36 protein-coding genes and 6 pseudogenes (1 of these 42 running past the window's edge) are annotated in these 57,671 nt (G+C 58.7%); 18 read left to right on the top strand and 24 right to left on the bottom strand.

Annotation, left to right across the window (positions count from 1 at the left end; translation table 11 throughout):
• From BM190_RS35190 to BM190_RS35165, 6 genes are all read right to left on the bottom strand, one after another.
• Window positions 1-522, bottom strand: the 5' portion of a protein-coding gene (locus BM190_RS35190; RefSeq protein WP_092262104.1) for a glycoside hydrolase family 28 protein. It extends 771 nt beyond the left edge of the window; only the first 522 of its 1,293 coding nucleotides appear in the window; its start codon is at window positions 520-522; the stop codon falls past the left edge of the window.
• 1,364 nt (window positions 523-1,886) lie between these two features.
• The gene (locus BM190_RS35185; RefSeq protein WP_244550835.1) at window positions 1,887-2,105 is read right to left on the bottom strand and encodes a hypothetical protein; all 219 of its coding nucleotides are present in this window, start codon (window positions 2,103-2,105) and stop codon (window positions 1,887-1,889) included.
• Between the two features lie 1,101 nt (window positions 2,106-3,206).
• Window positions 3,207-4,376, bottom strand: coding sequence for a Wadjet anti-phage system protein JetD domain-containing protein (locus tag BM190_RS35180; RefSeq protein WP_092262103.1), 1,170 nt, complete (start codon window positions 4,374-4,376; stop codon window positions 3,207-3,209).
• A 2-nt stretch (window positions 4,377-4,378) separates the two neighbouring features.
• Window positions 4,379-7,813 carry an SbcC/MukB-like Walker B domain-containing protein gene (locus BM190_RS35175; RefSeq protein ID WP_092262102.1) on the bottom strand — a complete coding sequence of 1,145 codons (3,435 nt, stop codon included), beginning with the start codon at window positions 7,811-7,813 and terminating at the stop codon, window positions 4,379-4,381.
• Window positions 7,810-8,448 (bottom strand): DUF4194 domain-containing protein, encoded by a 639-nt coding sequence (locus BM190_RS35170; protein WP_092262101.1) that lies wholly within the window; start codon window positions 8,446-8,448, stop codon window positions 7,810-7,812. Before BM190_RS35170 ends, BM190_RS35175 begins: the two co-directional genes overlap by 4 nt.
• Window positions 8,438-9,967, bottom strand: coding sequence for a Wadjet anti-phage system protein JetA family protein (locus BM190_RS35165; protein ID WP_092262100.1), 1,530 nt, complete (start codon window positions 9,965-9,967; stop codon window positions 8,438-8,440). Before BM190_RS35165 ends, BM190_RS35170 begins: the two co-directional genes overlap by 11 nt.
• A 349-nt stretch (window positions 9,968-10,316) precedes the next feature.
• Between BM190_RS35165 and BM190_RS35160 the strand changes: the two genes are divergently transcribed.
• Both BM190_RS35160 and BM190_RS35155 read left to right on the top strand, forming a co-directional pair.
• Window positions 10,317-11,117, top strand: a complete 801-nt coding sequence (locus BM190_RS35160; RefSeq protein ID WP_092262099.1) for a type IV toxin-antitoxin system AbiEi family antitoxin domain-containing protein — start codon at window positions 10,317-10,319, stop codon at window positions 11,115-11,117.
• Window positions 11,114-12,532 carry a nucleotidyl transferase AbiEii/AbiGii toxin family protein gene (locus BM190_RS35155; protein WP_092262098.1) on the top strand — a complete coding sequence of 473 codons (1,419 nt, stop codon included), beginning with the start codon at window positions 11,114-11,116 and terminating at the stop codon, window positions 12,530-12,532. The genes BM190_RS35160 and BM190_RS35155 overlap by 4 nt, the downstream gene beginning before the upstream one ends.
• Window positions 12,533-13,468: 936 nt before the next feature.
• On the opposite strand, the gene BM190_RS35150 is transcribed toward BM190_RS35155, so the two are convergent.
• The 3 genes from BM190_RS35150 to BM190_RS35140 all read right to left on the bottom strand — a co-directional run bounded on the left by BM190_RS35150 (window position 13,469) and on the right by BM190_RS35140 (window position 15,670).
• Entirely contained in the window at window positions 13,469-14,758 is a 1,290-nt protein-coding gene (locus tag BM190_RS35150) for a type II toxin-antitoxin system HipA family toxin (RefSeq protein ID WP_092262097.1), read from the bottom strand.
• Window positions 14,733-15,107, bottom strand: coding sequence for a helix-turn-helix domain-containing protein (locus BM190_RS35145; RefSeq protein WP_092262096.1), 375 nt, complete (start codon window positions 15,105-15,107; stop codon window positions 14,733-14,735). Before BM190_RS35145 ends, BM190_RS35150 begins: the two co-directional genes overlap by 26 nt.
• 140 nt (window positions 15,108-15,247) lie before the next feature.
• The gene (locus tag BM190_RS35140) at window positions 15,248-15,670 is read right to left on the bottom strand and encodes a hypothetical protein (RefSeq protein WP_092262095.1); all 423 of its coding nucleotides are present in this window, start codon (window positions 15,668-15,670) and stop codon (window positions 15,248-15,250) included.
• Window positions 15,671-15,802: 132 nt separating this feature from the next.
• On the opposite strand from BM190_RS35140, the gene BM190_RS35135 reads away from it, so the two are divergent.
• Both BM190_RS35135 and BM190_RS35130 read left to right on the top strand, forming a co-directional pair.
• Window positions 15,803-16,075, top strand: coding sequence for a hypothetical protein (locus BM190_RS35135; protein ID WP_092262094.1), 273 nt, complete (start codon window positions 15,803-15,805; stop codon window positions 16,073-16,075).
• Window positions 16,076-17,206: 1,131 nt separating this feature from the next.
• Window positions 17,207-17,944, top strand: a pseudogene (locus BM190_RS35130) (outer membrane protein).
• A 1,392-nt stretch (window positions 17,945-19,336) separates the two neighbouring features.
• On the opposite strand, the gene BM190_RS35125 reads toward BM190_RS35130, so the two are convergent.
• Window positions 19,337-19,534, bottom strand: coding sequence for a helix-turn-helix domain-containing protein (locus BM190_RS35125; RefSeq protein ID WP_092262093.1), 198 nt, complete (start codon window positions 19,532-19,534; stop codon window positions 19,337-19,339).
• Between the two features lie 601 nt (window positions 19,535-20,135).
• Between BM190_RS35125 and aepX the strand changes: the two genes are divergently transcribed.
• Together aepX and BM190_RS35115 are read left to right on the top strand one after the other, a co-directional pair.
• Window positions 20,136-21,002 (top strand): phosphoenolpyruvate mutase, encoded by an 867-nt coding sequence (aepX, locus tag BM190_RS35120; protein WP_092262092.1) that lies wholly within the window; start codon window positions 20,136-20,138, stop codon window positions 21,000-21,002.
• 324 nt (window positions 21,003-21,326) lie between these two features.
• Window positions 21,327-22,097, top strand: coding sequence for a phosphocholine cytidylyltransferase family protein (locus tag BM190_RS35115; protein ID WP_092262091.1), 771 nt, complete (start codon window positions 21,327-21,329; stop codon window positions 22,095-22,097).
• A gap of 272 nt (window positions 22,098-22,369) precedes the next feature.
• On the opposite strand, the gene phnF is transcribed toward BM190_RS35115, so the two are convergent.
• Together phnF and BM190_RS35105 are read right to left on the bottom strand one after the other, a co-directional pair.
• Window positions 22,370-23,170, bottom strand: a complete 801-nt coding sequence (gene phnF, locus BM190_RS35110) for a phosphonate metabolism transcriptional regulator PhnF (protein ID WP_092262090.1) — start codon at window positions 23,168-23,170, stop codon at window positions 22,370-22,372.
• Between the two features lie 19 nt (window positions 23,171-23,189).
• A complete protein-coding gene (locus BM190_RS35105) occupies window positions 23,190-24,698 on the bottom strand; it encodes an alkaline phosphatase family protein (RefSeq protein WP_092262089.1) in 1,509 nt (502 codons plus the stop codon).
• A gap of 353 nt (window positions 24,699-25,051) precedes the next feature.
• Between BM190_RS35105 and BM190_RS35100 the strand changes: the two genes are divergently transcribed.
• Genes BM190_RS35100 through BM190_RS35075 form a run of 6 tightly spaced genes read left to right on the top strand, consistent with a single transcriptional unit; the run spans window position 25,052 to window position 31,061 of the window.
• Window positions 25,052-26,497: an ABC transporter substrate-binding protein gene (locus tag BM190_RS35100; protein ID WP_244550834.1), complete on the top strand. Its 1,446-nt coding sequence runs from the start codon at window positions 25,052-25,054 to the stop codon at window positions 26,495-26,497.
• 57 nt (window positions 26,498-26,554) lie between these two features.
• Window positions 26,555-27,571, top strand: coding sequence for an ABC transporter ATP-binding protein (locus BM190_RS35095; protein WP_244550833.1), 1,017 nt, complete (start codon window positions 26,555-26,557; stop codon window positions 27,569-27,571).
• Window positions 27,572-28,471 (top strand): ABC transporter ATP-binding protein, encoded by a 900-nt coding sequence (locus BM190_RS35090; protein ID WP_092262086.1) that lies wholly within the window; start codon window positions 27,572-27,574, stop codon window positions 28,469-28,471.
• A 7-nt stretch (window positions 28,472-28,478) separates the two neighbouring features.
• Window positions 28,479-29,414, top strand: coding sequence for an ABC transporter permease (locus BM190_RS35085; RefSeq protein ID WP_092262085.1), 936 nt, complete (start codon window positions 28,479-28,481; stop codon window positions 29,412-29,414).
• A complete protein-coding gene (locus BM190_RS35080; RefSeq protein ID WP_092262084.1) occupies window positions 29,415-30,320 on the top strand; it encodes an ABC transporter permease in 906 nt (301 codons plus the stop codon).
• A gap of 9 nt (window positions 30,321-30,329) precedes the next feature.
• A complete protein-coding gene (locus tag BM190_RS35075; RefSeq protein ID WP_092262083.1) occupies window positions 30,330-31,061 on the top strand; it encodes a peptidase C39 family protein in 732 nt (243 codons plus the stop codon).
• Window positions 31,062-31,497: 436 nt separating this feature from the next.
• Here BM190_RS35075 and asnB read toward each other — a convergent pair whose 3' ends face one another.
• The 6 genes from asnB to BM190_RS40835 all read right to left on the bottom strand — a co-directional run bounded on the left by asnB (window position 31,498) and on the right by BM190_RS40835 (window position 39,472).
• Window positions 31,498-33,390, bottom strand: coding sequence for an asparagine synthase (glutamine-hydrolyzing) (gene asnB / locus BM190_RS35070; RefSeq protein ID WP_092262082.1), 1,893 nt, complete (start codon window positions 33,388-33,390; stop codon window positions 31,498-31,500).
• Window positions 33,391-33,630: 240 nt separating this feature from the next.
• A complete protein-coding gene (locus BM190_RS35065) occupies window positions 33,631-34,416 on the bottom strand; it encodes a formyl transferase (protein WP_092262081.1) in 786 nt (261 codons plus the stop codon).
• Between the two features lie 28 nt (window positions 34,417-34,444).
• Window positions 34,445-35,056, bottom strand: a complete 612-nt coding sequence (locus BM190_RS35060) for a CDP-alcohol phosphatidyltransferase family protein (protein WP_092262080.1) — start codon at window positions 35,054-35,056, stop codon at window positions 34,445-34,447.
• Window positions 35,057-35,677: 621 nt separating this feature from the next.
• A complete protein-coding gene (locus tag BM190_RS35055; RefSeq protein ID WP_092262079.1) occupies window positions 35,678-36,892 on the bottom strand; it encodes an MFS transporter in 1,215 nt (404 codons plus the stop codon).
• A 411-nt stretch (window positions 36,893-37,303) separates the two neighbouring features.
• Window positions 37,304-38,809, bottom strand: a complete 1,506-nt coding sequence (locus BM190_RS39970; RefSeq protein WP_143109145.1) for a PLP-dependent transferase — start codon at window positions 38,807-38,809, stop codon at window positions 37,304-37,306.
• Window positions 38,810-39,319: 510 nt separating this feature from the next.
• Window positions 39,320-39,472: a hypothetical protein gene (locus BM190_RS40835; protein ID WP_177237482.1), complete on the bottom strand. Its 153-nt coding sequence runs from the start codon at window positions 39,470-39,472 to the stop codon at window positions 39,320-39,322.
• A 714-nt stretch (window positions 39,473-40,186) separates the two neighbouring features.
• On the opposite strand from BM190_RS40835, the gene BM190_RS35045 reads away from it, so the two are divergent.
• The 3 genes and pseudogenes from BM190_RS35045 to BM190_RS41375 form a co-directional block, all read left to right on the top strand.
• Complete coding sequence (locus BM190_RS35045) at window positions 40,187-42,778, top strand: DUF5695 domain-containing protein (RefSeq protein WP_244550831.1); 2,592 nt, start codon at window positions 40,187-40,189, stop codon at window positions 42,776-42,778.
• Between the two features lie 28 nt (window positions 42,779-42,806).
• Window positions 42,807-42,952 (top strand): annotated as a pseudogene (locus BM190_RS41380) (IS91 family transposase); the annotation flags it as partial.
• Window positions 42,953-43,332: 380 nt separating this feature from the next.
• Window positions 43,333-44,070 (top strand): annotated as a pseudogene (locus tag BM190_RS41375) (Wadjet anti-phage system protein JetA family protein); the annotation flags it as partial.
• Window positions 44,071-44,512: 442 nt separating this feature from the next.
• On the opposite strand, the pseudogene BM190_RS41980 reads toward BM190_RS41375, so the two are convergent.
• Window positions 44,513-44,800, bottom strand: a pseudogene (locus BM190_RS41980) (IS30 family transposase); the annotation flags it as partial.
• Window positions 44,801-45,554: 754 nt separating this feature from the next.
• Between BM190_RS41980 and BM190_RS35025 the strand changes: the two are divergent.
• Window positions 45,555-47,258, top strand: a complete 1,704-nt coding sequence (locus BM190_RS35025; protein ID WP_244550830.1) for an outer membrane beta-barrel protein — start codon at window positions 45,555-45,557, stop codon at window positions 47,256-47,258.
• Window positions 47,259-48,475: 1,217 nt separating this feature from the next.
• On the opposite strand, the gene BM190_RS35020 is transcribed toward BM190_RS35025, so the two are convergent.
• The 5 genes from BM190_RS35020 to BM190_RS35005 all read right to left on the bottom strand — a co-directional run bounded on the left by BM190_RS35020 (window position 48,476) and on the right by BM190_RS35005 (window position 56,323).
• The gene (locus tag BM190_RS35020; protein WP_092262077.1) at window positions 48,476-48,682 is read right to left on the bottom strand and encodes a cold-shock protein; all 207 of its coding nucleotides are present in this window, start codon (window positions 48,680-48,682) and stop codon (window positions 48,476-48,478) included.
• 733 nt (window positions 48,683-49,415) lie between these two features.
• Entirely contained in the window at window positions 49,416-51,035 is a 1,620-nt protein-coding gene (locus tag BM190_RS35015; protein WP_244550838.1) for a prolyl oligopeptidase family serine peptidase, read from the bottom strand.
• Window positions 51,036-51,279: 244 nt separating this feature from the next.
• A complete protein-coding gene (locus tag BM190_RS41370; RefSeq protein WP_244550829.1) occupies window positions 51,280-51,537 on the bottom strand; it encodes a hypothetical protein in 258 nt (85 codons plus the stop codon).
• 1,171 nt (window positions 51,538-52,708) lie between these two features.
• Window positions 52,709-54,571 (bottom strand): alpha,alpha-trehalose-phosphate synthase (UDP-forming), encoded by a 1,863-nt coding sequence (locus BM190_RS35010; RefSeq protein ID WP_177237480.1) that lies wholly within the window; start codon window positions 54,569-54,571, stop codon window positions 52,709-52,711.
• 1,539 nt (window positions 54,572-56,110) lie between these two features.
• On the bottom strand, window positions 56,111-56,323 hold the full coding sequence (locus BM190_RS35005) for a response regulator transcription factor (RefSeq protein WP_092262163.1): 213 nt from the start codon (window positions 56,321-56,323) through the stop codon (window positions 56,111-56,113).
• 604 nt (window positions 56,324-56,927) lie between these two features.
• Between BM190_RS35005 and BM190_RS35000 the strand changes: the two are divergent.
• Both BM190_RS35000 and BM190_RS34995 read left to right on the top strand, forming a co-directional pair.
• Window positions 56,928-57,330 (top strand): annotated as a pseudogene (locus tag BM190_RS35000) (isocitrate lyase/phosphoenolpyruvate mutase family protein); the annotation flags it as partial.
• 116 nt (window positions 57,331-57,446) lie between these two features.
• A pseudogene (locus BM190_RS34995) lies at window positions 57,447-57,671 on the top strand (helix-turn-helix domain-containing protein); the annotation flags it as partial.

Genomic DNA, 57,671 nt, shown 5'->3' with positions numbered 1-57,671 from the left:
CGGGGCGTTCTGATGGCCGCCCTCGGCTTGCGCCCGGAGGGCCAGCTGCCACCAGGTTTCGGCACCGCCGACCATCATTGCGCCGCCCTGACCATCGATGACACCCTCCCCGTATATGCCGCCGCCACGCGTTTTGGAAAAGCTGATGAATGGGCGGCAACCGTCGCCCTTACCCGTGATGTGACCACACTGTCCGCGGCCCTTGTCGTAAGCAGCTGGTTCGGGGATGGCGATCAGCGCCGCACCGCGTCCGATCCATAAGGTCACGCCCGATTTCATCTCGAGTGGACCTGAGTGAAACTCGCCGCGCGCAAGATAAACTGCAGCGCCAGCGGGGCAATGTTGAATCGCGTCTTGTAGGTTAACTGTGTCGTTCTTGCCGGAAGGCACAGGGCGATCGCAGACTTTATGAGGTGCAGCAGGTTCGGTGATAGTCCGGCGGTCTTGCGCTTTTGCGGCGGAGCAGACAACTATGGAGGTGAGTATGGACAATAGGGCCCAGTTGCGAAAACGCTTTGTCATTGACCTGCTCGTGTTTGACACGCGCATCGTTGCCGCGTGCTTTGTCTGATATGAGCGCTGGCTGGATCGAGCCGCCGCGCGCGTCAATGGCCCGGGCAAGATGACATTTATAAGACGCAGCAGAAGCCCGGACCTTGCGATCGCGCGATAGCACCTTGGCTGTGCGCAAGAACGACGAAGCGTTGTGCGATAGTCCAAAAACCAAACAGCTTCTCAGCGTTCTCACACTGATTAAGCGTCCAACAGGTCCCGGTTTTCGGCATCTACAACGCGTGAATTGGCACTCCGTCGCATCGACGTTCGATCCAAGACCCGCACTGCAACAACTGACAGGAGCGCCTACGGTCACCTGACACCGAAGCTGCCGTTCACCAAGAAGGCTCAGCGAAAAGATTTGTAACGACACGTGGTTGGACGAACGTGGGGGATCGGCTTTCACGGCTGCACGGTCGAAGTCGAGCCCGCGGGGGTTAGTGACATAGACTATTGATCGCCGCTGGCGCCAAGCGTTGTCGAAGGCAAGAGGTGGTCGGGCGATAACAGAAGCTTCTGCATCTACCAAGCCTGCGAGGTCCTATGCAGGTCGATCCGGTTCCGCCGGCTTGGGTTCATTGTCCAGCAATGATGACGCTGCCCCCGAGACATCTGCTCGACATCATACGCGACGTGATCTTCGACAAAGCCATGCGAGCTGTTGATCGTCCCCCACTCGGTTAAGTTCGTAATCGGGCAAGCTTTCCAGAACCTGACGAGGCTACGGCCGGCACCGGATCGCAGTCGCCCGGGAACGCTCTTCCTGGCGTCGCAGGAATTTAGGAGACTGGCTTTACCCGCGCTCTTCCGGATCGTATTGTGACCGCCGGCGGGGCACAGTCAGCCAGATCTCATCATCATCCATGCAATGCGGGATGAGGGCATGATCGGCTTGCGCGGTCAGCTCACCCGGGCCTCGCATTCAATGCCCCCAGGGCCATAGCGGACCATCGCGATCATCGAGCGCGCTTCGCGCCCGGTCTTCAGACAGGTCGACCGGTAATTTGAACGACTGCAAGACGGACAAACGGCCGAACTGGTCAAGGTGGAGAGCTCTTTGAACATGCGATCCAGGACATCTGCGTGAGCAGCCCCAAACAGGGCCCTAGCAAGACGCGGCATGCGGCCCTTTGTGGTGCTACTGGAACGCCGCCCGCCAACGTACCGAAACGCCGAGCCTGTCGCCAGGGCGCCCCCACTCAGTTCGTCCGTCGGGTCGCACCATCATGCGGTGGGTGCGGCGGCAGCTTTCAGCGGTCCCATGGTCGAGGCGAAAACGCCGCATCAGCATCCTGATCAACAGGATCATCGAGGCTTCGGTATTTGCGCGATCATTCGTTACGGATTGAATTGTTTGCCGCAGAGTTGCTCTGGCGTTCACCGATCGACGATGATACGGCCCGGCGCTCAAGCTTCCGTTCCAGATCCGCCAATCCTGCCTTACATTCGGCGACAACTGATTGGGCGCGAAGCAGCTTGACCTTGAGCTCGTCCTGTTGCCTGATTATTTTCTCAGGATCCCAATCATCCTGCATCAGCTCATTGACCATCTGCAAAGTACGAGTTGAAGGCCGCCGCTTAGCTTCACGAATTCAGGCCCGGCACCTCGCAGATACCCGCGCTTGGGACAACGACCAAAGTGACGCAGACAATTGTCCTGACGTATAACGCCTTAACCCTGGTTTGCACCGTCTTGTTGAGCACCGCCATTCGTCGCGAGCCCTTTACAAGACAATCGGATTCTGCCCCGCAAACCGACGTGCCGCCCGAAGATGGCGGAGTTCGCGACGCAGCTGCGCGGTTTGGAAAGGGCATCAGGAGACCTCTGCAATCGATCAAGCGGGCAAGTTTGATCTGAACACTGGATCGGGTGCCGAACGAGCATCATGGTGACAGGTGGTTTCGTCACAAGCAACCGGCATGCCAACGCCGCTTGAGCGTTTTTCTATCAAGAAACGGTGTCGGTTCTCGCGCAGCACGTAGTTGGAGACGGTGCCGTTGTCGCGCTTGAAACAAACGACGGCTTGAACGAGACAGCCCGAGCCGCAATCACGACGGCCATAGCAGCGCTCACTATGGCAGCGGTCAATATAGAGAGAGGATTTTGCGGACCTCGCCCAAAATGCTCTCACCATTCTTGAGCGGTGCGTTATCGCGTGAGAGGATGTCATCGCTGGCCTGGCGCCGATGATGCGAACGGACCGCAGCGACAAGATCGTATCAGCGAGGGCAAAGGATAGCTGAAGCGCGCAATCCCGGGTAACGTGTCCATGAGGAAGACAGCAAAAAAGCGCCCGCATCGCGGCCTCGTCGGCTGGCGAAATGGGCAGCGGCCGTCAACTGACCGACGAACTCGCCGCACTGCAACACTTGCCACCCCGATCGCGCTCACGCAGCTAGGACAAATCGCGATGATGTCGACGGGTCTGGCCCGGACGGCCATATCGGCACTGAGGGAGTGGCGGCAGCCACGCTTGCCGGCCTATCTTGTCGGTTGGCGTGACCTTCGCAGCCGGTGTGATCTTGGCGGTGGGTGCGCTCGCGCCCAAGCACGTGGTGCGGCGGACGGGTGTTGTTCAACAAACGCTGAGGGAGATCGTCAGGCGAGGAAGCTCATCGGGATCGAAACCGCGTTGATGCGCGTGCATTTTCTAACGAAGCTCTGGCAGGACTGGATCGAGTTCTTCCTGCTCGAGCGTCTTGGCTCCATCTTCCGCGAGGTACGCTGCGAGAGCCGCAATACCGGACTCCGGTGGACATCGAGCGGGTGCTGATTTTTTGAACGGCACTTGTCCCAAGCGCTCGGCAATTTCGACGCTCATGAGGTGTGGACGGATCGGTCGATCGACGGCGCGCTCGATGGTGAGGAAGATCCAGGTGCCGTCTGGATCGATGTCCGACCAATGAAGGATCGGCGTCTGTTGGGATACCAATCCTGCGATCGTCCGCAGCGCCTGCTGGGCGGCAAGCGAGGGGTACCCCCCGACATAAATGGTCGTTCCTAATCGGCCGGGGTCCGCCTCGGCGATGTGCCGGTTGAAACTTGCGAAGTTTTCGATGGTGAGAATGTAGGCCGGCGCCTCCCGGAAGCGGACGCGATCTGCTTCTTTCGGAGCGATTCCGAGATACAGCGGAGAGATATCGGACAGGTCGGCTTTATCGAGGTCGATCCTGCCCGCGATCAGCAGCGGCGGTGCGAAGCGCTCAAGGCCGATTGCTCGCAGCGCCTCGCGGGGCCGCGCCCCTGGTGGGAACTCCAGAATGCCGCTCAACAGCCGGACGACCGCCCCCTCGATGCGTTCGAGCGTCTTGCTGTGACCCACCGCCCGTCGCGAGAAGGTCTTATAGTCCACGTCAAGATGCCTGTTGTCCAGAATGGCCTGCGCGAGAACGAACGCATCGCGCAGAGTCTCGACCTCGGACGAAGCGAACCCGTGCCACGTTTTGCCTCGCCCCCATACCTCGGCGATTTGGGCAGCGCTGTTCTTCAGAGATTCGTGCAGCGTCCACCCGGCGACAAGCCGCACAAAGGCACCCTCCGCGATCCGTGGCGCCGGGGTGCGGTCGAGATATTGGTAGAGGATCTCCGCCGAGGCCAGCCGCACATGTGCGACTTGGTCCCGCTTGACGCCTCGACCCCAGCCAAGCGAGACTGCGCCGCTCTGTTCGGCTTCCGTGATCTTTTTCAGGAAGGCGTCCGCCGCGACCACAGACGGGAAGGCGGCGTAGCCAGGGTGGGCGATTGGGTTTGCGGCCCCGGCCTCGAAGCGATCGAGTAGGTCGTTCAGCAAACCGATCGGGTCCGTGAAACGCCGCGCCATGACTACTCGGCGGCCAGACGGGCGGCGAGCTCATCTTCTGACATCAGGTCCGGATCGATGGCCATCAGCTCGCGCTTAGCCTTCTCTTTCAGTTCCACCACTGTGGCCCTGGACTGTTCGCCGATCCGGTCCACCTCCACGATGGTATCCATGTGCTCGAGGACGGCGACCCGCTTCTCGAACGGCGCCGCGATCACGAACTGCAGGCCGAGGTTTTTGTAAAAGCTCATCATCTGCCGCTGGTTCTTGCCGTCCATCTTGGAGAAGGCCTCGTCGAACATGGCCAGGGCGAAGCCGGAGGGCTTGCCGGCACGACGCTCCGCGCTGCCGTAGACGGCGGCCAGCGAAGCGCCGATGGCGACGTAGATGGGCACCTGCTGTTCGGCGCCGGATCCGGTGCCGCGCCGCTGCTCCCAGCGGGTTGAACGGCCCGTAGCTACATCCTCCATGTGAATCTCGAAAGTGTAGAAGTTGCGGTAGTCCTCGAACTGAGTGAAGTCCTTGCCTGGGTCCTCGAGCAGCGCCTCCAGTGCAAGGATCGTATCCTTGTGCGGAAAGTCCTCAGGCACGTCGCCCCGGAATAGCATATCGAGCGCCTCGGGAGAGGTTTTGGCGATCTCGATGATCTTCAGGATCGGCTGGAATTCCACGACTTGGGTGCGATGGAACGAATAGCGCTCGTTGTGGAAGGGATGTGCGTAGAGGCTGCGGTTCAACGACTGCAGCTCCCGCTCCATCTTGCCGATCCGGGCCGTGAGCGCGTTGATGAACTCGCCGCGCAGCAGGGTTGAGGCTTTTTCCGCCGCTTCCCGGGCCTGCCGTTCGTATTGGCGAAGTTCATTGGATTCGATATCCGAGATGAGCTGTTCCATCCAGGGCTTCACCTCCCTTAGCGGCTCGCTTTCCGCGCCGACTTGCGAGCTCATCCCGAACTGGTCGAAGTAATCGTAGAGGAGCTCGCGGACCCGTCGCTCGATCCGGGCGCGCTCGGCGTCCGAGGCGTCCGCGTCCTTCAGCGCCCTGTCCGCGATGGCGCGGTGCTTCTCCGCAAAGCCCTTCTGGGCTGCGGCATCGAGGCGCTGGCGGTAGACGAGCCTGCCCTTCGCGGCGGAGTAGAGCGGGAAGGTCTTGCGATAGATCGACCGCGCGACCCGCAGATTGAGCTCGGAGCCCGGCACGTTCTCGCCCTCTCCGAGCCTCCTCTCCACCGATCTGACCTCGCCGTCATGCTCGCCGAACGCCTTCTGCTGGGTCTTTCTCTCGTCGAGCCTCTCCTCCTTCAGCTTCTGCTGCGCTCTCTTTTTGTCGCGAAGCCCGCCGTCGCCCGCGCCGTCGAGCGCATCGAGCCTGGCCTGCATTTCGGCGATTTCGGTCTGCGCGGCCGCGAAGGCCGCGGCGCAAACCTTCAGATCGTCACGTCCCTCGCAGATGGTTTTCAAAGCGGCAAAGGCCTGCTCCGCGGCTTGGGCTTCCTTGCTCTTGTCGGCCAGGGTCCGATCCAGCTCCTCGGCCTGATCCTGCAGGGAGCGCAACGCGTTCGCCTGCGCCGCCTTTCCGATTTTGTGCTGCGCGGCGTCGATCCAGCGATGCGTCCTGACGAGTCCGTCGTCGTAGAGGCCGTCCTTCATGATAGCCCGGCCAGGTCTGTTGAACTGGTCGAGCGTGTCCGCGAGGCGGACCGTTCCGTAGCGGCGCATGATGAAGGCCATCGCGTCCGGATCCTGGCTCCGGAAGATCGAGGGGAAAGTACCGCGCTCCGGCTTGGCCCTGAACTGCTCGAGTTTGTTTAGGCTCACCAGCGATGCATGGCGAAACTCGCGGCGACCTTCCTTAAAGATTGACGTGGCGGCGCTGATATCCGCTCTGTCCACGAACACGGCCTCCCGGTCGCGGCCGAGGAGCGCCTCGGCGGCTCCTACCCACTCGGGTTCGGCGACTTCGATGATGTCGCAGAGCACGCGCGGGACCATTCCGCTCTGCCGCAGCCTGCGGCAGAGGAGTTCAGTGTCATCGCCGAGATAGGCCCGCGCCCCTCCGGCGGCGTGCTGTCGGATCCGTTCGAGCACCTCGTCGCGGCGGCCTCGGATCCCGGAAAGCTCCGCGATGATCGCCTGACGCGCTTCGTCGATCTTCGGCAGCCATTTCGCGCCGCTTGCCGCGAAGGACTTCTCCGCCGCGGAGAGCTCGTCGGAGACGCGCCCGATGTCGGCGCCGGCGGCGGCGGTCAGAAGACGCTCAAGCGCAGGAACGAAGTCCTCGAAAGCGTCCGCGCACATTGCGCGGAGCGGCTCCAGGCGACGGATGTTCTCCATACGAGCCTTGAAGTCCGCCGAGGCGCGGTGCGCCGCCTGCCCGGCCACGTCGGCGGTCTGCTGCAGGGACTTTCTGCCGGTCTTGGCATCGTGCTCGGCGATCGCGGCCGTGAGGCGTTCGATCTCGTTATCGATGGCCTTGACGTCGTCGTCGATGAATTCGAGTTCTTTAACCGCGGCGTCCCGGCGCGCCACCTCGGTACGCCGCTTGGTCTTGAAGTCCAGGTTTGTCGCGCGCGCCGCGAGCCAAGTCGCGCGTTTTGCGATCCACTCCTCCCTGAACTTGGTCTCGAGCGCTTCTTCAAGAGTGCCGAGGACGACCCGAAGCGCCCTCAGGGCTTCGAGCCTGAGGCGCATCTTTCGGATGGTTTCGCTGATGTTGCGGTATGTCTGGATCGACTCGCGCAGCTCCTTGATGCCGATCGGACTGTCCTCGAGGATGTAGTTCCGCACGAACTGGGTGGCCGTCTGGTTGTGGTCGAGCGTCATTGCGTTGACGATTGATTTCTGCAAGGCGCTAGCGTTCTGCTCGCCATAGGGCGAATGCGGCAGAAGATGGCGCATGTACTCGCGGACGTAGTCGCTCGCCCGGTCGCGATGATTGACGAAGTTGCCCTCGCCGACCGCCGCGACGATCCGGGCGCGCACGTCCTCCCACGGCGCTGGGAATTGCGACTTTCCTCGCTGCTCGATGAAGTCCTTGGAGCTCAGAACCGTTCCGACGGCGACGAACAGTGCCAGCACGGTCTCCCTGCTGTCGGACTTGCGCGCCTCAAGCGCCATGCCGATCGTGACCGGCGGTCGATCGCCTTCCTTGTCTTCGAAGCCTAGCGCCACGTAGGTGCGCGCCTCGTCGCGCCGGCGCTGGTCTTCGCCGAGCGTCCCAAGGCAGTAATCCACGACGCTGCGCTTCGAGCCGCTGCGCGATTTTCCGCTGTCGCCGGCGACCGCGTTCAGGCGCAAGAACCGCCGGCTCCCGCCGGTGAGAACGACCTGTGCCATGTCGAGGATTGTCGATTTGCCGGACCGGTTCTCGCCCAGGACCCCGACGTGTCCTGTCACGTCGATGTCGGCGACGTCGAACAGGTGCCAGTTCACCATCGTCAGGTGGCGTAGCTCCATCATGCCTCGTCTCCTGCGGGCTGCGGAAACCGCGCCTCCTCGCTACGGACGTAGCGCTCGAGTCGTTGGAGGGCATCGCCGCCACTGATCAGCTTGATCATCGGGCGGATCCTGACCTCGCAGTCCTGCTGCTCGTCGTCAAAATCACCGATCTCGACCAAACTGCGTTGGGCGGCCTCGCGCAGGATGTCGCGGAAGCGGGCGGCCGAGATCGCGCCTCCGCCGCCGTGTTGCGCCATCTCGCGATAGCGATCGAACAGGTCGTTCAAAGTGGCCACTACGACGGCCCGGTCCTCGACCGCTCCGACGTTCACCTCCTGCTGCCAGTATGCCGCCAGCACCAGCGCAACAATGGTTTCGTCGAGCTTCATTCGAGGCAGCGGCACGTCCTCGTCCATGGCGACGATGCCGGCCCACTGCGCCTCCGGATCGCGATGGACGCGGTATCCGCAACTATCGAAGAAGCCGTCGACCACGTCGCGGAAGCGGCCATCCATGATCGTGTTGTAGACTGTCCCAGTCCGGGGATCTCCCGCGAACACGAACTGCCGCCGTAGCAGGAAGTGCAGCGCTTTGCGGAGGTCGGCTGCCTTTTCCGCGCCGAAGGAGCGCTCGACGTTTTCGAACTCACTGAGCACGGGCCGCCTCTGCTTTCCCGAAGTAACCGGATCGCCTGACCACGAAGTTCGCACACCGAAGCCATTCGCTGTCGTGGGGCGGGGTGTCTGGGCGCGGCTCCAGATCGAACCCGGCCGCGACCTGCGCCGGAACCTCGCCCGTCAACGCATATCGGCGGGCGCAATCGAAGGCGAGAAAGTCATCCACGGTATCGATTTCCATGAAGCGGGCTTCCCTGGTCGCGAATGGCGGCACCTGGCCCTCGAGGAATCGTCTGACATCCTCGGGACGGGGCGCGATGCGAGCGATGTACTCGAGGCGGAGCTTCTTCCGCAGTTCGTAGAGCGGGTCCGATGGCGGCTGGGCGAGCTCCCTTGCTTCGACCGGGCGACGCGGCTGCCTGGCCGGGGCCGGATGATATTCCGACCAGGGCGAGCGCAGCTGCTCGATGCTCCATTGGACCGTCGCCTTGTCGTGCCTGCCGTCGCGCAGCAGAGCATCCAGGCGCAGCACCAAGTCGCCGGCCCGACCGACGAGGCCCTGCCCGCCACGCTCGGCGTACTTGATCGTGTTGCGCACGCGCGCTTCGAGCTGCCTGCGGAAGGCTTCGATCCGTTCGAACATCTCGCCGATCTGTTCGAAGATGCTTTCGATGGCCAGCAGGTCGCCGGCAGCGGCCATGCGGCCGTCCTCGACATCGGCTGCCATGCTGGCCGCCGTATATTCCTCGGCAAGAACCTGCATGGTCTCGGGCGTGTAGGAAATCCTGCGCGCGAGATCGACGATGGCGTCGCGGAAACGGTACGGATGGTTGACGGTGAGGATGGACTCGAAATCCTTCAGCAGGAGCTGATCGACGAACTCCTCGAAGAAGGCCTCCAGCCGGGTAGCCACCGTCTTCGATTCCATGACGGTCCGCCGGATCCGCTTCAGGTCGGCCAGAATGGCCCGCAGGCTCTTGGTGAACTGGTCGGCCTGATTGCGCGCTTCGCGGACGGCGAGCGCGGCTTCGCGCTGCTTGCGGTCAGTGATCTCGGGCGTCAGCTTTTCGACGGCCTCGAGATTGAGGCGGATCTGCACGATCAGCCCGCCGAACCGTTGCGAGAGATCCTTGTTCAGGCTCGCCAGCCGCTGGATCACGAGCAGTGGGCCCATGGCCATGTCGACCGTGACGCGGAGCCCGTATTCCTCCTCTTCAAGCCATCCCCAGGCGAGCAGCCGGGCGTACAATTGTCGGGCAAGACCGAGCGCTTTGTCGCCCTTCTCGGAAGCGAGCGCGACGTCGGCCTTCCGGATCCGGCGGCGTCCCGCGGAGATCATTTCGGGCAGGCTGCCGAAATCATCGCCTTCCTTCCAGAGGGCGGGGTTGGCGCGCATGACGTCGTAGATGGCATGGACGACCTGCTGCGGGGTCGGGAACGACGGTGCGCCTGAAAAGAAGCGCTCATGGAGGTCGAGCAGACAGGCCGCGTAAAGGTGCTTGTGATCGCGCGAGAAGGCCAAAAACGCGTCGTCATGCAAATGGCGGAACAAGGACAATCGCTATCACTCCCTGAATCGACCTCATCCAAAAAGGGGATGCAGCTTGTTAGCCCGACACTGAGAAGCTGCGGAGGAGATACCTCAGTCGAGATGTATCGCAAGGCTGCTGCAACTCACTCTCCAGGTCACGATGGATCGCTACGGCCATCTGTTCAAGTCGGATGACCATAAGGCTGCGATTCACCTGATCGCGGAAAGCCTCTTTTGATTCAAAGAGAGTAACAGACTATATACTGCGCACGCTCGATTTCGCAATTTTTGCGAAGAACACCATATAGCTTGATCCCCGACCTGGAACCAGCATATTCTACATGTAGATTTTCCATCTTTTAGCGAATTTTTCCATATGAAAAGTCGACCTCTCCCGCATGGCCGCGCGCTGCTCCAGCGTGTTCTCGCTGAATCGGGGGATGTCGTCCATATCACCGATGTCGCGAAGGCTCTTGCCGTTTCAAGGGTCCAGGCGGCTAAGCGGCTTGCTCGCTGGCGCGAGCAAGGCTGGCTAAGTCGGGTCGGAACTGGTGCTTACGTTCCGGCATCCATCGATACCCTCGGTTCGGAACGTGTTCTTGATGATGGCTGGGTTCTCGTGCCGGCGCTTTTCTCGCCAGCCTATGTCGCTGGCCGCACCGCTGCCGAGCATTGGGACCTTACCGAGCAAATATTCAAAGACATCGTTGTGGTCACTGGTCAGGCCATCCGTACGAAGCAGCAACAACGGCATGGCTTTGATTTTTCGCTCAAACACGTGAAGGCGGAGAAGATCTTCGGTACCAAGCCCGTCTGGCGGCATCACACTAAGGTGCCGGTTTCCGATGTGCACCGGACCATCGTCGATATGCTCGACGATCCCGCCCTGGGCGGCGGCATCCAGCAGGTCGCCGACTGTCTGGGCGCCTATTTCAAACGAGCTGATCGCAGCGACCAGAAATTGATCGAATACACAGACCAGCTCGGGAATGGAGCCGTTTTCAAACGCCTCGGTTTCCTGGCCGACCGGCAGGATGAAGGCGCGCTTGCGGAGCAATGTCGCATAAGGCTCTCGGCCGGTAATGCCAAGCTTGATCCTGCTTTGGAATGCAAGCGACTCATCTCAAGATGGCGGCTGCTTATTCCCCTATCCTGGGCCACCGGAGACGCTAGTTGATCGATAAGCGCGAAATCCTTGATCTTGCTGCGCAGAATTCGCTCACACCGCATGTCATCGAAAAGGACTATGTCCTCGGCTGGATGCTTGCCGGCATCTACGCTCACGAGGAGCTTGCCGAGAAATGGATTTTCAAAGGCGGCACCTGTCTCAAGAAATGTTTCTTCGAAACCTATCGCTTTTCCGAGGATCTCGACTTCACGCTCCGCGACGAGGCCCAACTCGATGAAGCGCTCCTCAAGCGTGTCTTCGCCGACGTTGGAGCCTGGGTCTATGAGGAGACCGGCATCGAAGTCCCCGCCGACCAGCAGGAGTTTGATATCTATCGGAATCCGCGTGGCAATCTCTCCTGCCAGGGCAAGATTAGCTACAAGGGGCCGGTTTCACCAACCCGGCCCTTGCCTCGCATCAAGCTCGATCTGACCGCCGACGAACATGTCGTTCTCCCGCCCGAGACAGTAGAAATCTTTCATCCTTATTCCGATGCCCCCGAGGAGGGCATCGAGGTCCTGGCCTATGATTACGTCGAGGCCTTCGCCGAGAAGTTTAGAGCTCTCGCCGAGCGTACTCGACCGCGCGATCTCTATGATGTTGTTAATCTGTACCGCAACGCCGATGCAAGGCCAGAGCGCGTGCAGTTCGTCGACGTGCTGCGCCAGAAGTGCGCATTCAAGGGTATCAACCTGCCACAACTGGTCGACATTGCACCGCATCGCGGTGACGTGGAGGCTGGCTGGATTGGCATGTTGAACCATCAGCTTCCGGCCCTGCTCCCGATAGCTTCGTTTTGGGATACTCTGCCTGAAATATTTGACTGGCTCCATGGCCAGGTCGTTGAGTCGGTCTTACCAGTGATGGCCATGGCGGCCAGCGCGCCTCTCATTCACGAGCGCATTGTTGACTTCCCGGCGGGTACGCACGGTCAGTCGTTCATCGAGACCATCCGGTTCGCTGGCGGTAACCGGCTAGTCGTCGAAATCGACTATCGCGATCAGAAGGGGAAGCGCTCGACACGGGCGATCGAGGCGTATTCTCTGCGTCGGTCAAAAGCAGGCGATGTTCTTCTTATGGCCGTGCGCGCCGATGACGGCCAGCCACGCAGCTATTTGCTGAACAGCATTCTCGGCGTGACGCCGACGCAGAGAACATTTACCCCGCGCTATCCGGTTGAGCTCACGCCAACGGGCTTCCAATCCATTCCCGCGACCGCGCGATCGACGGGAATTGTGGCGCCACGAACCTCGGCCCGGCGCCGGCGGGCATCGAGCAGCGGCCCGACCTATGTCTTTCGCTGCACGGTGTGCGGCAAGCTGTTCGAACGCAAGACGCACGACAGCACGCTGCGATCTCACAAGAACCGAGCGGGCTACCAGTGCTATGGTACTTACGGCACGTATGTTCGCACGAAATACTAGTTCAGTGCTTACGGGGCTTCGTTTGGACCTTCGCTGGGACCCGCAAGTAAGCTTGCGTCATATTCAATCCGTCCGACGTTGCTGAAACGCAGCGTGAGCGGCAAAGCGCAAACGGAACAGCTTACATCAGTCCCGTCTTTTGCCTTGCTCTGCCCGATATCCTGAAATGATCCGCAGCGCGGGCAATCCCACGAGAAACTCTTGGGGATGAAGTGAAGCTGTCATCCTCTTTCTGTTCGAGGTTGTAGTCTGTCCGCAGTTTCCGCACTCAACCGTACCACCGGCCAGCAGGAACTCCCGACGCCATGCTACCGGCACTTCGCATTAACTAGAATTGCAGTGCTAGAAATTTCCAAGATTTCCGATGAGGCACCGCGGGCGAGTACGTCCGATATGCGTTTATGGATTTCGAGGGCCCGCACGCGGACTATTGCGGCATCGCGTTCAAGATTGGACTGACGAATGGTCGGGACATGAGAACGCTGTCCAGCGCGTGATAGGCGTTTCGCAGGTAGCTAATCGGTATTTTGCTATCCTCGCCGAGAGTGGACCATGTACCCGCTTCTTCCGTCGCAGTTGCCTGCCGCTGCACACGAAACGTGTAGCGGCCCGCCGAATTAGGGGCGATTGCAAGCAGCTCTCTGAGGACTTTGTCAGGCTGCCCGGTTTCCCTAGCGCGCAGCGGCACCTCTGCAAGATATCGTTAAGAAGGCTGTATCCTCACATCCGAAGCCATTCCTTAAGCTCCAGTCTGCTTGGACTTGCTTGCCTTCTTTTCCGATGCTCGGGTTTTAGGCTTCTCCTTCAGCGATTTATGTCGCGTCCGTAACGCACTACGTAGCGCAGCCTCGAAACGACCTTGAGCTTGCTTTCGTATTGATCGGAGTCAACTTTGGACGAGAAATCCATGGCTTTCGTCGGGACATGCGTCTATTGCTAAGACGATGGGGCTGCTGCGCCTTCGGGCGCTGGATCCCCTTGCTTCAGGCGCTCTAGGTAGCCGCGCGCGCGCGAAATCACCGCCTCGACCACCATGTCCAGGACGGGATCGCCGCCGGCAGGCATGGCTTCGACCTCGGCCTTGGCCGCCATTGCATGGTGCGTCACGGCCTGAGCAATCTCGGAGACGCGCCGGATCGTCTGGGCTGGAGAAAGCTTGCAGTCAATGGCGAAGCGCTCCCAGTGGTTGCGTCCGAGCTGGTCAGCCTGCTTCTGCCCGCCGATCTTCTGCGCCATGTTGCGGGTGATCTTCGGATATGGCGCCGCACAGACGATGTCGTAGCCTGGCGCCATGGCGGCGCCGCGCGCCGATAGCATCAGCGAGTAATTTTTGGCGTGGGAATCTGTGTTCCACACCATGGGATTGAAGATGGCAAGATCGACGAAGCGGGCGGTCTGCTGTGCTGCCATGTGGCGTTGGGTCACGCCGACCATGTCAGCCAATGATGGTCCTTTTAGGCCTCTATCGTTGTTCTGATACTTGGCACCTGGCGGGCGGCCCAGGGCTTGGCAGAAGTCCTCCTGATGCAGCCGCCGCCACCGCTTGCCGTCATGACGGCGGTCATAGCGCTCAACCAGCAGGTAGCTACGTTCGCCTGCCGTCCCGGTCGTCACCTTCGGCGTCGCGATTCCGATCATGCGCGCGAGCGTCAGGCAGAACGCCTCGTTCTGAACGGCGCCAGGCAAGCGCTCGCCATCGGGTTTGATGATGTGGGTCGATGGCGCGCCGTCGATCGGTATGTACAGGGTATCGCCGTTCAGAGCGACGGCGAGCTTCGTCTGCACACCGGCAAGCGACATCGACACGCCGTCCTCGCCGATGAGGAAGGGCTTGTGGGGTAGCTCATTGAGAATGCGCTCGAGCGAGGCCTTGTCGGGGATCTCTCGCCATTTGCCGGCGATGAGACCGGTGCCGGGTTGTCCGACGGAGAGCGCGCCGGCGGTGTCGCGGCCCATCTCGGCAAGAAGACCGATGACATCGGCCGGCGACTTGCCGAGCATATGACCCACGGTCCCCAGAGTTGCGTCCTCCGGCAGGAGATTTGCCGCCCATGGCAGAATTGCCGAGGCATCGTGCGACGCCCGCGAGAGCGGCATGGTGAGCGACACCGGGAAGGCGCCGGTCAGCCCGCGCCAGGATTCGGCATAAGTGAAGGCTGACGCTTCGTCGGCGGCCGTGATCCAGCCGACCTCTCGCGTCTCAAAGTACACCGGAAGACGGTCCATGAGGCTCTTCCTCGTCGCTGTCGGGAATGTCCGGTGTATGGGAAGTGTTCGCGCGGCGGGCCTGGACATCCTTGAGAACATCCTCGATGCGCAGCCCGAGCACGTTTGCCACGTGCAGGCTGCGCCCGAGCTGACAGGTGCTTTTTCCGGCCTCGAGGTCGACGATGAAGCGCTTTCCTGTCCCGCTCACCATGGCCAGCTCGTCCTGCCGGAGGCCCTGACGTTTGCGTTCTTCTTGGATAAGGCGCCCGAATGCTGCAGCGAACTCGGCGGCTTGGCGCGCGACACCGGTCTCGCCAGGAGCCTGGTTTGCGCCCGATGGGGGAGCGCCCTTTGGAGGCGTGTTCATAGCTCTCTCGTCGTAAAGTTACCGAGCGGGAACTTTAAGGCCTGGAAGCAGCAATGTCCAGTGGAAAGTTACCGATCGGGAACTTTTTCGCAGTTCCGATACGAGACGGCACGAAAGTTACCGAACGGGAACATTTACCCTCAGAGCGACGCTAGCGCCCGGGTTACCGATCCGGCATTCTGCTCCCCAAAATCCATTGGGTTCATTGAAGAGGAGATCGATGACCACCGGCGAGGAGATCCCCCAATCCCCGTCGAGCGAAGCATGGTCCAGCGTCCCTTGGTGTCGAGCGGCGCTGCCGGCCCCAGAACGATCTCGGCGACCTTGTGCGGCTCACGAACCGGCAGCGGATCGGCGATATAGGGGACGATCTCGCTGCGGCGAAACCGCGCCAAAACATGAGCCGCCAGGTGATCGGGCGTGCCCATGATTGCCAGCCGCGTTTCCTGTTCGTGTTGATAGGCAGGATGCTTCGAAGTCAAGCAGTTCCAGATCAGTGGAGAAGCTATGACCTCGCGCGCCAACTGATCCAGGAACGCAATGCCGATGTTGCGGTCTGACATAAAATTGGAGATTGGCAGCCGAAAATACAGGGCCGCTTCCTCGATACATGCGCAACGTCGGCGGCAGACTTCGTCGAGGTGGCAGCGAACCGGTCCGATGAAATCGGGAAGCTGCCCTGCAGGCGGTTTGTCATGAACGCGAAGATCGAAGGCGAGAGCCCGATCGCGACGCCCCCGTCCGTTGTCCGCATACGCTCGCCATTGGCCGAGGTCGTCGCGCGCCCGGCTGAAGCAGGCGATGAAGAATTCCAGATGCGGAATTATCGTGACAAAGAGGTCGAGCAGATAGTCGGTAAACAGGCGGGAGCGCCCGTCCGCTCCGGTCGCGATGTGTTGCGCAATGTCGCGCGCATGTCGATTCGGTGCTTGACTTCACTCCGTCATTGGCATGGCGATAATCGGTGAACCAGAATTCGCGGAATTTGAGAATGCGTGTAGTGATAGCGTTCGCTGTGATGGCGCTAATCTCCTGTTCGGCCTGAAGGTGCCGAGCGAGCCATTTCTGGTACCGCACGAGCGCCTTTCGAGCTCTGGCGGCAGAACAGTCGCGCTGGTTGGCGGGCTTGTACTCATGGATATGCTTACCTTACGCCTGCGGGTTTGATCAGGTCGCCGGCGGCATCAATCTTGAGATGGATCGCATGCTCGGCCCTGGCGAACACAAAACGATCCATGCGATCGACACGCAGCGGCCATTCCAATGAGCGGCATCTAATCCCTCTCTGATGGATCACGAGAACGACGTTCAGGGCAGGCAGAAGACCTCGGCGCTTCGACGTCAATTGACGATGCGACCGCCTCGACTGGCGATACCTCTTCGCCCAACGGTGGTCACATAGGTCGTCCAATCCGTCGTCGCATGCTTGGATAGCCCATCCGGGTGGCCGTCCTCGCGAACTGGACTACAGCCGGCGGGCCGAACCGATTTTGAGGTCGCCTGTGTATCTCTTTCACTCCAAGCCTGCCGAGTAGCTGCTGCGATCGTGTTTCTCATCCGCACGCTTCGATTGCCAGCCTTGAGACCCGTGTCCGAAAGTTTACGCGACACACTCTTAGAAAACTCCTGCAGAATATACGAATCAGCTCGGCACGCGGTTTGCTTCGTTCAGCACATCATCACCAATCGTAGTGCGGTGCCCTGAGCGCCGAAATCCATGCTGACCGAGCGCTGGCGTTTGGGCGCCGGCGTCGCTTACCTGCCCTGGACCGATTTCAAAGACTGTGACTATCATCTCTTGCGCGACGGCATTACCTTCACTGAACAACGCGGCAATGCAAGAACGCATCCGCGAAACAGCTCACAGCTCTCTCGCCCAGGACTTACAAGACGCGTCCTCCTAAAGACCGCCTCACAACGATCGAAGGTCCTTGCGAACCGGCGACCCCGGCGATTGGTCCGATTTCGAACTCAACCTGACACAACGTTCGATTCAACAGATTCCTTCGAGGCAAGTGTTGCGCACCAGTTACAGAAATTCGCGATGACGTTGCTAAGTCGCGAGCGGCTTGGGGCCCTGTAAAGAAATGAGACTCGGAATGAAGAAGTTGTTGCTGGTGACTGCGAGCATTCTATCGCTTGGAGCTATTGCGCCCGCATTCGGCGCTGACCTCGCTACGCAGCCCAGCCTACACCAAAGCTCCGCCGCCTGTCGCGGCTGCAATCTATGACTGGAGCGGCTACTATATCGGCATCAACGGCGGCTGGGGCTCAAGCGCGAGTTGCTGGGACTTCAATGGTGGCACGCCCGAGGGCTGCGATGACGCGACCGGCGGTACCGTGGGTGGTCAGATCGGCTATCGATGGCAGATGGGCCAGCTTGTGGTCGGGTTTGATGGCCAGGGAAACTGGGCTAACTTCACGGGCTCCAATATCAGCGTTGCCTTCCCAGCTGACACCAACCGCACCAAGATCGATGCATTTGGTCTGATCACCGGACAAATCGGCTACGCCTTTAACAACGTACTGGTTTACGCGAAAGGCGGTGCGCAGTGACGAGCAACAACTATCAAGTTGACGCGGCGCTCACGGGTACGCAGCTTGGACGCAGCGACCATGTCCTTTGGGGCGGCGCGGTAGGTGCCGGCATCGAATACGGTTTCGCGCCGAACTGGTCAGTTGGCGTCGAGTACGACCACCTGTTCATGCAGCCCAGCACAGCAACTTTCACCACCGTCCCTGGTGGTGTAACCACGGATCGCATCCGCCAGGATGTCGACCTCGTAACCGCACGGATCAATTACAAATTCGGCGGTCCAGTGTTTCTCAGGTACTGATCTCCTCGATCAAACGGCGGATCGAGAGCCCCGGCCTCCGGCCGGGGCTTTTTCTGATCTGGTAGACCTGCCGTGCAACCAGGCGAAATTGCCTGACGCGATCGAAGCAACCAAGGCGCTTTCGAGTCAAATCGTTTGGGATTGCCGGGCGTGTTCCGGGCTGATCAGCAATTGCCGTCTTCGCCTCATAGGCCACGACGGCAGCACAGTAACCTGACGGGGGCAGAGCAAGGCATCGCCACGCGCATATTGCCGCGCCGCCGTGGCGTTATCTCGATCGCAATGTCTCGTGCGTGACCGTGGCGGACGGCAGGCAAATGTTGTGGTCCGGACCGCCGGACGATCGTTCGTGTGGCCCTCCGCCCAGCGCCGTAACCTGGATCTTGCCCCTGGAATCGGTGCTTGGAACGTGGGTCATCACAGGGTGCCTTTCGAACTGCTTCGGGCAGACTGCGCCGGCCTCGGGCCCTCCAGCGTTTCCGTCGGTCGTGCACGGCGTTGTGAGGAATGAAGGCTGCGGGGGGTAATCAAAACTCGCCCGCGATGCTGATCGAAGCCAGCAAGTAGAGCGCATCTCCTGTCCCATCGCAACCCTTGCCTGTGAGTAAGTAGGCGCGTTGAATGTGGTCGCGTTGCGCGCCTTGAACGCTCAACGCCGCCCCGATACTGCCCATTTTCGAATGACGCCCTCTGGTCGTGGTCCAACTCAGTCACCTCGACTTCGGAGTTGTCCGCCTTTCCAGAAACACCCGCATCGCGGCGTCCGCCGCAAGATATCCAGCTCATGGCCCGCGTCCGCTAGACCATCGAAGAACGCAACCTTCGCATTGGTGTTCCGCGAAAAGGTAGTTCAGAAGCTAGCTAAGCTTCGTGAGGATTGCCCCAACTTGGTTGAGCGCGCAGAGCGCTAGAGTATCGTGCAACGTCTACCAGCAGCGTGCTTTTGGAAATGCGTTTACGGACTATCATTGCCGTCTTCGTGTCCGGGCTCGCAACCGTTTACGCCGCTTCCGATGACCACGATTTCAGTACCTAAGCTGCTACAACCACCGCACTTCAATTTGCGACACGTATACGAAACGGCCGCGTCCGCAGCAGGGGGGACGGAACGATCACGACGTTGAGATTGGAATCCGACTGGCCGTCGAGCTTGCAAGAGCGTTATGCGTCGATGATCTCACCTCGCCTAGTGGTCCGCGGCGCCCCCACAGCGACGATCGGCGACCAAACAGAACCCGGCCCTGTTCATAGTAACAGCGCCTATCTTATGGCTATACATCTGCGGGCGTGTAATTCGCCTAGCATTCTGCCGGAGCAACCCACAATCGCCCCTTCCGTTTCGCTAGATCTGCATCAGCGGCAACGTAACGGCGATCGTCACTAAATAGGACGCTAACGTCGCGCCTTGACGACGTACTGAGTCCGGCTGGACATTTCCAGCTTTCGCATCGCATTCTTGACATAAAAGTTGACGGTGTTCTCGCTCACTTTCAGGATGACTCCGATAGCCCAGGATGACTTTCCCTCCTCGACCCATCGCAAACACTGTCTTTCCCGTTCCGACAGGACAACCTCTTTCTCATCCGCCATGAATAATTTCTCCTGGAGCCGAGAGGACTAAGACGAGATTAGCAAATGCCATACCACTCAGTGGCACCGCAAACTCTCGCGGCAGGACAAATCTCGGGAGTTGCCGGTTCACTTCTCGGGAGAGTGCCATCCAACTGCAGCCCTATCGACGGAATTGCGACATCTGTCGCAAACGCAACAGCAGTATTTACGACAACCGTAGCAGTCGATATTTGCTCAACATCTGTGTCAGCTGGATATCACCCTTTGGCCGGGGTTCCTCCCGGAAGAGGGGATTGCTCCGTGAAGGTCCGTAGCGCCCGGCTCGCGAGCCGAGATCCGTGATTTGCACCAAAGCTTTGCTTTCCAGCGTGTCGGCTCCGACGCCCATCCGCTCAAAACGACGACCTAGCGTTCTGCGCCAATCCTATGGCAATCATGCAAGCTTTTACGTCCCAATAAACTACCAACGCTGGTCATTGATCGGCATCACGGCAAAAGATATGAACGGCGACGTTTGCGCCGACCGACGCTCAGCCTCCAGGATTTCCGTATGCAGTGTCAACCACAATCCCTTCGGCCTAACGCAGGTCATCAATTTACTCGGCCCTCGCCTGTCGAAATGCTTCGCGCCCAGGTCTGCTCGAATGGCGAGCTCTCGTTTCTGATGGAGGCACATGACGGCCTGTCCGCTAGAATCGCCGAGCGCTCAGGATTCAAAGGGCTCTGGGCGTCTGGTTTGTCGATTGCTAGCTCGCTCGGCTATCGCGATGCCAATGAAGCTTCGTGGACCCAGCTCGTCGAGAGCGTCGAACGCATAGTGGACTCGACCGCGCTACCTGTGCTCGTTGACGGCGACGGGGGCTTCGGCAATTTCAACAATGCGCGCCTCCTCGCACGCAAACTCCGTCAGCGTGGCGCGGCGGGCCTCTCGCTCGAGGACAGCTGCTTTCCAAAAATGAACTCGCTTATTGGGGAACGGCATCCGCTCGCCGATATCGATGAATTCTCCGGTCGTCTGCGGGCTGTGAAGGATACGGTGGCTGAAAACCTTGTTCTCGTGGCTAGGATCGAAGCACTGATCGCCGGCCATGGATTGAACGAAGCCATATTCCGTGCTCACGCCTATGCCGACGCAGGAGCCGATGCAATCTTGATTCACTCGCGAAAGAGTACCGCGGACGAGATGCTTTCGTTTGTCGGCGAGTGGCGGAACCGGCTACCTGTTGTGATTGTTCCCACGACCTACTATCGAACGCCAGTCTCAGCCTATCGTGATGCGCGCATCTCCACGGTCGTCTGGGCCAATCACGCCATGCGAGCTGCAGCAGCTGCAATGCGGCGCATCTGCGATAGTATCGTCGCTCAGGAGGGCGTTGCGAGCATTGAATCTCATATCGCCCCGCTCAGCGAGATCTTCGAGCTTCTGAGGTATGACGAACTCGCATTGGCCGAAAAGCGATATCTACAGCCCGCCAACCCATGGTGATACGTCTTGTCACCTCACGTCGACCGTCTTGAAAAGCCAGCGCGATGCAAACACCGCTCGCCTCTCGTCAGTCTTGCTTCAGTGTCAACCAACAGGCCGTCGACTCTGTAATCCTGGTGACGCTCTGACACGGCGGAACAGCTTTCCCCTGCCAGTTGGTAAGAAGCCCTACACAGCAGCTCATGCGCCGGTATGCGCGGATGACGATCATCCCGACGTCTTTCAATCTTAGGGCATCTGACAGGTCTGCGGCGGCGCCCACGATTGAACCAGGGACGTTCAAAACGCTCGTAGATTCATACACTGGATACGAAAGCGAATGAAATGCCTGTGAATGCACCTAAAAACGCTGTGATTCTTGCCGCTGGAGTTGGCTCTCGTCTGCGGCCAATAACGGACCTAAACCCGAAACCCCTGGTCCAAATCCATGGCACTCCTATCCTGCACAACGCGCTACATAACCTTGGGCGTGCCGGCGTGCAACAGGTGACCATTGTTGTCGGGTATCGCAAAGAGGCGATCCAAGAAGCTTGCGGCAGCCGCTTTGGCGGTGTTGCAATCAAATACGTCGAATCGCCTGTTTACGACCGTACTGGGAGCGCCTATTCGCTTTGGTTGGCGCGTGACGCGCTCGTTGCCGGGGACCACCTCCTTCTCGAGGGCGACGTCTTCTTCGAGGAAAATGTATTGCGGCAGCTGATCACCAATGAAGCGGCCGACGCCGCTGCTGTCGCTCCCTTCCATGAGCTGATGCAGGGATCAGCGGTCCTGTTGTCGGATCTTGGCTTCATTTCAGAATTTCGTTTGAAACAAACAGCGAGAAATCTCATCGCGGATGGCCCGCCTCTTTACAAGACGATGAATCTGTTGCGGCTGTCCGCGTCTACTCTGCGGACAGCGGTCGTTCCGGCCCTAGACGATATGATCAAGGCCGGAGCTACCCAGACCTACACCGAGGAGCTTCTTTCCTATCTCATGGAAACACAAGGCCTGCAGCTTGCTGCCGTGAGATGCGATGATCTCAGGTGGTACGAAATCGATGATGCGGAAGATCTGCGTACCGCCGAGCGCATCTTCGCAAAGGCCGACGTTTGATCCAAGCGCTCAGGGGCGAGGTTCACGACAATCACGCAAGGTTTGACGCTGCGCCTCTTCATGACCTGCGCGGCGGCCTCTGACACCCGACGCGTACGATGCCAAAACCCGCAAGCTTGACGGGGGCCGCAACCAACGCGGCCGCCTATGTCTCAGCAGAACGCGAGCGGCTCGTCCTGGCATGAAGCGTGAGACACACCCCCACAAGCAATGGTAATAGTGAAACAGTTATTTCGCCCCCAGCCGCTTTGACCGCAGGAATGGGACGGTACCTAGACCTTGAAGGAGGCAGATGATTTCGATTTGCTCGCTTTCGCTTTTCCAGATCGAGGCTTTTCCGCAAGCGACTGCGCCGAAGCACTAATCTCTTTGAAGTCGAATCTGAAGCTGATTCTTGATGCGCAAAGTACATTCTCGCCAAATTTGATCGGAATACGGCCGGCGCAATCAAGGCTCTCTTTGACGAAGACCGGCGCCGAAGTGGGCATTTCAAGCAGGCGCGCCTCCTGCGCGGAGGGCAGACGTGCACTTATTGTTACCCATTGCTGCGAGTAGTCGTCAATTCCGATGCGCCTGAGAGCCAACGAGATCGAGTTGGCGCCAGAGAATTTGTCCAGCAGTCCGGGAGTGCGTTTTGCCGGAAAGTAGCTATGCGCAATGACGATTGGGATGTCGTCCTGATAGCTCAGCGTGTCGATGCGCAGCACATCGTCTCGAGCTTGCAAGTCGAGGTAGCCGGCGAGCCGCTCGTCTGCCTTTATCCTTGCAGCAGAAAGGATCTTACGACGTGCCAAGCGGCCTTGCGAGATGAGATTGTCGGTCAGCCGGGTTTGAGGGGAGAGAAGATAGGGTGTTGGATGTTCGACAACGAAGGTGCCTCTTCCCTGCTCGACGCGGAGCAGTCCCTCCTGCTCAAGTGCCCTAATGGCGTATCTTACGGTGTGCCGGTTGACACCATATTCGATAGCAAGTTCCACGTCGTTCGGAAGCTTTTCGCCTGGCCGAAATCGGCTCGAGGCAATGGCTTCTTCGATGTTCGACCGAACAAACTCCCAGCGCTTTCCTTGATACATAGGTCTGATGGTCCGTAATTCAGGCTTTCAATTGCGGCTGGTTAGTGTCCGGCTTATCATTCTTCGGTTGTTCGAGCCGGGCTACGGCCGCTACGGCCGCTCCCCTCAGATACAGACGTTGTCGGTAAAGCTCCCGGAACACAGTTGCCCGGCGCGCTGAAGAGGCGATTGAGACGCTCGCATCCTCGACGTCATACTGACCTGAGTCCTCGCGATCTTGCAAAGCTTCATCGATGATACGGCCGTGCACAGTCGACGGTAGCGGCAGTCTCAGGCTGGAAAGGATCGTCGGTACCAGATCAACGATGCTGGTTGGGGCAGCAACAACTCCGCGTCTGAAGGCATTGCCAGCAAGGATGCATAATGAAGACAGCTCGTGCGCCGAAAGCCCTCCGTGCATGCCAACGCCGATCGGATAGGTGCCATCGTAGTACACCGCGTCGGGGGAAGCGCTCCGATTGGCTGCGCCGCAATCGGCGAGAACAAACGACAGATCCGCGCTTCGCTCGTGGTCGGCCATGACCGTGGAAAGCGGGAGGGTGCTCGCGATGAGTGGAGCGCCATCGGAATCCTGACGTGAGAAAGGCACGCCAAACCATGGCTCCTCGGACAGGCTGTGATACATCTCTGTCAAAAGATGGCCCTCTCTGTCCCGGGCCCAAATGTTGACAACCCGTTGAGCTGTTATTGCGGCGTCTACGTCGGCCGTGAGCTCGTATCCGACCTTGAATCCCGACCGCTGCAAGTGCTTCAATACGGACACCTTTTCTCCAATGATGGCGTGTCCGTGATCGGATGCAGCAATAAGCTGTACTCCTTCCCGCTCTCCTTTCTCGCTCCACCACGCGAAAATGCGCCCAAATTGCCGATCGACCTCATGGAGCACCTCACGGGCCGTAGGATGCTGAAGTCCGAACATGTGATATGTAATGTCCGGCTCCGAAAGCCATAGGAGGCTGACCTCCGGAGGTGCTTCTTTCTTCAGAAACGAAAAGAATAGATCGACGACACGCTCAATGGTAGCACGCGCTGGCCGCTCGTCGGGAGGGAGCATCGGAAACGAGGGCGCAATCCGGCGAACGGCTCCATTGCCACTGAACTTTGATGGGTCATGAACCCAGAAAGCCGGCGCACCTGTCTGCCAACTCCCCCAGCTCGAAAGTCCAAACGAGCCTTGCGACTGAGATCCGATCGACAGCATCGCCCTTCCATGAGCCGCCAAAACTTCGCCGATCGTCGTGGCGGTGAGGACGCTACCGTGTTCGCTGCCGAGCGTCAGGAGCGCCGAGAGCGAAGATCCGTCGATCGACCGACCGTTTGCCAAAAAACGGTTGCCGATGATTCCATGGGCCGAGCTATGTCCGCCCGTGGCCAGCGCGGCCGATGAAACCCGCGTCTCACTGGGAAAAGATGAGGTATGGCGGGCAAGTCGAAGGCCGATTTTGGACAGCTCGGCGAGATTCGGCGTGACTGCTTCGTCCAGCTGGTCAGGGCGGAGGCCATCCAGCACGACAATTACAAATTTCATCCGGCCACCTTCCAGCTCCGATTCCCGAGCCTCAACCTACGGGAGGGGCAGCGCGCTTGTCCAGCTACCTAGGCACCTAGGCCTGTCATGATGGTGTCACATGGTGTGAATTATATCTCGCACTACTCGAACCGCTCCTCAGAAAAAAATTGTGCGAGTCCGCCCCGCTCGAGCATGAGCACGCCAGCTGCATGGTCCAGAAGCTCGGCACACGATAGTTTAGTGCAACTAAAGGATGTTTTATGAATACGTGTAACCGACGCGAGATTCTCAGATTGGTCGGCGGGCTGTGCTTGCTTCCATCGAGCTCTGTCTTTGCCCAAGACGCTGGCCGAACGGCACTGCGGATTGCAATGCAGGATCTGCGCGTCGAGCTCGATCCGCTCCATCCCCGTGCTACGGCGCTCGTGAGCTTCCGGGTGCTCGAGAGCATCTACGACAAGCTCTTCGCAATCGACTATCAACGGGACGGGCAGATTCGGCCGATGTTGGCCGAAGGCATCGAGGCTCTCGACAGCACCACCTATCGCGTGTCTCTGCGGAAAAAGGTTCGATTCCACGATGGTGAAGAGTTAACGGCAGAGGACGTCGCATTTACTTTCGGTGCGGAGCGTATGCTGGCAAAGGACAGTCCGGGCTATGGCGTTGGCCAAATCAGCTTTCCATCAATCAGCGCGGTGCGGGCAACCGGTCGACATACTGTCGAGTTTAGCACCAAGGCGCCCGATCCTGTTTTTGTCAAACGCCTGACCTCATATGGAGCCGGCATCGTCTCAAAGTCGGCCTTTCTGAAGGCGGCGACATTCGATCAATGGGCCAGAGCTCCCATAGCTGCGGGGCCGTACCGGGTCGTTGAGGCCGTCGAAAACCGCTACATACGCCTCGAGGCGCACGAGGGGTACTGGGGTGGAAGGCCGCCGCTGAAGGGGCTCGAGTTTCGGATGGTGCGGGAGCCGGCGGCACGCGTCGCGGGCCTTCGCGCTGGCGACTTCGATATCATCACAACCGTAGCGCCGGATCAGTTCGATATCCTCGCCGCAGACAAACGTTTGGACGTAGTTGGAGGCGACACGATGTCCTTCCGCACGCTGGCCTACGATTCGACCACCAATGAGGTGCTGCGGGATCCGCGCATAAGGCGCGCCATGAATCTGGCGATCGACAGGCAGACCATTGTCAGTAGTATTTGGCGCAAGCGCATAAGTGTGCCCCCTTCCCATCAAAACGCTGCTTACGGCGCTCTCTACAATCCTGACCGGCCAATCCCACGGTACAATCCGGAAGAGGCGAAGCGACTTCTTGCCGAAGCCGGTTATAGCGGGGCAGCAATTCCTTTCAAAACGGTTGGCAACTATTACACGGCCGAGCTTATCGAAACTCAAGCCATTGCAGCGATGTGGAGGGCTGTCGGCCTGAACGTCGATATCCAAATGAAAGAGAATTGGGCCCAAGTGGAAGACCGTCTGGGCCGCGGTGTGAACAACTCGTCCGATGGGACATACTATCCCGACCCCACCGCATCGTTCGTCTCGCGCTGGGGGTCTCAGAGCAATTTTCAGAGGGGCGGGTATTGGCGGAACGACAGATTCAATGTGCTGGAGACGACCTTGCTGACGGCGCAGGATCTGGCCCAAAGGCGAGCCGCCTATCAAGAGATGCTCGACATTTTCGACGAGATTGATCCACCAGGAACGGTGCTCCATTCGCTTGGCGAGTTCTTCGGAAGGCGCGCCAACATCAAGTGGACACCGACGCCAACCGGTTTGATGGATTTTCGGCCAGGCGCAATCAACGCCTAGCCGCGAATGCCTTGGGCCAGACGCAGGAAGAATTTTGTCTGCTCGGAAGGTGGGATCATGGACCAAACCACTTCGCATGCACTTGAAGCGCCTTATCTTCACACCTTTGAGCATGCGAATGCCGGATGCCCAGCCATGACGGCTGGCGGCCCGCCGCTTCTCAGCATTACGGGATTGACAGTTGTTCTTCCAGACCGACCCGAGACGCGCCTCCTCGACGACGTTCAGTTCGAGCTGCGGAAAGGTGAGTTTTTCGCGCTTGTCGGCGAAAGCGGCAGCGGAAAAAGCGTGCTGTGTTCGACCATCATGGGAGTAGCAAGTGCGGAGCTGAGATGTCTTGGCGATATTCACATCGAAGGCAGGCCTCTTGCCGATGTCGATCGGCGCCGGCGTGCAATGATCTACCAACAGCCAAGTCTATATCTTAACCCCGTTCGGAACATTGGATTCCAGCTTCGCGAGACTGTCCAGATGATCGGCGGCTTGAGCAAGAAAGAGGCGAGCCAAAGAGCTGCAGATCTACTCTGCGATGTGGGGATCGATGACCCCAAAGAAACCATGAGAAAATATCCGCACGAGATGTCTGGCGGAATGAACCAGCGCGTCATGATTGCGATGGCGCTCGCGATGAAGCCGAAGCTTCTCATCGCAGACGAGCCGACCTCGGCTCTCGACGTCACCACGCAAAAGCAGATCCTTGACTTGCTTGAAAGGCTCCGCTCAGACATGGCAATCCTCTTTGTGACCCATGACCTCGGCGTTGCCTTGCAGCGGTCGGATCGCATCGGCGTTCTCTACGCCGGCCAGTTGGTCGAAATCGGGCGCGCCGATCTCGTCGCTCGAACTCCCCTGCACCCCTATACACGCGCGCTATTCTCGGCTGTCCCACCACTATCAGGCCATCCGCGGCGTCTGCACAGCCCTGCAGGCAGCCTCCCTGAACCTACTCAGCGCCAGGCCGGCTGCAATTTCGCGTCTCGGTGCTCCGGAACGCTGGACATCTGCCGGCACACAAGGCCCGCCTTGCAGGGCATCCCTCTACAAGTGGTGGCATGCCACAACTTGGAGGCATGAATGACATTGCCAATCGAGCCTCCTCGCGTTCGTACGGCGCGCGCGTCCTCCGAACCCCTTCTCGAGCTGCGCGATGTCGATTTTTGCTACCCGGCCGCTCGCCGCTCCGCTGCGGAGGTCCTTGGCGGCTCGAGGCTGAACAAGATCAACATGACCATCCGTCCTGGGAAAGCCCATGGGCTGATCGGGGCGTCCGGCAGCGGCAAAAGCACAATTGCGAAGCTTCTGCTTGGGCTGACAGCGCCACAAGCGGGCCGGATCTTTTTTGAGGGCGAGCTGCTGACGCCGGATCGATTGGCTGAATTCCGCCTCCGTGTCCAGCCTGTCTTTCAGAACCCACTCGACGCACTGAACCCAGCCACCCCGATGGGAAAGCAAATTACCGCGCCTCTGCTTGTGAACTTCAAAATAAAGTCTTCCGAGTGTCAGGCTCGGCTCGCTGCAGCAATTTCCGCCGTAGGCCTATCGGGCGAGATCCTTGGCAAGTTACCGCATCAGATAAGCGGCGGACAGGCGCAGCGGGTTAATATAGCGCGGGCGCTGATCCTCGATCCCGAGGTTCTGATTTGTGACGAGCCGGTCTCCGCACTCGACATGACCGTTCAAGCTCAGATCCTGAACCTTCTGTCGGATCTGCGCGAGAGCCGGGGCTTGTCGCTCTTGTTCATCAGTCATGACATCAGATCCGTCGCCTATCTCTGCTCAGAGATCACCGTCCTGAAGCGCGGAAGCATCGTCGAGAGCGGCTCACGAGACCAGGTACTGCTCGCGCCAAAGACGGATTACATGAAGTCCCTGCTCAGCGCGGTGCCCAACTCTGAACTCGGCCTCGATATGGCATCACCTTCAAAGCCTTGTCCGCAAGCAATAGGGCGTCGGCATTTTCCGGCGGAGAGGTGATAGCCGCATGAGAGGAAACGGCCAAAAGGTATTTGCGAGCAAAATTGCTCGCGCATTGGTCACGCTCGTTCTGATGGTGACGAGCGTATTCATCCTTATGCGCTGCGCGGGCGATCCCGTAACGGTCTTACTCGGGCCGGACGCGACTCCGGACATGCGGGCTGCATACACCGGCGAATTGGGGCTCGACCGCCCGATGCTGGCACAGTACCTGGCCTATCTGCATAACATAGTCCGAGGAAGCTTAGGCGTCTCTTACGTCTATCGACAGGATGCACTTGGTGTCGTCCTCAGCCACCTTTCACTGACGCTGATACTCACCTGCTCTGCTCTTACCTTGGCGGCGGTCACAGGCGTTGCGGGAGGAATAGCTGCCGCGGTGTTTCCATCGAGCTTCATAGGCCGTGCGTGCACGATCGGAGCCGTCGTGGGACTGTGCGTTCCCAGCTTCTTCCTGGCAATCGTCCTAATGCTGGTGTTCTCAATTCAGCTCAATTGGCTGCCAACCGGCGGCGCTGAGAACTGGCGCAGCTTGGTTCTGCCGGCAGTTACGATGGCGGCCGCAAGCTCCGCCGTGCTTGCCCGCTACACCCGCGTGGCCGTTCGCGAAGCGCTGGATAGCCGGTATGTGTTGGCTGCGTTTGCGCGCGGCATTCCGTTCTCGCGGATATTGATCCACCACGTGATGCCCAATGCGGCGGTGCCGATCCTGACCATACTTGGCCTGCTCATCGGCGGAGCGGTAACTGGTTCGACGGTCGTGGAGACGGTCTTCTCATGGCCGGGTATCGGAAATCTCTTCATCACTTCCGTCGGAAACAGAGATATTCCAGTGGTACAAGCAATTGTCCTGCTTGCTGGCACTGCGATGATCATGACCAACCTGGCGGTCGATCTCGGTTACGCCTGGCTCGATCCGCGCTCGAAATCCTCGGAGACATAGATGAGCACCGCCTGGGCGCGTGAATGGACCTGGACTATCTTTCGTTCTTCGAAAGACCGTCGCGATCTGCGTAAGCCACCCAAAATTGGACTCTATGTTGCCGCGTTATGGCTTGTCGCATGTCTGTTGATTGCCGCACTGGCCCAGCTGATCTCGCCCTATCATCCAGCGCAGATTTCCTTGGATGCACGGCTTTCGCCACCACTATTCTTCGGCGGCACGCTGGAACATTTGTTAGGCACCGACGAGCTCGGCCGCGACGTGCTGGCTCGCTTGATGTATTCGATCCAGATCAGCATGCTCGTTGCGGTGGGCGGGACCTTCATTAGCACCCTGCTTGGCGTTTCGCTGGGCTTCCTCGCTGCCGAGCTTGGCGGACTAATCGACGAGGGTGTTATGGCACTGGTCGATATGCAGGCTGCTGTGCCGTTCATGATGACCGCACTCCTTGTCATCACGATATTTGGCAATTCACTGGCACTCTTTGTGTGTCTTGTGGGCTTGCACGGTTGGGAACGCCACGCCCGCATCGCGAGAGGGCTTGCTTTGACGGCCCGCACTCGGCTCCATGTAACGGCGGCGCGGACCTACAACGCTTCGCGGGTCCATATTTACGCAAGGCATATTCTCCCAGCCTGTGCACCGACCATCGTGGTCGGCATGACTCTTGGGCTCACCGAGACGGTTCTCCTGGAAAGCACCCTGAGCTTTCTGGGACTGGGGATTCAACCGCCGATGTCGAGCTTGGGGAATATGGTGGGATTCGGCAGAGACTATTTGATGACCGCATGGTGGATCGCGCTCGCGCCGGGGCTCGTCATCGCTGCGACGGCGATCGCCCTCATGACAATCAGCGAGGCGCTGCGCCAGATGAGACCTCGCTCAGCTTCTTTCACGTCTATCTGAGGTGACGTCATGTCGCGCCCGGACCTCGAAAGCTCAACAAATCAAATGGTCAGGAACGTTCCTCTTTATCGGCAAAAGAGGAAGTTCACTTGTGGACCATCTTCCCTGATGATGGTCATGTCCGCGCTGGACGAGCGATATCAGCCGAATGAAACAGCTGAGCTCGAGATCTGGCGAGAGGCAACGACCATTCACGGCGGCTGCGGACCGGTTGGTCTGGCATTAGCTCTCAAACGCCGCGGGTTCGCAGCCCTTGTTGTCGTGAGCCATGATGGGCTTTTTCTTAAGTCTCGCGCTTCACAAGGCGGCGAGGTGGAGGTGATGCAGATTCTGCAGGAGCGAGATCTCGCCGAAGCAGACCAGCGCGGCATCCCTGTCCATGTTGGCACTTACAGCCTTGAAGACGTCTCGAAATGGATGGCGGTAGGGTGGTATCCCATCGTAATGGTCAGCATTGAGTTCGAAGCTAGAACGATAACTCATTGGGTGGTGGTGACCGGGGCCGACGCCGATCACGTGTTCTTCAATGATCCTCTCAGAGATCCAGCTGGCGAAGATGCTGCCACGCGCGTCGATCACGCGAGCTTTGCCAGCATGACCGAGTTCGGTCCCAGCCGGGAAAAGGCGGTCATTCTTGCGGGGCTTCCAAAGATGGCGAATGTCGCGCTTCCGCTTCCCAGGATTTATGCTAGCCATCAGCCTCGGCTTGACGTGCCAAGCTTTTCTGGTCGCGAACGCTGATGCATTTTGTAGCCGCCAAACCCCCAACCTATAGCCACGATCAGTCGGTCTCGAATGGTGCCATCGAGCGGCCTACGGTCGGCAGCGCCGGTATGTACCGAATTTGACACCAGCATAACGAGCCATCAGGAGGCCTGCCCTGCATACTTGCCGCGCGTCCTCAAACGGGCGTTTTCGGCGGGCGCGCGAACACCTCAGGGCGCTGTCATGGTCAACATCCTTTACTCGCATCCTAACGCGCTCGCGTAGTTCAGCGCAGTTCCAGCCCGCCCTCTGAACGCAACATGCGCACTGGATAGCAGATCGCGCATCCGCACATTTTCCACATCGGCCCCTGGCATTCTCCCGCTCCGTACCGATCGGCTCGAGGCTTTGCCGCTGATGGGTGCGGAATTCCGGATTGCCTTGGCTGCCCCGCATCCGGTCCTACCAACAGCTATGAAGAAACTTGACGAAGGAAGACCTCCAGATTGCAGATCAACCAGAGTTGTTTTCCGAATGTGTCGTTTGCCGCTTGAGAGCGGCGTGCATACCATCGCCGGAGAGCGCCAACGTCGAGATAATCAGCGATCGCGGGAGAGTCTTTGAAGATTAAATCCCGAAACGGCATCGAGCTCTGGTCTGTCGCCCAGTTACCTAAAGGCAATGGAAATCCGAGCTTCTTTCTCGTGATCACACTTACGGGTAGACGATCTTTGTAAAGGGTGCGCAGCGCGGCCTTGGAGACGTCAAGCGTTTCGCTAAACTTCTCAATCGGTGTGAAGGCTGCCTGAAACCTTGCGAAGGCATGCTTCCAACGCAGATGTTCTGAGAACGGCATGCGCAGAGCCAACGCAACGATACGATGGTCTGTGAAGGGAACGCGAGATTCCACCCCCGCTGCCATTGTGGTGTTGTCGACCATTTCAAGCAGCGCCGGAAGATGATGCCGTACAAAGAATTGCCTTATGCGGTCGACCGGAGTGGCACCGCCTGAATAGTAGGCATTGTTCATCCCATCGATCAGCTCCGCATCGTGACCAATCTCCTTTCTCCACGCCGGTGTCGCCAGCCCCAGCTTCTCGGCTTGGGGAAAGTAAGTGTACCGCGCAAGAAAGAACTCGAATTCGCTCGCTTGGAACTTGGGAAGGCCGAGATGACGCCGCGCCGGGCGGCCAATGACATCTGGCAAAGCGGCCAGCAGCGCCTGTCGACGAAGGTCGAAGGACAACCTGAAGATCCGGCTATATCCAAGGAATATCTCATCGGCACCTTCGCCGGTCAGGAGAACCTTGTGAGAGTGGCTGACCGCCCGCGCAAGCAAATACATCGCCGCTTCGTTGTGCATGCCGACTGGATGACCACGTAAAGCGGTAAGGCGCTTAACGACATCCAGGCTCGTTGCCCCGGGCAGCCGAACCAAGACGTGGGCGAGCTTGAGAGATTTCGCGACCTCGACAGCATAAGGGCTTTCGTCGTACACATTGTCGCATACGACTCCCGTGAAGCATGTCGGTTTTTGTGAAGAGCGCCTTGATAGTTCGAAAGCCAAGATACTGGAGTCGAGGCCTCCGGAAAGCAGAGCCGCGACTGGCGTGTGGGGCAGCAAATGTTCCTCCACGGCGCTACCGATCAATGCTTCGAGAGAACTGCAATCATCACAATCATCAAGGCGGGCAGGATCCCACCAACGTCTATGCTCGTGCGATTTAGCTGTGATTTTCAGCCAAGTGCCGGGTTGCAGCTTTCGAATATCTGCAAACAAAGTCCTCTCGCCGAAAACAGCGCGGTAGGAGAGGAAACTTGATAACCCAACCGGATCGAGCTTCGAGCGGATTCTTGGCCAATGCAGGATGGCTGACGGCTGTGAGGCAAAGACAACGCCATTATCTGCGCAAGCGTAATATAGCGGTTTGATTCCGAGCCGATCTCTGACGAGGAACGCCGTCCCGGTCTTTTGATCGTGGATTGCGAAAGCAAACATTCCCCGCAGACGTTTGACGCTATCAATTCCCCAGCAAGCAAATGCCTTGCAAAGCACTTCCGTATCCGACTCTGTGCGAAATTGGTATCCGCGCCGGAGCAAGTCCTGCTTTAAGTCACGGTAATTGTAGATCTCGCCGTTGTACGTGACTGCTACGCCGAGCTCCTCATCGAGGAACGGTTGATTTGACCTCGGATCCGGATCGATGATCGCGAGCCTTCGATGCGCAAAGGCAAAGGAAGACGTCACGCAACTGCCACTCGCGTCGGGCCCCCGATGGGACAGCGTCTGAGCGCAACGCGCAAGGTTCCGCTCGGCCACTGACTTATCAGCAATCCGGCCGATGAATCCGCAAATCCCACACACAGCTCGCCTCCTCCGCGTGCTAAGCCGGCTCCCATACGGTCGAGGCGCCGGCTCGCCGGCACCTCTCGATAGACTGGATGCTACAAAAACAACCTCCAAAGCTAAGAACCACGTTCAGTCAACGAGTGGCAATCGCAGGCAACACTTTGGCCTTCGTTGACGTCCTCAAAAAGCGCGGTCTCAAATATTTTCGGATTACCTGCCGCGGTGCGCACCAAGTGAAATCCTATCCCTAAAAGGCTAAACACCCCTGATGAGCGTCCGAACCTCCTTGGTCAGGACTCGTTCGACGAGCCACTTCGGAGGCTCAATGCGTGGTGGAAGATATAGAGCGCGGTAGAGCCGATCGAGTTCTTCGGCGCTGCGTGGAACGTCCGACGAATCCAAAAGTGCGGTCATCATGCGCATGGGATAAAAGCAAGCCTTGCGCTTCTCTTGAGCGATCAACTCGTCTTGGGAGCGCCGGGTAAGCGATCCGTCCAACAAACGCAGCCACACCTGGCAGAAGAGCGCGTAGCCATAAAGTTGCGCTCTGGTATCTAAAGAAAGAGCCGTCTCTGAAGGCAGCACGGGGAACTGCAACTCGCCGATAATATCGCCCCTATCCACTCGCTCCGACAGATAGTGGACAGTCACCCCGAAGCTCTTCTCGCCATTGAGTATGGCATGCGTCCGCGCAAAACTGCCGCGATATTGAGGGAGTGGGCCTGGATGGAGATTAATGCCTCCTCCATCAAAACGTGCGAGGCAGTGGGGCGGAAAGATCTTATTCCACATGACGCTTACGAGAAACGTTCCGAGAGGAGGAACATCATCTATCGACTCGAAAAATGGTATTCCGAAGCGGTCTGCGACTTGCCAAAGCTCCTCACTGGTCTCATGCCGCCACCATGTTTTCTCGTACCGGGAAGCGCCGAGAATGCCCGCGATTTGGTCTTTGCCGCAGGTCTCGAGGACAAACAGAAGACAGCGGGTCGCAAGTCCCCTGGTTCCGGCAAATACCACGCCGTTAGTTAAGCTCGACATTTTCGCCTTTATGACGTTGTAAGCACGACTATTGGCCCGCTCTACTCGTAATCAATAGCCCGGCGGACGCAGTGGCCGCTACGCCGATGGTGAGCACATGCACGAGAGTGCCTGAGGCTTTGATCTTGAACGGGGCGATGTGGAGCAATGATAGCGGTACAAAGACGGCAGGAAGAACGATGCCTAGCTCAAGCGGCGCAATATTGTGGTCAACTAGCAAGATCGCCGCGAGCACTGGAAGAGCGTAAGAGAGGGGTAGACCGGTCGAGTAACCGCGATGGTCCAGCCCGAAATAGTCAAAATATGCCAGGCGAAGAGCTCCGATCAATAGCAGCAGCGCTGTGAACACCGCAGATGCTGGAGACGAGATGAAAGAGGCGATGACAATTGCCGGGATGATTGATCCAAAAATGAGATCCGAGAACGCATCGAGAGCTTTACCAATGGCTTTAGTGGCCGCTGTACGATTCTTGGTGCGCCGGGCAATTTCGCCATCCACATCATCAGCGATGATCGCCCAGAGTCCGAGCGCTACTCCCGCCTTATAGTGTCCTTTCACCACGAGCCCCGTCGCTGCTCCAGAACAAAGGAGCCCCACGGCAGTAATGGCATTTGCACGGTCAGATAGGTATGCGATCATCGAATCTCGATGTTGTTGTCTCTGCCGTCGGAATCACGGCCCCTTTCGGCTGGTTGCCCAACCGCAACTGCAACTTAAATTGGAAGTGGTCCGAGTTGTCCGCAAACTACCAGTTCTAGTAGGCGCGCTTAATGGTTCCTCGAGACTGCCGCTCTTCCCGTCGCGCGAAGCTGAGACGAGACGAATCCGAGCATCGGCTACCTTGGCCCTTCTCCTATACAGGCTGACATTCAAACGCTGCAAAGGAGGCCACTGCGAAGTGGCACTTGCCGAACCGGCCCGGCACACACGCGAAATGCCGAGGAACGCCCCGGCGAATGGTGGTGTCATTCGCGGGGATCGAGCGTACGGGGAACTCCCACGTGCCGCTCCTCAGCCAGCGGTTCGGTCATTCGAGTTCAGCCACGCACGCCTAGGTACGCTCACGTTCGGCGCTCCATTCGGCTCGCCCAGTTGACTACGAACCCGGATCTTGCACACACGGCTCCTGCCGGATAGGCGCCGACCTCGGCGTGAGACGCACATTTTGAGGCACTGGCGATTCGCCATGGAAGATGCCACAGACGAGTTATTATCCGTCAAGTCCGCCTCGGCCTCAATCTGAGGCGGAAACATACCTCCTCAAGGGCTTGGCTCCCGTTTTGATCGAGCGCTCAGCAATGCGAATGAAAGCGTGCTTCCTATTGCGCAGATGGTTAGTGATGCCAATGCGAGCGCGATACCATAATTGTTTTGGATGACACTGAATAAGAATGGCGCAAACGACGCCGTGGACAATCGGAACGTTGTGATCAACCCGACCCGTGTTCCATACCCGCCAGGCCCGAAGACTGAGAGCGGCACGCTTCCACGACAGATGCTGTTTAGACCAGAGCTAAACCCAACGAACGCAACGAAGATTGCAATTCCGACGAGAGAGTGAGACGCCAGTAGAGTGACGAATGTTGCGGCCGAGAGCATAACGCATGAGAGTATGGTGAGTTGAATGGGGGATGCCCTCTCGGTAAACGAGCCTGCAAATAGCCGTACTGCGACCTGGGACGGGCCGAAGAGCGTGGAAATCAGGGCGGCCCCCTGCATGTCTAAACCGATCGACGAAAGGATTGGAAGCATCCGGCCGAGAAGTGCTGAGAAAACAAAGGTCGTCAGCGAAAAGCCGGCCGTTATGAGGACGAGATCAATCAGCTTCGAAGAGGACTGGCCTAGCGGGCCACGGACCTTGTTCTGATCTCCAAGGCTTACGGAGGACCGGACAAGAGCCACTTGGATTAATGGGAGGCCGAGGAGAACATTGCAGCCTCCATAGATCCAACAGACTTGCCTCCAGGATATCAAAGTGAGCAACAACGAGGTCAAGGGCCAAAACAACGTTGACGAGAAACCGACAATCAATGTCAAGAGAGCCATTTGCCGTTTTGCATGAACCGCATCTCGCTGTACCAAAAACACGAACGCAGCCTCATAGAAGAGAAAGGCCGACGCAAGTTGCATACCGAATAGGGCAATTGCAAAAACGACCGGATCCCAAGAAACTGCTGCAACTCCGAGGCTCGCACCTCCAGCGAATGAGGCGATTCTCATTGTCTTGCCTGCCCCGTATCGGTCCATGAGGCGACCGGCAACCAGCGATATCAGCGCACTGGCAAGCAAAGCTAAGGAGAAACAACCGAGTATCCACTCCTCTGTGACTGCGAGGTCACGGGAAGCCTCTTTTGCAATGGCCGCCACGCAATAGTAAAGCGTGCCGTAGCTGACAATTCCTGCACCGCCCAGTGCCACAACGATCAGCCTATCATCCTCCCGGACGGGTCGTGATCTTCTCGGTTCCGGGCGCATATGCCGAGTGCCTAGATAATGCGGATCACCTGCGCAAAGAGGCTCTGTTCGCCCGCGATTTGTCCATCTGTTTCGTTCTAGCCATACGATGATGCGAACGACGGGGCGGGCCGACTGTCGACCGCTGTGCGGGCAGGTTGTGACGGCTTAACCACGCACCTCGCCGGCAGGCCTCTATGTAACCTTGGTCTACACCAACGACACGATCAAACGGTCCGGCCCCCATTGCATTCCGGGCAGCCAACGAAGCAATCAGCTTGGCCACGGCCAATGAAACGATGCGAGCATGGACTGGGCTGACTTGCCGTCGAAGATGATCCGTCCTCAGCATCTGCAGTTTGCTAGGACTTACCGTTAAAGCACCGGCCGCTGGGGACGACTTGCACATTTTACACCACCGGTGTGTTTTGTTCAGGTACGCTTAGCGCGCCAACTCGCTTGTCCGAATTGCCGCCTAAAGGTAATGCCGCTGTACTTGGCTGCGGATGCACCCAAGTGAACAACGCCTGTCAGGCTGCCATCGCGAAGCGTCCCTTCGAACTCATAGTCTAAGCCCAATGGATCGCCCGGCAATTGCGAAAACAGCTTCAATTTCGATCCAATTATATTGCCCCGGCAGTTGCCCGAGACCTCAACGCCGACGTGCGTGCCCGCAATATTTTGACGATCCTGTCGCAGCATGAACGCATGGACAGCGCTGCCGTGAAGAAAGTCGATATAGACCTGCCAAGCTCCCGCCAGCTCCTCGAAAGCGCGCTCTGGTGGTGCGGCTGGCGCTAAAGGCGATTCTGTAATGGCATGAACGATCGAACGGCCAACAATCTCGGCTTCGACTTTGGTCAGATTGGTGGGATCGACGACGATCCGTTGCGGGCGTTGCCAACAGTCGTGCAACACAATGCGTGGGCGAGCGCTGGCCAGCTTTTTGACGATCAGGTCGGCGTTTGCCGAGAATGTTTCGACCTCCCATGAGACTGCTATTCGTGGATTACAGAATGCAGCGTCTGGTTCAATCTCTTCGACCGAGAGGCTAGGCACGCTCAAAAACTCGCGCTTCATTATCGAAATACACTCTCGCCATCGTTCCATCGCACGAGCCCCCCCTCCCTTTACCCATTGCTCCAACGCGACGTAAGCGCCAATGATCTCGTCTTTTCCGACCTTCATTGACCGACCAAACGATTGGCCGGGAGGCCCATTCAGGTAAGCAGCTCTGCATAATCTTTCCGAGCCAAGCAAGAAGCCAGTAGATTGAGGTCCGCTGATATACTTGCCGCCTGAATGGATCAGTAGATCGGCTCCATTTTGAAGCCAAACGTTGGGAAATCTTGGGGCTGCTCCGGCCCCGTCTACAATCAGCGGAATTCCCAGTTGTTTGGCGCGCAGAGCAATTTGGTCAAAGGACAAGACCGACTTTGGAATATCTGAAGCAACAACACATATTGCTGCGATCTTCTCAATTGGAAGCTGATCCAGGTCTGCGGCACGACCGATAGGAAGCACAAAACAACCGACTGCTCGAATTGCATGCTCGTAAGCCATTCGCTGATCAGCAGCGACAACCACCATTTTCTCCCCTCGTAACGGGAGCTTCATCATCCTTTCTGGATCGTTACCAGCCACGCAAGCAGCAACCGCCTGACTTACTGCTGCTGCACTTCCAGCGGTCACGAGCCCCCATTCGGCACCGGTGAGCGCAGCCAATTTCCGTCCGACCGCTTCCGCGAGTTCGTTCAGAATGACAAAGCTTTGACCAGACGCTTCCATTGCGGCGAGCACGGACCGGGCTGGATTGCACCCGCCGTAAGACGTACGTACGCCGGTGCAATTAATGATCGGCTCAACGCCGAGATCGCGGAACACTTGACCTGCAGCGGCGCTGTCATGCGGCGCACGATCGCAATCATCTAAGTTCATTCAAGCACCTCTCCAGGACTTTCGGTCAGAGCCGACGCCCGTCGCACTGCTGACGTCAAGAAAAACAAGAGAAGCTCGAGCGCGTACAAGATCTGGACCCTGCTCTACCAGCACTCGCCATCCAGCAAAGTCGGCTGCGTCACTCTTCGAACTCTTCTTCCAGAGGTCGACAAGGGCTCCCGCATAGCGTCGGAGGTTCGATCTATCAGCATCTAATAGCATGCGATTTGACGGACGCCCGTTATGCGGCTTTCCCTCCTCTGCGCCACCCATCACGGCCACCTGAAGCGATGTCTACTCGGCAACTCCTGCCACGCCGCAAGCAAAAGCATCAAAACTTGTGCCACTTCGCTGATACGCCGGACTCCCGTTCAATTGCTTCTCAATCCGTTCGCTCTGCGACAGGTCGAAACACCTGTGTGACGAACCCAACAAACCTGACAAAGCGTCGTATCGGTTTTCTTACCGTTAACGAGTTTTTTCCATTCCGATGATCGGCGCGTGAGTGCGTCATGCTTTGGCTTGTCTAGCGTTGACGATGCAGATCGCGAATTCCTGGGCCGTGAAGCAGTCGGCCGGCCAATTGCCGGTTCTTCGCATCTCAACGATGCCGACAAATCGCCATCGTTCGCCGATTTGACCGTTGAGCGGCGTCAGCAACATGCATCATGTTTTCGGCACTAGCTCTCGCTGCTACCGCTCGATCCGGCGTCCGAGTGCATCTCGAGCCTGCGCAGTAGCGGCGCAGAATCCATAACGGCACGCATCGCATTCCGGACCCGCTCGTGACACTGAGCCAGTCGCGCGCAGGGCCGAACGCCCCGTTTCGGCTTCTCCTGGGTGTTCGTAGAGCAGCTCGGGCGGCAGGTCCACCGGCGCCTTAACGATCCAATCCCGAGCAATCACATTTGAAGTTCCGTGACGATTGCTGCTCGCGCGTCTCTGAGCGCGCGCTCGATTCCCACGACCGCCTTTCGATTTGCGGGTTTAGCAATCGTAAGTATTGTTGATTGTAGGGCGACCTCACCAGATCGCCGTGCAAATCAAGCCGCCACTCTAGTTGCCAAATTTTTCTTCAGCGCCTTCCATTTTCTTGTACTATGGAGGTCATTTTGTCCTCTGGCGACGATCAATTCACTCCGCATCTAGCGATTGCAGGCCTGTCGCTTTATCGCGTTGACGTTTACGGCGCGAAACGGCATGCCTTGATCATCCGGATGAGGCGATACCGGATACGGTTGATGACGAAGAGCAAAGGCATGTCCAAAGTCTGGACGTATACGCGTCGTACGATGCTTGTGCAGTAGCTTCTTGGGTGGCGCGTTGTTCGGGGGCGTTACGGTGTCTATACCCAATCGGCCGCAGCGCGAGGTTGCCATGGAGTTGAAGGCGGCCGACTCTCCCTTCGTCGTTGGGTGCACCCAAGACGGCATTACCTCGTTGCGTTATCGTAACGATACGTATGACACGGATTATGTCCTGCCTGGAGCCGTGCTGGGGACAGCTCACGCTAGAGTTCGGCATGCCGGATCCGAGTGGCATACGCTTCGAACCGGCGTTGATGCAACGAAGCCGATGCATAGCGCGGCCGTTGAACTGGCAGCCCGCGATGCCGGCGTCCTTCTCTCGACCCGCCTCGCAGTCGACGAGGCTGGATTGACGTGGGAGATCATGCTGCGGAACGACGGCATGGCGAGAGTGGAGGTTGGCGACCTCTATTTGCCCATGCCGATGAACACCGAATTTCCGGCAGGGCAACCGGTGTCGGTGGCTGTTTTGAAGCACAGCTTCATCTCGGGGCATGGATCGCACATCTTCTGGATTCGCGGCAACAGCACCGGTCCCTTCCTCATGCTCTTACCGGAAGCGGACACGTCACTGGAATATTGGGATGTCCACAAGGATTCGGCCGAAGCCAGTGGGACGTGGTGCGCCTACATCTTGGGCGGGGCGGCCGCCGGCGAGGCAGTGGAGGGAAGGACTCGTTGGCGGCAGCCGACCCATTCCCTGTTCCTGTCGCCGGCCGAGGGACGGCGTTACCGTCTCCGCTTCCGGTGGGTTGCCGATTATGAGGCGGCGCGCAGGGCTATCGCGGACGCCGGCCTGGTGGACGTGGAAGTAATGCCGGGCATGACGGTTCCCAACGACCTGCATGTCGACATCGCGCTCGCGTCCTCCATTCCGGTGGAGCGAATCGAAGCGGAATTTACGCGCGACACGGTGGTGCAACGGTTGCCGGATCGGGCTGGCAGGCGACTGTGGCGGGTCCGGTTTTCGCGATTGGGCGAGAACCGGCTGACCCTGCACCAGCCGGGTGCGCGCCAGACCTTTCTTGAATTCTTCGCTACCGAGCCCGTCGAGACGATGATGAAGAAGCGCGCAGCCTTCATCGTGAAGCGGCAGCATCGTGACCCGTCCAAATGGTACGACGGTTTGTTTGGCGAGTGGAACATGGAGACGCAGATCCTGCTTGGCCCGGACAATTACGACCGGATCAAGGGCTGGCGCATCTACGAGGTGACGTGCGACGATCCCGGGCTGAGCAAGCCCGCTTACCTTGCAACCAAGAATGCCGAGCATCCTGATGCGGCGGAAGTGGCGGCGCTGGACCGATATATCGATACGTTCGTCTGGGGCGGGCTGCAACGTACCACACAGGAGGCATACGCCTACGGCCTCTACGGCATACCCGATTGGAAGCAGAACCGGGATAGCAGCGATCCCGGCCCAAAGGGCCGCCTGCATATCTGGCGGCCTTATGACTATCCGCACATCTTCGCGATGTATTTGGCCATGCACCGCATCGCGCATGACCATCCCGCGATACCCACCCGCCAGAGCGCACGAGATTATTTGGTACGCGCCTACGGTACGGCGCTGGCCATGTTCACGGTGCCTATGCGCGTGGTGATGTGGTCTGCCTACCGCACCGGCTTCTACAACGAATGTGTGATCCCCGAACTGGTTTCGGCGCTCGCGACGGCGGGCTTGATGCGCGAGGCGGCGACGTTGGAGGCGCACTGGGCGCGTAAGGTGCGCGGCTTCGTCGATCCGAAGGCGGACCTGTTCAAATCGGAATATCCGTTCGATTCCACAGCCTTCGAATCAACACAGGCACTGGCGCGCTCGGCCCTTGATGACCCTGTCGCCATGGGGGTTTCGAAGGCGGCAGCCCGTGCCTTCGCGGAGCGTCAGATCGCTGCAAATCTGTTCTGCCGTGGCTGGCTGGAACCTGCTTATTATTACCTGGGCAGCGATTATCGCGGAACTGCGGGCGACGCCTATACGCTGACTTACATGGCGCAGATGGGCGGCTGGGCGCTGCTTGATCATGCGCTGAACGATGCAGTCGACCCGCATCCAACCCTTCGTCTCGGATATGCGTCACAACTCAGCGCGTGGGCTTTGCTGAACAGCGGCCCTGCGTCGGCCGGTTATGGCTATTGGTATCCAGGCGAGGAGAATGACGGCGCGGCCGGTGGCGGCTTCGAGCCGGCGCCGAGCGGGACCACATGGCTCGGTCAGCCGCATCACCGTGGAACGTGGTATTACTCGTGCGAGATCGACCTGGGGTTTTGTGGGGCGGTCCGCGCTGCTGCGACGATCGTTGCCGACGATCCCATCTTTGGGCAGGTTTGTCACGGTGGCATCATGGAGACGTTCGCTCACACCCTGCGTATCTGGCCACGTGATGGCGTGCGGCGACGGCTCAACGTGCGGCTCCAGTCTCTCCGATTCGACTTGGTGCTGCTTGACGCCCGATTCCGGGCGGTTGGACCGATCAATCTGAATTTGGCGGAGGGGTGGATCAGCTTTACGCCTGAGCCGTTTGTCCCATCTGCATCGGGAGTGACGTTCGAATTGCGGTACGATGACGGGAGGAAGCGCAAGGAAGTCGTCGACATCACGGACAGCAAGATCATCGTCCGCTTGCCTGCGGCGCGCTTACCGCGGGTTCAGGTTCACTAGTGTTGCCCATTAAGGTGCGATCGGCACTTATGGCCTGCTGTTCCACGCGGCTTCCGAGGCGATGACGATCATCGTTGCAAATCCGGGCCTCTCGGTGCACGTGGCCGCATCACCGCGCTGCTGCATACCTCGGGTTCGGCGATGACCCACCATCCGCTCATCCACATGATCGTGCGGGTGGCATCGGCGGCAAATTCAATAATCGTTGAAATATGGAAAAAGTGAATGCCGTGACCGCCCTCTCCCGGGAGAATCGCCTCTCTAGTCGTCGACCTTGTCAACCATTTGTCTGAGCGGCTAGAGCTTTTCCGGGGGTGCTTGGGCCGTGTGACATGCCGGCAAAAGAGGGACCCGCCGCCTAGTAAGCCCCTTTGCCTGCCGTTCCGTGATCCGCTTGCCAAATTCGGTGACGCCCCACGATGGGGGGCAGCCTGTTGCGCAAACATGACGCCATTGCACGAGCCAGTGCCGGAACAGTTCATACAATTCAGGATTAGCGCGCTCGCTCGCGCTCATGAACCATCCATTCGGATAAATCGCGAGCGCCCTTAAACGTGGCGCTGCTTGATAGTCATAGAAATAGCGAATTCGATTTGGTCTGGCTCACCGAAGAAACCGAGAAATGGCGCACCTACGTGGACATGAACCCGGACGCGTTCATGGTGCTGGGCGCGATCACCGACTTCGGTAACAGCCGCGTGCGCGTCGCCGGCCCCGTGGTCGACGTCAAGAACAACCTTGAGGCCGCGTACCGCGAGCCGGAGACGATGGCCCAAGGTCTGGCCAACGCGCACGACACGGCCTTGCGGTTTGCCCGCAGCATGCGCCGCATCCTCGCCGGCATGCGCGAGATCGAGGACCGCATTCTGGGCAATCCGAACGCGGCCGCCATCCTCCGCACGTTCTTTCAGGACTTCGTCGACGGGCTGCTGATCGCCGACTACAAGCAACTCAAGACGTCCAACAATCCCTACCGTCACCGTCGCACGATCACCTCCCTGGCGGGCGACATGCTCGCGGACGCCGGGCTCGTCGGTAAGATTTCGCGCGCCTACATCGAGCAGGGTGTCATGGCCGCGGGCGCCACGATCGTTGCGGCGGAGGAGCGGGCCATCGCCGAACTCGGGAAGATCAAGAGCGTCTTTGAGGACGTCGGTCCCTTCATGGACAAGATCGAAGATTTCCGTGACCGGTTCGAACGTCGCATCCGCACCACCGTCCACTACATGGACATCATGGGAGAAGGGTCCGCGGAACGGATCGTCCGGCTGATCGAGCAACTCTCGAAGATGGGCAGCGAGGAAGTGGAGATCCGTCTGAGGTCGCCCGACGTCGGTCTGCCAATCAGTCGCTCGCGCTGTACATGCCGCCGCCTCCGAAGGCCCCACCCGAGCGGACGCGCTTCAAGGTCCCGAAACAGGATCCCTACTGCGGGCCTATGTCCAGGCCACGACCGAGTTCGACCGGATGGTGCGCGTGTCCGACCAGAAGCTGCTCGAGTTCGCTCGCCGGCAGATGCAAGGTCGCGAGGCGTGTCGTCATCTGAGATCGAGATCGAAAGCATTCCTGATTTCTTCGCCTACCGGGCCATCCCGAACCTGGCTGCGGTCGGTCGCTCCGTGGGGCTGGGTGAATTCACGATCACGCTCGAGGAGTTCCGACCGACGCCAAGCTGCTGCATGCGGCCATCAATGGCCTCAACCGCCTGGCGAGAAGACACGGCGTCAGGCTGCAGTGCATGCGGAGATCGGTCCCTATTGGAAAGTACTGGCGCAGCAGCCCATTCGGGTTCCCGTAGGTGCCGCGCTGCCAAAGGCTGTGAGGGTCGTAGAAATGCAGGCCTGCATCGATCCTTAAATGCGCATGCTGAGCCAGCTCAGCTCCTTGATCCCAACTCAGCGACCGGCGCGATTGGTCGGGCATGCTGACGATTACGCGGGCAGTGGGGGCGCGCACTCCTCAGCGCCATGTCGGGTCGAGTGCAGGTCCGTTCCTCACGCGAGCCTCCTCTTCATGGCGATCTCCTCACGTTCGGCGAACGAGAGGTAGCGTCCTGATAGAGGTTTGACGTTCATGATAAATGTGTCGGGGTCATACCGTGCTCGTGCAGTTGGGAGACAATATTGTTCTCGCGCAATGAGCCAGATCTACGCTCACTGACCATGCTGATCTAGGGTCTCACCATTTGCATTCGTACTGCCCAGCAGCGACATGCCGCTCGTGCGGCCCCAGTTGCAGAGCCACGGTCATTGCCCCTTGAGCCGCATCTTTCGTCGCGCTCATTACTACTTATCAGATGGCACCGGAAGAGCCGTCCTCACGAAATCGGCCTACAGGCGCCGGACCGAAGGATATGACCTCGCTGCAGATCACTTCTGCTGGTCGCAAATAGCGTCCGCTTTCATGATCGATGTCCCCGGAATCCTCGCGCAATAAGCTCCGTGCCGCGCGTTCGCCTTCCTGCTCCGCTGCTTCTCAACCGACGGCAATTTCAACCGGGTTTGCCGCGACCGCGCCTCTCATCCGGACATCTCGGCTGTCAGCCTTAAGACCAATGTCAGGAAGCTGACGCGAGACACTCTTACGTGTTCTGCGAAATGCACGAATTCAGTTCGGCATGCGGTTTGCTTCATTCGGGAAATCATCACCCATCGTAGTGCGGTGATCTTCGGGACAGACCTGGCGAGCGCTACCGCGTGTCTGGTCTGCTCCGACGATTTGTCGTGCGGCGATACTTGAGGAGGCGAGTCGTGAACTGGGAAGTGCAGGACAAACTATGATGCGTTCGAGAACTATTTTTTGTGTTGCGACAACAATTGCGCTCGCCGCAAGCAGCGCAGCCAAGCCGGCTGACCTTGAGCTACAACTTAAACCGCCACAGGCGGTGTGGAACTGGTCTGGAGGCTACATTGGCGGGCACGCCGGCGGTGGATACGGCCGCACCTCCTTCAGCAATCCACACGGTCCATCAATCTTTGGCGGCATCGTCGATACCCCGGCTTTCCTTGCAGGTGGCCAGATCGGTTACAACTGGCAGAACAACAGTTGGGTGTTTGGCATCGAGCTGGATGCGAGCGGTGCTGTCTCCGAGGGCACCAACACATGCCTCGCCGCTTCCGGCTTGGTTGTGAGCGCAAATTGCAAGGCAGGTCCGAGCTTCTTTGCCACCGGGACCGGTCGCATCGGTTACGCCTTTGGCGCGCTCGGACACACGCTGGCCTATGTTAAGGCAGGCTTAGCCTGGCAAAACAATCGGGGCGATGTCGTCAACAACTTTGAAGGCCGCCTCATGCCACAGGAGAAAACCCATTTCGACTATGGTCGGGTCGGTGGCATCATCGGGCTGGGCGTTGAGCAAGCCCTAACGCCTGCATGGTCGGTGAACGTCGAATATGACTATCTGCATTTTGGTGGGCCGAGTATCGCGACGGGCTCGACAGTGCAGTTACCTCCGTTTGCGATTCTGCCGGCGGACACAACCAGCCTGACCAGCAACTATCATATCGGAAAGATTGGCCTGAACTACCACTTTGGTGCGGACCCAGAGGCCGCACAATGGCCCGACCCGCCGCTGTATGCGAAACCAGCCCGCAGCGTACCACCCGTTTCCTACGCGCCCGGCTGGTCCTTCGAAGGTGGCTCGCGGATCTGGCTGAGCCGGGGACGATTCCAGTGGGATCACAGCGCAATTCGGCATGGCCGGCTTGAAGACCCCAGCACATTGATATCGAGGCTTACTTATCATGGACTGGACGGCCGTTCCGGGGAGTTATTCGGCCGTGTTGACAGTCCCTGGGGAGTGTTCCTGAAGAGCAATCTGGGTATCGGGGGCTTCAACAAAGGGAAAATGAACAATGAAGATTGGCTGCCCCATGACGAACGGCCCTACCAAAACACCCTCGACGGTCAGTCAAACGGAAGGTTCGCATATTACACGGCCGATATCGGTTACGATTTCCTGCGAAGTACAAACTATAAAGTCGGTGCATTTGTGGGGTGGACCTCTTACGGCCAGAGCTCGGACAGGATCGGCTGCGTTGAGTTCGTTAATCCGCGGCATCGATGTTTGAAGCCGGGTGACAACAGGATCGTTGGCGCCGAGGATACGCAATGGAATGCGCCTCGAATCGGCCTGAGCGCTGAAACCATGCTGACCGAGCGTTGGCGCTTAAGTGCTGATATTGCTTACCTGCCATGGACCGATTTCAAAGGCCGTGACTATCATCTCTTGCGCGACGCCACTACCTTTACTGAACAGCGCGGCAATGGTGGCGGCGGAGTCCAGCTTGAAGGCGTACTGTCCTACTTCATCACCAGCAACCTCAGCGTCGGCGTTGGTGGCCGCTATTGGGCCATGTGGACCAAACAGGATGCCTCCTTGGGGTGCAGAAACGGCTGCATCAACCAGTCGCCCGGATCTGCGAAGTACAGCATGGAGCGCTGGGGTACGTTCTTCCAGGCCTCCTATAAGTTCGATTGAAAGGTCCGCCAAAGCCAAGCCCAAGATTGCTCTCGATCCAACCGAATCCGGCTCGTCAGGAACGACATCGGCGCCAGAACTGGCCCCGATGCCATTGGTCTGGCGCAACCACGCCCATCATCAAGCGTAAGAGTGGAAACCCGCGCTTGATCAACAGCATGAGCACGCGAGCGCAACAGCGCCTGGGCTCGCCCCAAAGACCATCCGCGTGCTGCAATACCTCACAGGCGAAGCGCAGTGACAGCTAACCAAATCTGATTACGACCTAATCTTGCGAGGATTGCGCGCACGCTTTCTCGTCGGAAAGACAATCATTCCGAGCCCATCAACAATCGCTGTCGATTTGATCGATGCTGCGTTAGAACGATAGCACTTTACCTGGGTTAAGTGCGGCGCGCGCTTCGCAGCCGGGGTGGCAGTCGAGGCAACTGCTGCCTCACGCCGTGCGCCGATTGGATCTACCGTTCCTGCGCCCCCACGGCCTGCGACAGCGTGGGAGAATAAGAATTTGTAGCATCCGTGACCGCTCGCGCAGCGACTTCGCTGGACGAGAAATCGATGGTTGATCACGGCCGCTCTTTTTGACCTGCGGCGGCCTTTTCGATCGCGGATAGGAATTGCCGCCCGTTTTGCTCACCAGCCAGGAACATCGCGAAATACAAAACCCGCCGAATAGATATTCAGATCCGGCGCGTGTACTGCCAACGCTTCATGCGATCGGCCCACGGCGATTTCACCTGCCCGCGCGCCTCATCAAACCAATCCAATTTTGGATACACAGGCCCTCGAAGGCTCACGGCATCAGCGTAGCAGAAATACCCCTGCAGCCGCAGCGCAGCCAGCCAGCCAGTGGTCCATAACCAGACTAGCCCCCTTCTGCGAGCACCTTCATGAGCTACTTGCATCACGCCCGGAGGGGGTACCAGCCCGGCGGCGTGCACTTCCCCGCTTTTGATCACGACGGTACGTTTCGGACCGTTCGTGGCCCGCCGGCAGGAATATCTTGCCACGCCCACACTGCGACCGGGCTGCAACTCCTGTAACTCTGACGGCAGTGATCGGTGGACGCCCTCGCCAAGGCTCTCTAGCGGTTTGCGAGACAGCCCTGGCTCGAAGAGACGGTCGAAAGGCCGAACGCCCGGCGCGCCATGACAAGGCATCGCCGGACAGGTGCGAGAACACGCTTTGCAGAGAGGAATTTCCGGAGGCGAGCCGGATCAGCCAACCCGGAGATCCTCAGCTGACGTCTTACCCGAACGCCCTTCCTTGAGCTGATAACTTACCCGGGCCCCCTCTTCGAGGGTGGTGTAACCGGCCTTTTCGACGGCGCTGATGTGCACGAAGACATCGGGACTTCCGTCCTCAGGCCTGATGAACCCATAACCTTTGGTCGAGTTGAACCACTTCACAATACCCATTGCCACGGCGGCATCTCCATAGTGAACCGTTGTGATCTAGCGAAGAGTCTCTCGGCCATCAAGACGGTCGTAAGAGAAGTCCCGCGTCACTGCGCAGCTCACGTGCTCGTTTTCTATCGCGTGGTCTAGCTGCGGCCGCATCGTGCGAGCGACAATCCTGACGTCGACGACACTTCGCCTCAAACTTTTTTGTCAAAATGACGTTTTGATCTTCGCCCCACTCGTCGCGCGCCACCGGCTTACAGAAGAGTTGCTGAGCCTCGAAGAAGCCGCGCTCGTCCAGCCGGCGGATGGCTTTCATTCACGTTGAACAACAGAGCGGCCGTGAACTCCTTTGCGCAGCCAGGAGCAGATTATCAATCCGAACATGCCTGCATGAAGATACCTCACCCTTTTCTCAGGCACGAAGACGCTCGCATGGCTGCGCTTTGTCTATTCGTCTTCGAATGTAACCGCATGTCGGGTCCCGTCGAAAGAACAGGGTCGGCCGAGACAATCCCCAAGGAAGCGCATTTGGCAAGTTGTCCGCTCGTCCTGTTGTGTTTGGAGAACCGGCAAGCTCGCTCGGCAGCGGCGGAGCCTGTTCAAACCGGTAACTTGCGCATCTGACGAACTTCGTCGCGCGCCGGCGGCTCATCAGCCTCTGGCCTTGGCTTCGATGAATTCAGCGAAGCAACGTGAAGACGTTGAGACCAGTGGTCTCGATTTTGCCTGCTTCGATCAGCCCGTTGTCCAAACTTTACTCAGAACAAAGCCGCCTCGATGCATAGGTGTATTCAAGGGCCAGTCGACGCGCACATTCCATGAGATTGGCCGCGGCGCTGTGTCCCCCGTCGATGTTCTCGTAATAGAAATAAGGCTGGCCAAGCGCGGCGAGCTTCGCGGCAGCCTTGCGGGCGTGCCCTGGATGCACGCGATCGTCCTTGGTGGATGTAAGAATCAAAGGAGCCGGATAGGTCTTGCCCGCCAGCAGCTTCTGGTAGGGCGAGTAGCCGTCGATCCACGCACGCTGCTCGGCAATGGCGGGGTCACCGTACTCGCCGATCCAGGAGGCTCCCGCGCCCAGTTTGGTGTATCGAAGCATGTCAAACAGCGGCACCTGGATGATCGCCCCGTTGAAGAGCTCGGGACGTTGAGTGATTGCGGCGCCAACGAGCAGCCCGCCCTGGCTGCCGCCAATTACTCCTAGCCGGTTCGGACTTGTGATCTTCCGGCGGATCAGGTCCTCGGCAACGGCAATGAAATCATCCCACGTAGTCTGCTTCGTCGCCCCCTGGGCCGCTTGATGCCATTTTGGACCAAACTCACCGCCCCCGGGCAGGTTTGCCACGACATAGGCATTGCCTTGTTCAAGCCAGAGCCGCCCTACCGGCCCCAGATAAGAGGGCAGAAGCGAGGCCTGGAACCCGCCATAGCCATAAAGAAGGGTCGGAATGGCGCCGTCGAACGTTGCGTTCTTCGGCCGCACTAGAAAATAGGGAATTGACGTGCCATCACGCGAACTGGCTTCGAGCTGCTCCACGACATGGTTGGACGCATCGAAGGCAGAAGGTGTCGTCTTCCATTCCTCAAGGCTTTTGCTTTCGGCATCAAAATACCAGACTGACGTTAGTCTGAGATAGCTCGAAACGGTGAACATGGCCTGGTCCGCTTCATCGGAGGCGGCTGACAGGCTGACATTTGTATGTTCCGGTAGCGGGATCGGCGTCGCCGCCCAAACTCCCTGATCGTACTTATAAATCAACGCTTTGCTCTGAACGTTCTCAAGGATCGTGAGGATCAACAAATTCTTTGTGGCGCTTAACCCGCTCAGGGCCTGGCGGGGCCCAGGTTGAAAGACAAGCGAGGCTTTGGCGCGCAGCGGATCCTGTTTCCATTCGGCCAAGTCATACGAAATCAGCGATCCGGCGGCGAAGCTGATATCGCCGTGCCGGCTCCATTCTTCATCAAGCTTCACAAGCAGGCGACCAGCCACCAGTCCCCTCATCGCGGCCTTCTTCGGCAAATTGAGCTTGACGGGTCCATCGGAGCGGAAGACCACATACTCGTACTCGAAAGAGCTGATCAAGCGCTTCGCGCCGGTTGCATGAATATGACCCTCCCTATCACGAAGCACGAAGGGGCGCGTCTGAACGTCGGTGGGCTCGCCACGAAAGATCTCGCGAGCCTCACTGAGCGGCTGAGCGCGTTTGAGCTCCTTCACCACAAAGGGGTAGCCGGCTTGCGTCAAGGTCCCCTCGCCCCAGTCCCGTGCAACAAGGAGCGTATCACGATCGATCCAGCTGACGTGCTGCTTGCCCTCTGGAAGATAAAAGCCGTCGGGCACGAAGGTCTTAGCGTGGCTGTCGAACTCTCGTATGGACGCGGCATCCTTGCCGCCATCGGAAAGAAAAAGCAGGCAGAGGCTTCTTCAGGCGGAAGGTAGCAGCGCCCTTGAAAGACCCAATTCCTGTTCTCGGCGATAGCCAGTGCGTCGATGTCGAGGATGGTCTCCCATCGCGGTTCCTGGCTGCGATAGCTCTCAAGCGTGGTGCGCCGCCAGATGCCGCGCACCTGATGTTCATCTCGCCAGAAATTATCCAGTCCGTGCCGTCCCAACGAAACTACGCGATCCGGTCCTTGGCCTGCAGGATGCTGAGCGCCTGTTCGTAGAAGCACCGATAGCGGGGGTCTGACTGGAGCACGCCGAGCGTCTTCTCGTTCTCGGCGCGAGCCCAAGCCAATGCGCCTTGTCCTTCGATTTCCTCCAGCCAGAGGAATGGATCATTGATGGCGGCGCCAGCCGTTTGCTCCTGTGAAAGCGCCGTGGAAGTGGCGCGGTCAGTCGAAGGCCGCGCGGCGGAGCGGGGCGACGTGTTCATGGGCTGTCTCCTGAAGAGGTCGAAGGGCTGCGCCTGGCACGTCAAAGCAGAAGCGGCGCCAAGCACCCAACGCATGGCACAGCGCTTGCGCTTCTCGCCGGACCACTCATTGCAAACGGCGTGCCGGCTAAAGGGTCGCAAATTTCAGCCGTTCGGGCCTACACGACCATGTCCGGGTGCCGACATTGGTTGCCAAGCAGACAACACAGCATGTCGGCGGACGGCCTGTGAGACAGCAGCTGCATTTTCGATCTTCAGTGGCAAGCCCGGGACGCAGCGATGCTGCTTACCTCCGCATCTGAGGTCCTCCTGGCTGGCGTCATCGGGCAGACTTGTCGATGGGCACCAGGCTAAAGACCAGCGCATTTATGAGCAGCCGGATCGACATCATGTGAGGGTGGTTTGCATGGCAAGCTCTGACCCGTTAGCTGGAAGCATTGCCGAGTTGAAGGAGCTTTTTGCTTGCGAAACACACGCGGGCGCGTCGATAACTCGGTTCGTTGAGGATTTCCGAGAGGATTGCGCTCGAGACGAGGAAAGTAAAAATGCCCAACAAACGGCCTATCTCGCAACACGTCCTGGGATTGAGCCAACAATCAACAAAGGTACAAGCACCAGATCAGGCTCTTCTGCGCAACAAATGGCGAAATGAAGCTGGCATCAGCAGCAATTGAGGAGCGACCTCCAGCTTAAACGATCCTGATCCACCCGGTTTGGACCGACACAGGAGCCGTGGTCTCATCGGCGCCCTATTGCGCAAAAGCAATCAAGGATGAGATTTTCGATCGAGAATGCGCGCTGCTGCCGGATCATCCGAGCCGGCCCGAGGCGAGTGCAAGCCTCACTGCGAACTGTACCGTACGGGTGCTGTTGCGGCCCCAGAGGCAAGCGCCGCTTTCCGGAGAGCGATCAACTGGCAGCAGCGCACCGACTGCCGCCGCCACCACTCGCAGCAGCGTCGTTTACAGATAGCAACATGAATTCACTCCCATTCTGGTCATGGACCACTCGCATGCTGTCTTGACGCAGCTCGTTAATTCCCTGAGATCTTGCTGGTCTGTGTCGCCCGCAGGAACCGCGTCAGCACAAAGACTTGGATTGCTCCTCTGTTCTGCTACAGAAGCCTGTCATCCGCCGCGCTATGCTTTCGTCCGGTCACACCGAGCTCCTGTCAGCGACCACCATCCCGTGAAGCTGTGGCCGCCGGCGGATCCCAGAGTCTGTCCTGTGTATGCTTCAGTGGGGCCGCTAAAGCCTCAAAGGCCGCCTCCACGTCTGCATAGGCAGCCTCCCTCAAAGTGGCATCCGCCGGGTCGATCTCGTTATAGGCGGTGAAGGCCTTGTTATAGTTCTGGTACAGCGGCATTTGAGCCTCGTTGCTCCAGCCGAAGCCGGGAAGGAGGATCTGATCAGCCGGAACCGTGATGCGGCTTTTGTCCAGCTCCCGAAGGTAGTCCGCCGACCAGTCGTGAATGGTGTAAGATTCAATCTTGTCCATCATCGACCGCCAGCGCTTGACACGCTCCTCAAGCGGCATGTTAGCCGCTTTGGAAATAGCGGCTGCGATCTCTTCGGGGTGGTTTGGATCCACCAGCAGCGCTTCGTCGTCCTTGAAGTCTTCAGCCGCACCTGCAAACTTCGATAAGACCAGAACGCCAGGATTGTTCGGGTCTTGTGCAGCAACATATTCTTTCGCTACCAGATTCATCCCGTCCCGCAGCGGCGTGACCACACCGACATGTGCCGCGCGGTAAAGACGCGCCAGCGCAGCCTGGCTGAACGAGTCATTCGTGTAGCGGATTGGCCTCCAGTCGTCTGTGCCATGTTCGGCATTGACGTGGTTGATCGCATTCTCCACGTCCTCCTTGTACTTCCGATACTGATCGACGTCGGCGCGTGAGGCCGGCGCGATCTGCAACAGCGAGATGCTGCCTGGCTCGGCTGCTAAAAGGTGGTTGAATGCCTCGACCCGCTTGTCGATACCTTTCGTGTAGTCGAGCCGGTCTACGCCGATAGCAAACTTTGCGCCCTCGAAGTTTTGCAATAGTGACGAGACTTTTTCTTGCTCGGCGGGCGAAAGGTCGCCCGCAAGATACTCTGCGAACTGCTTGGGATCGATACCGATTTGGAATCTTTGAAGTCGCGTCTGGCCGCGCTGCGTGGTCACGACACCATCCTTGCTCTCCAGCCCGAAATAGGTCCGCAGGCAGGCCAGGAAATTGTTCAAATCCCCGTTCGTCTGAAAGCCGAGCAGATCGTACTCCAGCATCGACTTCATCAGTTCGCGATGGTTGGGTACGCGCTCTACCATGTCGGGCGCCGGCCATGGCGTATGCAGGAAAAAGCCGGTCGGCCGCTCAATGCCGAGGCTATGCAGATTGGCCCCGAGCAGAAGAAAATGATAATCATGCACCCAGAACGCGTCCCTATCCCGCAAGTCGAATGCCGCACGCGCCATAAACTCGTTGATCTTTCGATAGCTGTCGTAATCGGAGTCCGAGCTGTCATAATCGGCTGTGGAGACTGACATTTGGTCGGGCAGAGAGTGCAATGCTGGCCATAGCGTAGAATTCGAGAAACCTCTATAATAGCCACCGTAGTGCGCTTGTGGCAGATCGAGCCTCGCCACATTGCCTGTACCGGTCTTCACGAGCGGCAGGGGCTGCGCGGTCCCATCGCCGCGCTTCTCCGATGAGCCCATCCAGACCGCGCCGGAACGTTCAACAACCGGTTCGAGGCCCGCCGCAAGCCCGCCGGTCTGGGGTTTATTGGGGTCGAACGGCGCAACGCGGTTCGAAATGACGACCAGCTTCATGTCGGGCTTCCGGTTGACCGCATCGAGCCCGTTCCCCAGCTCGCCGGGGACAACAGCATCGGAAGGACCTGCACCTCCTTGTTGCTCTTGCTCCAACGGTATTTCGTCCAGGTTCTGGTCAAAGGCCGCCTGGCCCCTGGTCTCATCTTGTTGGGCAGCGCCTGATGTACTGCCGGAGTTTAACGTTGCTGTATCGAGGCTGTCATGGATTCGAAACATCTCGTGACTCCCTTTGACAATATTTGCGTTCGATGCAGTCGCAGATCAGCCCCTAGATATCTCCACTAGCCAGGATCGCAGGTCTACCTTTCCGGAATCTGACCAGTCGAGCAAAATGGTCGGATTGCTGCATCCATCCGGGACTTTGAGGCGGTCGTGACGGATGAGGCGACGAGATGTCGAATTAAGGAAAGACGACGTTTGGCTTCATCGGCTTTGATGAGTGCACGTCAGCGTTGCCGTCGTAGGCGGCGACGCACGATGGCCTTAGACGCTAGGAAGACTCGGGCGCTGTGACGGGGTGACCCTCCTGATCGGCACCATTTGAATGGCCTCAGCGCGACATCGAAGAGTCTATGGTGTCGTCAATCCTCCCGATGCCGCAGATTTGCTCGCCTACATCCGCCGGCCGCTCCGGCACGACACAGACGGGCATCATAGGGCTCCTGGCGTGGTCCGCCCGTGAGACGCATCATCGCGCCTCCGAATACGAGCTAGAAACCCGCAGAGAAGTTTTTTTCAAGCTACTGCGGCCGACTACCTTGGCTCTATTAGCTCGTGCGTCTGCGGTGATACCATCCGCCTCCATGACATGCCCCTGTTTATACCCTGAGGAGGATGCCTCCGATGTGTTCGGCTTGATGCTCTGCCGGCGGCACAAACAATGGGGGCAGCTCCCCCACTATGCGAGCACGAGATTGCAGCCCGAATGTTTGACCAGGGTCGCAGGGGCTTGCGTCGTCAATGGCCCGTACGTGTCGCCCCCACCGCGCCGAGAAGGCATAAGAGCTGAACATTGGGCCTTGAATTGTAGTCGCGTTGCGCGCAGAATTCTCCTCAACGTTCTCCGATACTGCCACGTTTCCAAATCATCGATGACGCCCTGTGGCCGTAGTCCAACTCAGCCACTTCGACATCGGAGTCCGTCCGCCTTTGCGGAGACACCCATATCGCGCCGTCCGCCGCAAACATATCAGCTTATCTCGTATCCGCCACATCATCTGAAGAACGCAACAGGCGCACTGGGGGTCCGCGAAAGGTCGTTGATTAAGCTAGCTGCGCTTCGTGAGGATCGCCCGCACTTGGTCGAGCGCACAGAGCGCTAGAGTATGTGCAACGTCTACCAAAGCACGATTTTGGAAATGGGTTCACGGACTATCATTGCCGTCTTCGTGTCAGGCCCAGGCCCTCTACGCCGCCTTTGCCATGACCACGACTTCAGCACTTAAGCCGCAACGATCGCCTCTCTTCAATTTGCAACACGCATACGTCCGCCGCGCCGCAGCAAGGGGGGAGGACCGATCACAACATTAACATAGGCAGTCGACCGACCGTCGAGCTTTTCAAGACCGTTATGCGCCCGTGATCTAACATCGCCTAGTGGCCCACGGTGCCCCGGGATCGGAAACGAAAATAGAAGCACACCTGTTATGAGTAACAGCGCCTGCCGCTCTACAGCTCCGGGTTCGCCTCGCCCTCGCCGCCGGAGCAACCCACACTCGCCCGCCAGATCTGCACCCGGCAGCAGAACCGCGGCCGTTACTCTAAAAGGCCGAGTCGTCGTGCCTTGACGACGCATTGAGTCCGGCTGGACGTTTCCAGCTTTCGCATCGCGTTCTTGAGATGAAAGTTGACGGTGTTCTCGCTCACTTTCAGGATGACTCCGATGGCCCAGGATGACTTCCCCTCCTCGACCCATCGCAAACACTGTCGTTCCCGTTCCGACAGCGCCACCTCTTGCACATCCGACATGAACTTCTCCTGCAGTCGAGAGAACAGGAGAGGAATCAGCAAATGCCATGCCACTCAGTGGCGCCAGCAAACATCGGCGAGGCAGGACAAATTCTTCGGATATTGCCGCGAAAATCGCGCGAGGCTGCCGTCCCACTGCAGCTCTGTCGAGGGGCGTACGACATATGTCGTACACCCGACAGCAGCACTACGAGAATCGTGGCTGTTGATATTTGCGTCCAAATCTATGTGAGCCGGATATAAGCCTTCACGAAGCATTCTTCCCGCCAAAGAGTGGGAGATTCTCCCTCGGGCGTCGTAGCACCAGGCTCGCGGAAGGAGGTTATTCATTTGCATCCAAAAATCTTCCGTCCAACCTTTAGGCACGTTAAAATAACCCATAGCGAAGCTTTGCGCCCGGTGCCATTCCCACAGCGATCATGCAAGTCTGCGCGTTTTAATAAACTACCAACGCTGGTCATTGATCGGCGTCACCTCAAAAAGATATGAACAGTGACGTTGGCGCCAATCGAGGACCGGCTTCAAGGATTTAGGCATGCAGTTTCAACCACAGGCCGTTCGGCCTACCACAGGTCGCCAAACCTCAGCGCCGTCTCCTGTCGAGATGCTTCGCGCCCAAGTCTGCTCGAATGATGATCTGTCGTTCCTGATGGAGGCCCATGACGGCCTGTCCGCCACAATCGCCGAGCGCGCAGGATTCAAAGGGCTCTGGGCGTCTGGTTTGTCGAAGCTCGCTCGGCTATCGCGATGCCAATGAAGTTTCATGGACACAGCTGGTCCAGAGCGTCGAACGGATCGTGGACTCGAGCGAGCTGCCTGTGCTCGTTGATGGTGACGGGGGCTTCGGCAATTTCAACAATGCTCGCCTCCTCGCACGCAAACTTCATCAGTCTGGCGCGGCGGGCATCTCGCTTCAGGACAGCTGCTTTCCGAAGCTGCACTCACTGATTGGCGAGCGGCATCCGCTCGCCAATATCGATGAATTTTCCGGTCGCCTGCGGGCCGTGAATGTCATTCGGCCTGCAATATTGACCCCCTAAGCCGGGGGATCGGCGTCCAAAATTGACCCCCTACAGGTTGGTCTGTTGCGCTGCCTGCTTCGTAACAAAGCAGGTGGTGGAGGATGCTGGTCGTGGAGACGATTGCGCGGATTCGGCGCGAGCACTTCATCAAGGGCAAGACGATCAAGGAGATCGCCCGTGACCTGAAGGTGTCACGGAACACGGTCCGCAAGGTTCTAAGGTCGGGAGAGACCTCCTTCGAGTATGAGCGGCAGGTGCAGCCGCGGCCAAAGCTGGGACGATGGGCAGTAGAGCTTGACGGATTGCTGGCGGCGAACGCGGCCAAA

Source organism: Bradyrhizobium sp. Rc3b (assembly GCF_900114915.1).
Taxonomy (GTDB): Bacteria; Pseudomonadota; Alphaproteobacteria; order Rhizobiales; family Xanthobacteraceae; genus Bradyrhizobium.
Note: the sequence above shows the minus strand (reverse complement) of the source record. Positions and strands in the feature narration are given on the sequence as shown.

Bases quoted from the DNA above. Each gene is read 5' to 3' on its own strand.
- BM190_RS35185 (WP_244550835.1), bottom strand. From the start codon at position 2,105: ATGGTCAATGAGCTGATGCAGGATGATTGGGATCCTGAGAAAATAATC.
- BM190_RS35180 (WP_092262103.1), bottom strand. From the start codon at position 4,376: ATGGCGCGGCGTTTCACGGACCCGATCGGTTTGCTGAACGACCTACTC.
- BM190_RS35175 (WP_092262102.1), bottom strand. From the start codon at position 7,813: ATGATGGAGCTACGCCACCTGACGATGGTGAACTGGCACCTGTTCGAC.
- BM190_RS35160 (WP_092262099.1), top strand. From the start codon at position 10,317: ATGAAAAGTCGACCTCTCCCGCATGGCCGCGCGCTGCTCCAGCGTGTT.
- BM190_RS35150 (WP_092262097.1), bottom strand. From the start codon at position 14,758: ATGGACCGTCTTCCGGTGTACTTTGAGACGCGAGAGGTCGGCTGGATC.
- BM190_RS35145 (WP_092262096.1), bottom strand. From the start codon at position 15,107: ATGAACACGCCTCCAAAGGGCGCTCCCCCATCGGGCGCAAACCAGGCT.
- BM190_RS35140 (WP_092262095.1), bottom strand. From the start codon at position 15,670: ATGTCAGACCGCAACATCGGCATTGCGTTCCTGGATCAGTTGGCGCGC.
- BM190_RS35135 (WP_092262094.1), top strand. From the start codon at position 15,803: ATGAACGCGAAGATCGAAGGCGAGAGCCCGATCGCGACGCCCCCGTCC.
- BM190_RS35125 (WP_092262093.1), bottom strand. From the start codon at position 19,534: ATGGCGGATGAGAAAGAGGTTGTCCTGTCGGAACGGGAAAGACAGTGT.
- aepX (WP_092262092.1), top strand. From the start codon at position 20,136: ATGCTTCGCGCCCAGGTCTGCTCGAATGGCGAGCTCTCGTTTCTGATG.
- BM190_RS35115 (WP_092262091.1), top strand. From the start codon at position 21,327: ATGCCTGTGAATGCACCTAAAAACGCTGTGATTCTTGCCGCTGGAGTT.
- phnF (WP_092262090.1), bottom strand. From the start codon at position 23,170: ATGTATCAAGGAAAGCGCTGGGAGTTTGTTCGGTCGAACATCGAAGAA.
- BM190_RS35105 (WP_092262089.1), bottom strand. From the start codon at position 24,698: ATGAAATTTGTAATTGTCGTGCTGGATGGCCTCCGCCCTGACCAGCTG.
- BM190_RS35100 (WP_244550834.1), top strand. From the start codon at position 25,052: ATGCAGGATCTGCGCGTCGAGCTCGATCCGCTCCATCCCCGTGCTACG.
- BM190_RS35095 (WP_244550833.1), top strand. From the start codon at position 26,555: ATGGACCAAACCACTTCGCATGCACTTGAAGCGCCTTATCTTCACACC.
- BM190_RS35090 (WP_092262086.1), top strand. From the start codon at position 27,572: ATGACATTGCCAATCGAGCCTCCTCGCGTTCGTACGGCGCGCGCGTCC.
- BM190_RS35085 (WP_092262085.1), top strand. From the start codon at position 28,479: ATGAGAGGAAACGGCCAAAAGGTATTTGCGAGCAAAATTGCTCGCGCA.
- BM190_RS35080 (WP_092262084.1), top strand. From the start codon at position 29,415: ATGAGCACCGCCTGGGCGCGTGAATGGACCTGGACTATCTTTCGTTCT.
- BM190_RS35075 (WP_092262083.1), top strand. From the start codon at position 30,330: ATGTCGCGCCCGGACCTCGAAAGCTCAACAAATCAAATGGTCAGGAAC.
- BM190_RS35065 (WP_092262081.1), bottom strand. From the start codon at position 34,416: ATGTCGAGCTTAACTAACGGCGTGGTATTTGCCGGAACCAGGGGACTT.
- BM190_RS35060 (WP_092262080.1), bottom strand. From the start codon at position 35,056: ATGATCGCATACCTATCTGACCGTGCAAATGCCATTACTGCCGTGGGG.
- BM190_RS35055 (WP_092262079.1), bottom strand. From the start codon at position 36,892: ATGCGCCCGGAACCGAGAAGATCACGACCCGTCCGGGAGGATGATAGG.
- BM190_RS39970 (WP_143109145.1), bottom strand. From the start codon at position 38,809: ATGAACTTAGATGATTGCGATCGTGCGCCGCATGACAGCGCCGCTGCA.
- BM190_RS40835 (WP_177237482.1), bottom strand. From the start codon at position 39,472: ATGTTGCTGACGCCGCTCAACGGTCAAATCGGCGAACGATGGCGATTT.
- BM190_RS35045 (WP_244550831.1), top strand. From the start codon at position 40,187: ATGGAGTTGAAGGCGGCCGACTCTCCCTTCGTCGTTGGGTGCACCCAA.
- BM190_RS35025 (WP_244550830.1), top strand. From the start codon at position 45,555: ATGATGCGTTCGAGAACTATTTTTTGTGTTGCGACAACAATTGCGCTC.
- BM190_RS41370 (WP_244550829.1), bottom strand. From the start codon at position 51,537: ATGAACACGTCGCCCCGCTCCGCCGCGCGGCCTTCGACTGACCGCGCC.
- BM190_RS35010 (WP_177237480.1), bottom strand. From the start codon at position 54,571: ATGTTTCGAATCCATGACAGCCTCGATACAGCAACGTTAAACTCCGGC.
- BM190_RS35005 (WP_092262163.1), bottom strand. From the start codon at position 56,323: ATGTCGGATGTGCAAGAGGTGGCGCTGTCGGAACGGGAACGACAGTGT.